Annotated in this window: 56 protein-coding genes and 1 tRNA gene (1 of these 57 running past the window's edge); 33 read left to right on the top strand and 24 right to left on the bottom strand. The window is 71.5% G+C overall.

Going from position 1 to position 55,268, the window contains the following annotated elements; all coding sequences use genetic code 11:
* Positions 1-82 carry the final stretch of an AMP-dependent synthetase/ligase gene (locus AB0D45_RS06985; RefSeq protein ID WP_362455687.1) on the top strand. The gene continues 1,763 nt to the left of window position 1, outside the view, so the window shows 82 of its 1,845 coding nt (coding positions 1,764-1,845); its start codon lies off the left edge, out of view; it ends in the stop codon at positions 80-82.
* Here the strand turns inward: AB0D45_RS06985 and AB0D45_RS06980 are convergent.
* Positions 79-1,275 carry a PLP-dependent aminotransferase family protein gene (locus AB0D45_RS06980; RefSeq protein WP_362455685.1) on the bottom strand — a complete coding sequence of 399 codons (1,197 nt, stop codon included), beginning with the start codon at positions 1,273-1,275 and terminating at the stop codon, positions 79-81. The two genes, AB0D45_RS06985 and AB0D45_RS06980, sit on opposite strands and share 4 nt — an antisense overlap.
* 129 nt (positions 1,276-1,404) lie before the next feature.
* Here AB0D45_RS06980 and AB0D45_RS06975 point away from each other — a divergent pair, with 129 nt between their 5' ends.
* Positions 1,405-2,259 (top strand): hypothetical protein, encoded by an 855-nt coding sequence (locus AB0D45_RS06975; RefSeq protein WP_362455683.1) that lies wholly within the window; start codon positions 1,405-1,407, stop codon positions 2,257-2,259.
* Between the two features lie 108 nt (positions 2,260-2,367).
* On the opposite strand, the gene AB0D45_RS06970 is transcribed toward AB0D45_RS06975, so the two are convergent.
* The 3 genes from AB0D45_RS06970 to AB0D45_RS06960 form a co-directional block, all read right to left on the bottom strand.
* Positions 2,368-2,580 carry a DUF397 domain-containing protein gene (locus AB0D45_RS06970; RefSeq protein ID WP_362455681.1) on the bottom strand — a complete coding sequence of 71 codons (213 nt, stop codon included), beginning with the start codon at positions 2,578-2,580 and terminating at the stop codon, positions 2,368-2,370.
* 257 nt (positions 2,581-2,837) lie between these two features.
* Positions 2,838-3,722 (bottom strand): helix-turn-helix transcriptional regulator, encoded by an 885-nt coding sequence (locus AB0D45_RS06965; protein ID WP_361605039.1) that lies wholly within the window; start codon positions 3,720-3,722, stop codon positions 2,838-2,840.
* Positions 3,723-4,066: 344 nt separating this feature from the next.
* Positions 4,067-4,816 (bottom strand): GPP34 family phosphoprotein, encoded by a 750-nt coding sequence (locus AB0D45_RS06960; RefSeq protein ID WP_361605036.1) that lies wholly within the window; start codon positions 4,814-4,816, stop codon positions 4,067-4,069.
* A 185-nt stretch (positions 4,817-5,001) separates the two neighbouring features.
* Here AB0D45_RS06960 and AB0D45_RS06955 point away from each other — a divergent pair, with 185 nt between their 5' ends.
* The 5 genes from AB0D45_RS06955 to AB0D45_RS06935 all read left to right on the top strand — a co-directional run bounded on the left by AB0D45_RS06955 (position 5,002) and on the right by AB0D45_RS06935 (position 11,629).
* Positions 5,002-7,893, top strand: a complete 2,892-nt coding sequence (locus AB0D45_RS06955; protein ID WP_362455679.1) for a hypothetical protein — start codon at positions 5,002-5,004, stop codon at positions 7,891-7,893.
* A 425-nt stretch (positions 7,894-8,318) separates the two neighbouring features.
* Positions 8,319-10,067, top strand: a complete 1,749-nt coding sequence (locus AB0D45_RS06950) for an MFS transporter (RefSeq protein ID WP_362455809.1) — start codon at positions 8,319-8,321, stop codon at positions 10,065-10,067.
* A 113-nt stretch (positions 10,068-10,180) separates the two neighbouring features.
* Entirely contained in the window at positions 10,181-10,384 is a 204-nt protein-coding gene (locus AB0D45_RS06945; RefSeq protein ID WP_361605992.1) for a hypothetical protein, read from the top strand.
* A 113-nt stretch (positions 10,385-10,497) separates the two neighbouring features.
* The gene (locus tag AB0D45_RS06940) at positions 10,498-11,142 is read left to right on the top strand and encodes a hypothetical protein (RefSeq protein ID WP_362455677.1); all 645 of its coding nucleotides are present in this window, start codon (positions 10,498-10,500) and stop codon (positions 11,140-11,142) included.
* Between the two features lie 172 nt (positions 11,143-11,314).
* Positions 11,315-11,629, top strand: coding sequence for a deoxyxylulose-5-phosphate synthase (locus AB0D45_RS06935; protein ID WP_362455675.1), 315 nt, complete (start codon positions 11,315-11,317; stop codon positions 11,627-11,629).
* Between the two features lie 98 nt (positions 11,630-11,727).
* Here the strand turns inward: AB0D45_RS06935 and AB0D45_RS06930 are convergent.
* Positions 11,728-11,803: transfer RNA gene (locus AB0D45_RS06930), tRNA-Arg, on the bottom strand.
* 435 nt (positions 11,804-12,238) lie between these two features.
* Between AB0D45_RS06930 and AB0D45_RS06925 the strand changes: the two genes are divergently transcribed.
* Both AB0D45_RS06925 and AB0D45_RS06920 read left to right on the top strand, forming a co-directional pair.
* Positions 12,239-12,904, top strand: a complete 666-nt coding sequence (locus AB0D45_RS06925) for a hypothetical protein (protein WP_362455673.1) — start codon at positions 12,239-12,241, stop codon at positions 12,902-12,904.
* 70 nt (positions 12,905-12,974) lie between these two features.
* Entirely contained in the window at positions 12,975-14,063 is a 1,089-nt protein-coding gene (locus tag AB0D45_RS06920) for an XRE family transcriptional regulator (protein ID WP_362455671.1), read from the top strand.
* Positions 14,064-14,141: 78 nt separating this feature from the next.
* On the opposite strand, the gene AB0D45_RS06915 is transcribed toward AB0D45_RS06920, so the two are convergent.
* From AB0D45_RS06915 to AB0D45_RS06900, 4 genes are all read right to left on the bottom strand, one after another.
* Complete coding sequence (locus tag AB0D45_RS06915; protein ID WP_362455670.1) at positions 14,142-15,614, bottom strand: hypothetical protein; 1,473 nt, start codon at positions 15,612-15,614, stop codon at positions 14,142-14,144.
* The gene (locus tag AB0D45_RS06910; RefSeq protein ID WP_362455668.1) at positions 15,607-16,545 is read right to left on the bottom strand and encodes a hypothetical protein; all 939 of its coding nucleotides are present in this window, start codon (positions 16,543-16,545) and stop codon (positions 15,607-15,609) included. Before AB0D45_RS06910 ends, AB0D45_RS06915 begins: the two co-directional genes overlap by 8 nt.
* 209 nt (positions 16,546-16,754) lie before the next feature.
* Positions 16,755-17,381, bottom strand: coding sequence for a hypothetical protein (locus AB0D45_RS06905; protein WP_362455666.1), 627 nt, complete (start codon positions 17,379-17,381; stop codon positions 16,755-16,757).
* Positions 17,382-17,699: 318 nt separating this feature from the next.
* Positions 17,700-18,248, bottom strand: a complete 549-nt coding sequence (locus AB0D45_RS06900) for a hypothetical protein (protein WP_362455665.1) — start codon at positions 18,246-18,248, stop codon at positions 17,700-17,702.
* A gap of 300 nt (positions 18,249-18,548) precedes the next feature.
* On the opposite strand from AB0D45_RS06900, the gene AB0D45_RS06895 reads away from it, so the two are divergent.
* The 3 genes from AB0D45_RS06895 to AB0D45_RS06885 all read left to right on the top strand — a co-directional run bounded on the left by AB0D45_RS06895 (position 18,549) and on the right by AB0D45_RS06885 (position 20,021).
* Entirely contained in the window at positions 18,549-18,977 is a 429-nt protein-coding gene (locus AB0D45_RS06895; RefSeq protein ID WP_362455663.1) for a helix-turn-helix transcriptional regulator, read from the top strand.
* Positions 18,978-19,367: 390 nt separating this feature from the next.
* On the top strand, positions 19,368-19,496 hold the full coding sequence (locus AB0D45_RS06890; protein ID WP_362455662.1) for a hypothetical protein: 129 nt from the start codon (positions 19,368-19,370) through the stop codon (positions 19,494-19,496).
* Positions 19,497-19,889: 393 nt separating this feature from the next.
* Positions 19,890-20,021 carry a hypothetical protein gene (locus tag AB0D45_RS06885; RefSeq protein ID WP_362455661.1) on the top strand — a complete coding sequence of 44 codons (132 nt, stop codon included), beginning with the start codon at positions 19,890-19,892 and terminating at the stop codon, positions 20,019-20,021.
* Between the two features lie 41 nt (positions 20,022-20,062).
* Here AB0D45_RS06885 and AB0D45_RS06880 read toward each other — a convergent pair whose 3' ends face one another.
* From AB0D45_RS06880 to AB0D45_RS06870, 3 genes are read right to left on the bottom strand one after another with little or no spacing between them, the layout of a single operon-like run.
* Positions 20,063-21,406, bottom strand: coding sequence for a hypothetical protein (locus AB0D45_RS06880; RefSeq protein ID WP_362455659.1), 1,344 nt, complete (start codon positions 21,404-21,406; stop codon positions 20,063-20,065).
* A gap of 19 nt (positions 21,407-21,425) precedes the next feature.
* The gene (locus AB0D45_RS06875; protein WP_362455658.1) at positions 21,426-21,956 is read right to left on the bottom strand and encodes an NUDIX domain-containing protein; all 531 of its coding nucleotides are present in this window, start codon (positions 21,954-21,956) and stop codon (positions 21,426-21,428) included.
* Between the two features lies 1 nt (position 21,957).
* Positions 21,958-23,313, bottom strand: a complete 1,356-nt coding sequence (locus tag AB0D45_RS06870; RefSeq protein WP_362455656.1) for a tetratricopeptide repeat protein — start codon at positions 23,311-23,313, stop codon at positions 21,958-21,960.
* A 193-nt stretch (positions 23,314-23,506) separates the two neighbouring features.
* Between AB0D45_RS06870 and AB0D45_RS06865 the strand changes: the two genes are divergently transcribed.
* From AB0D45_RS06865 to AB0D45_RS06830, 8 genes are all read left to right on the top strand, one after another.
* Positions 23,507-24,256 (top strand): hypothetical protein, encoded by a 750-nt coding sequence (locus AB0D45_RS06865; RefSeq protein WP_362455655.1) that lies wholly within the window; start codon positions 23,507-23,509, stop codon positions 24,254-24,256.
* Positions 24,257-24,339: 83 nt separating this feature from the next.
* Positions 24,340-25,251: an aminoglycoside phosphotransferase family protein gene (locus AB0D45_RS06860; protein ID WP_362455653.1), complete on the top strand. Its 912-nt coding sequence runs from the start codon at positions 24,340-24,342 to the stop codon at positions 25,249-25,251.
* Positions 25,252-25,944 carry a class I SAM-dependent methyltransferase gene (locus AB0D45_RS06855; RefSeq protein ID WP_362455651.1) on the top strand — a complete coding sequence of 231 codons (693 nt, stop codon included), beginning with the start codon at positions 25,252-25,254 and terminating at the stop codon, positions 25,942-25,944.
* A 15-nt stretch (positions 25,945-25,959) separates the two neighbouring features.
* Positions 25,960-26,544, top strand: coding sequence for an HAD domain-containing protein (locus tag AB0D45_RS06850; RefSeq protein ID WP_362455649.1), 585 nt, complete (start codon positions 25,960-25,962; stop codon positions 26,542-26,544).
* A gap of 126 nt (positions 26,545-26,670) precedes the next feature.
* Positions 26,671-27,102 carry a hypothetical protein gene (locus AB0D45_RS06845; protein ID WP_362455647.1) on the top strand — a complete coding sequence of 144 codons (432 nt, stop codon included), beginning with the start codon at positions 26,671-26,673 and terminating at the stop codon, positions 27,100-27,102.
* Positions 27,099-29,144, top strand: a complete 2,046-nt coding sequence (locus tag AB0D45_RS06840; RefSeq protein ID WP_362455646.1) for a hypothetical protein — start codon at positions 27,099-27,101, stop codon at positions 29,142-29,144. Before AB0D45_RS06845 ends, AB0D45_RS06840 begins: the two co-directional genes overlap by 4 nt.
* Positions 29,141-29,941, top strand: a complete 801-nt coding sequence (locus tag AB0D45_RS06835; RefSeq protein WP_362455644.1) for a hypothetical protein — start codon at positions 29,141-29,143, stop codon at positions 29,939-29,941. Before AB0D45_RS06840 ends, AB0D45_RS06835 begins: the two co-directional genes overlap by 4 nt.
* Positions 29,938-30,300: a hypothetical protein gene (locus AB0D45_RS06830; protein WP_362455642.1), complete on the top strand. Its 363-nt coding sequence runs from the start codon at positions 29,938-29,940 to the stop codon at positions 30,298-30,300. Before AB0D45_RS06835 ends, AB0D45_RS06830 begins: the two co-directional genes overlap by 4 nt.
* Positions 30,301-30,921: 621 nt before the next feature.
* Here AB0D45_RS06830 and AB0D45_RS06825 read toward each other — a convergent pair.
* From AB0D45_RS06825 to AB0D45_RS06815, 3 genes are all read right to left on the bottom strand, one after another.
* Positions 30,922-31,899 (bottom strand): endonuclease/exonuclease/phosphatase family protein, encoded by a 978-nt coding sequence (locus AB0D45_RS06825; protein ID WP_362455641.1) that lies wholly within the window; start codon positions 31,897-31,899, stop codon positions 30,922-30,924.
* A gap of 78 nt (positions 31,900-31,977) precedes the next feature.
* Positions 31,978-32,475: a RidA family protein gene (locus AB0D45_RS06820; protein ID WP_362455639.1), complete on the bottom strand. Its 498-nt coding sequence runs from the start codon at positions 32,473-32,475 to the stop codon at positions 31,978-31,980.
* A gap of 43 nt (positions 32,476-32,518) precedes the next feature.
* Complete coding sequence (locus AB0D45_RS06815) at positions 32,519-33,796, bottom strand: M6 family metalloprotease domain-containing protein (protein WP_362455638.1); 1,278 nt, start codon at positions 33,794-33,796, stop codon at positions 32,519-32,521.
* Positions 33,797-34,067: 271 nt separating this feature from the next.
* Between AB0D45_RS06815 and AB0D45_RS06810 the strand changes: the two genes are divergently transcribed.
* The 3 genes from AB0D45_RS06810 (at position 34,068) to AB0D45_RS06800 (ending at position 37,360) form a co-directional block, all read left to right on the top strand.
* Entirely contained in the window at positions 34,068-34,775 is a 708-nt protein-coding gene (locus AB0D45_RS06810) for a TetR/AcrR family transcriptional regulator (protein WP_362455636.1), read from the top strand.
* A 104-nt stretch (positions 34,776-34,879) separates the two neighbouring features.
* Entirely contained in the window at positions 34,880-36,421 is a 1,542-nt protein-coding gene (locus tag AB0D45_RS06805; protein ID WP_362455635.1) for an MFS transporter, read from the top strand.
* Between the two features lie 174 nt (positions 36,422-36,595).
* Positions 36,596-37,360 carry a class III extradiol ring-cleavage dioxygenase gene (locus AB0D45_RS06800; protein ID WP_362455807.1) on the top strand — a complete coding sequence of 255 codons (765 nt, stop codon included), beginning with the start codon at positions 36,596-36,598 and terminating at the stop codon, positions 37,358-37,360.
* A gap of 6 nt (positions 37,361-37,366) precedes the next feature.
* Here the strand turns inward: AB0D45_RS06800 and AB0D45_RS06795 are convergent, their stop codons facing one another.
* Positions 37,367-38,023, bottom strand: a complete 657-nt coding sequence (locus tag AB0D45_RS06795; RefSeq protein ID WP_362455633.1) for a Uma2 family endonuclease — start codon at positions 38,021-38,023, stop codon at positions 37,367-37,369.
* A gap of 550 nt (positions 38,024-38,573) precedes the next feature.
* On the opposite strand from AB0D45_RS06795, the gene AB0D45_RS06790 reads away from it, so the two are divergent.
* Positions 38,574-39,551 carry a sigma-70 family RNA polymerase sigma factor gene (locus tag AB0D45_RS06790; RefSeq protein ID WP_361606019.1) on the top strand — a complete coding sequence of 326 codons (978 nt, stop codon included), beginning with the start codon at positions 38,574-38,576 and terminating at the stop codon, positions 39,549-39,551.
* A gap of 140 nt (positions 39,552-39,691) precedes the next feature.
* Here AB0D45_RS06790 and AB0D45_RS06785 read toward each other — a convergent pair whose 3' ends face one another.
* A complete protein-coding gene (locus tag AB0D45_RS06785; RefSeq protein WP_362455631.1) occupies positions 39,692-40,711 on the bottom strand; it encodes a YafY family protein in 1,020 nt (339 codons plus the stop codon).
* Between the two features lie 62 nt (positions 40,712-40,773).
* On the opposite strand from AB0D45_RS06785, the gene AB0D45_RS06780 reads away from it, so the two are divergent.
* Together AB0D45_RS06780 and pfkB are read left to right on the top strand one after the other, a co-directional pair.
* Positions 40,774-42,336 carry an MFS transporter gene (locus AB0D45_RS06780; protein WP_362455629.1) on the top strand — a complete coding sequence of 521 codons (1,563 nt, stop codon included), beginning with the start codon at positions 40,774-40,776 and terminating at the stop codon, positions 42,334-42,336.
* 149 nt (positions 42,337-42,485) lie between these two features.
* Positions 42,486-43,424, top strand: a complete 939-nt coding sequence (pfkB, locus tag AB0D45_RS06775) for a 1-phosphofructokinase (protein WP_362455628.1) — start codon at positions 42,486-42,488, stop codon at positions 43,422-43,424.
* Positions 43,425-43,468: 44 nt separating this feature from the next.
* On the opposite strand, the gene AB0D45_RS06770 is transcribed toward pfkB, so the two are convergent.
* Positions 43,469-44,242 (bottom strand): DUF6227 family protein, encoded by a 774-nt coding sequence (locus AB0D45_RS06770; RefSeq protein ID WP_362455626.1) that lies wholly within the window; start codon positions 44,240-44,242, stop codon positions 43,469-43,471.
* A gap of 193 nt (positions 44,243-44,435) precedes the next feature.
* On the opposite strand from AB0D45_RS06770, the gene AB0D45_RS06765 reads away from it, so the two are divergent.
* Positions 44,436-45,074 (top strand): vitamin K epoxide reductase family protein, encoded by a 639-nt coding sequence (locus AB0D45_RS06765; RefSeq protein ID WP_361606034.1) that lies wholly within the window; start codon positions 44,436-44,438, stop codon positions 45,072-45,074.
* Positions 45,075-45,187: 113 nt separating this feature from the next.
* On the opposite strand, the gene AB0D45_RS06760 is transcribed toward AB0D45_RS06765, so the two are convergent.
* Positions 45,188-45,598, bottom strand: a complete 411-nt coding sequence (locus AB0D45_RS06760) for a rodlin (RefSeq protein WP_362455625.1) — start codon at positions 45,596-45,598, stop codon at positions 45,188-45,190.
* A gap of 283 nt (positions 45,599-45,881) precedes the next feature.
* Here AB0D45_RS06760 and AB0D45_RS06755 point away from each other — a divergent pair, with 283 nt between their 5' ends.
* Together AB0D45_RS06755 and AB0D45_RS06750 are read left to right on the top strand one after the other, a co-directional pair.
* Complete coding sequence (locus tag AB0D45_RS06755; protein WP_362455623.1) at positions 45,882-46,355, top strand: hypothetical protein; 474 nt, start codon at positions 45,882-45,884, stop codon at positions 46,353-46,355.
* Positions 46,356-46,519: 164 nt separating this feature from the next.
* A complete protein-coding gene (locus AB0D45_RS06750; RefSeq protein WP_361607554.1) occupies positions 46,520-46,762 on the top strand; it encodes a chaplin in 243 nt (80 codons plus the stop codon).
* 78 nt (positions 46,763-46,840) lie between these two features.
* On the opposite strand, the gene AB0D45_RS06745 is transcribed toward AB0D45_RS06750, so the two are convergent.
* The 5 genes from AB0D45_RS06745 to AB0D45_RS06725 all read right to left on the bottom strand — a co-directional run bounded on the left by AB0D45_RS06745 (position 46,841) and on the right by AB0D45_RS06725 (position 49,809).
* Complete coding sequence (locus AB0D45_RS06745; protein ID WP_361607557.1) at positions 46,841-47,185, bottom strand: hypothetical protein; 345 nt, start codon at positions 47,183-47,185, stop codon at positions 46,841-46,843.
* Positions 47,186-47,362: 177 nt separating this feature from the next.
* Positions 47,363-48,457 carry a chaplin gene (locus AB0D45_RS06740; protein WP_362455621.1) on the bottom strand — a complete coding sequence of 365 codons (1,095 nt, stop codon included), beginning with the start codon at positions 48,455-48,457 and terminating at the stop codon, positions 47,363-47,365.
* Between the two features lie 121 nt (positions 48,458-48,578).
* Entirely contained in the window at positions 48,579-48,812 is a 234-nt protein-coding gene (locus AB0D45_RS06735; RefSeq protein ID WP_361607563.1) for a chaplin, read from the bottom strand.
* Between the two features lie 234 nt (positions 48,813-49,046).
* On the bottom strand, positions 49,047-49,457 hold the full coding sequence (locus tag AB0D45_RS06730) for a rodlin (protein WP_361607566.1): 411 nt from the start codon (positions 49,455-49,457) through the stop codon (positions 49,047-49,049).
* Between the two features lie 118 nt (positions 49,458-49,575).
* Positions 49,576-49,809: a chaplin gene (locus AB0D45_RS06725; protein WP_361607578.1), complete on the bottom strand. Its 234-nt coding sequence runs from the start codon at positions 49,807-49,809 to the stop codon at positions 49,576-49,578.
* A gap of 118 nt (positions 49,810-49,927) precedes the next feature.
* Between AB0D45_RS06725 and AB0D45_RS06720 the strand changes: the two genes are divergently transcribed.
* The 4 genes from AB0D45_RS06720 to AB0D45_RS06705 all read left to right on the top strand — a co-directional run.
* Positions 49,928-51,103 (top strand): DUF3344 domain-containing protein, encoded by a 1,176-nt coding sequence (locus AB0D45_RS06720; RefSeq protein ID WP_362455618.1) that lies wholly within the window; start codon positions 49,928-49,930, stop codon positions 51,101-51,103.
* Between the two features lie 19 nt (positions 51,104-51,122).
* A complete protein-coding gene (locus AB0D45_RS06715; protein ID WP_362455616.1) occupies positions 51,123-52,316 on the top strand; it encodes a glycosyltransferase in 1,194 nt (397 codons plus the stop codon).
* A 2-nt stretch (positions 52,317-52,318) separates the two neighbouring features.
* Positions 52,319-53,839 carry an exopolysaccharide biosynthesis polyprenyl glycosylphosphotransferase gene (locus AB0D45_RS06710; RefSeq protein WP_362455805.1) on the top strand — a complete coding sequence of 507 codons (1,521 nt, stop codon included), beginning with the start codon at positions 52,319-52,321 and terminating at the stop codon, positions 53,837-53,839.
* A 2-nt stretch (positions 53,840-53,841) separates the two neighbouring features.
* Positions 53,842-55,268, top strand: a 1,427-nt coding sequence (locus AB0D45_RS06705) for an O-antigen ligase family protein (RefSeq protein ID WP_362455614.1), incomplete at its 3' end; no start/stop codon positions are given.

Raw genomic sequence — 55,268 nt, 5'->3', positions numbered from 1 at the left:
CACCCTCACCCCGACCCTGAAACTGCGCCGCGCGGAGGTGGCCCGCCGCTACGCCGCCGAGATCGAGGAGCTCTACGGCTAGGCCAGCGCCCGCCGGAGCCGCTCCAGGCCCTCGGTGATCTCCTGCGGGGTGTGCGTGGTGAAGGACAGCCGCAGCGTGCGCGGGTCCGGGGTGCCCGTGAAGAAGGGGGCCCCGGGCACGTAGGCCACGTCGTGCGCGACGGCGGACTTCAGCAGCGCGCCCGCGTCGTACCCGTCGGGGAGCCGGGCCCACACGAACATGCCGCCCTCGGGGCGGTTCCACTCCGAGCCCGGCGGGAGCGCCCCGCCGAGTCCCGCCAGCAGGGCGTCGCGGCGGGTGCGGTAGGCCTCCCGGACCCGGGCGACGTGGGCGTCGAGGTCGTGGGCGCCGAGGTAGTGGGCGGCGGCCAGCTGGTCCACCGTCGAGGTGTGCAGGTCCGCCGCCTGCTTGGCGACCACCGCCGCGCGGCGCAGCGCGGCGGGGGCGCGCAGCCAGCCCAGGCGCAGACCCGGGGCCATGACCTTGGAGAAGCTGCCGAGCAGGGCCGTGCGGTCCTCGGCGCCCGGGTGCGCGGCGATCCAGGGCTGGTGGGCGCCCTCGTAGCGGAGGTCGCCGTACGGGTCGTCCTCCACCAGCCACAGCCCGAGCCGCGCGGCGACACGGGCCACCTCGGCCCGCCGCCGGGCCGGCAGGGTGCGCCCGGTCGGGTTCTGGAAGGTGGGGATGGTGTAGAGCAGCTTCGGCCGCTCCCGGGCGGTGATCTCGGCGAGGGCGTCGGGGAGCAGGCCGTGCCCGTCGCAGGGGACGGGCAGGACGCGGGCGCCGGCCAGCCCGAAGCACTGGAGGGCCGCCAGGTAGGTGGGGTTCTCGACGAGCACCGTGTCGCCGGGCTCCAGGAGGGTGGCGGCGAGCAGGGTGAGCCCCTGCTGGGAGCCGGTGGTGACCAGCACGTCGTCCGCCGAGGTGGCCAGGCCCCGCGCGGCGGCCCGGGCGGCGACGGCCGCGCGCAGCTCGGGGACGCCGTCGGTGGTGGAGTACTGGAGGGCCCGGGCGGCTCCGGCGCCGGTCAGGGCGGTGTCGTACGCCGCCCGCAGGCCCTCGGTGTCGAAGAGTTCCGGGGCGGGCAGGCCCCCGGCGAAGGAGATCACCCCGGGGCGTTCGGTGAGCGCCAGGATCTCCCGTACGGGCGAGCTGCCGACGGCGCTCGCGCGGGAGGCGAAGGGGGGCAGGGCGGCGACGGTGCTCGCGGGCATGGGGCGGCTCCTCCGGTGGCGGGTGGGGCGCAGCCTAGCGGGGAAAGGTGCAGAGGGCACCTACCCGTCCGCGGGCTGAACACCGCCCGCCCTCTCCACAACTGACGCCGCATCAGGTAGACGGGAGGCATGACGAGAGACGAGCGGGAACCACAGGACACCCGGGCCGGGGACTACGCGGAACTGGCGGCCGTCGGCCCGTACGGGGTCCGCCCCGGCCACGCCCTGATCACCATGGTGGAGCCGCACCCGGGGCACGAGTACGCGTACAACCGCTGGTACGAGGACGACCACTACTACGCGGGCGCCATGGCCATGCCCTGGATGTACGCCGGCCGCCGCTGGGTGGCCACCCGCGAGCTCCGGGAACTGCGCTACCCCGAGAAGTCGGCGGTCGCCCAGCCCGTCACCGCCGGGTGCTACCTGTCGACGTACTGGGTGACCGAGGGCCGCTACGACGAGCACATGAAGTGGACCGTCGGCATCAACAAGCGGCTGAACCGGGACGGCCGCGTCTACCAGGACCGCACGCACGTCTTCACGGCCTTCCAGGACCACGAGGCCACGGTCTACCGGGACGGGGCCGCGGGCCCCCGGGACTACCACGCGCTCGACCACCCGTACGCCGGGCTCGTGCTCCAGGTCGTCGACGCCGACGGGCCGGAGCGGCGGGCGGAACTGCTGGAACGGCTGCGCTCGCGGGTCCTGCCGGGGCGGCTCCAGGGCTCCCCGGCCGCCCTGGTGACCGTCTTCCGGCCGACCCCGCTGCCCGGCGACCGGATGACCTACGTCAAGCAGGTCGAGGGGGTCGACAGCCGGCTCACGCTGCTGTGGTTCCTCGAGGCCGACCCGCGCACCTGCTGGGACCGGTTCCAGGGGCTGGACACGGAGGTCGCGGAGTCGGGCCTGGGGCGGGTGGAGCTGGTGGCGCCGTTCGTTCCGACCGTGCCGGGGACCGACCGGTACGTGGACCAGCTGCGCTGAGGCGCGCCGGGCACGGCCGAGCCCTCTCGGCCAGGACGGCGGGCCGGTCGAGAGGGCTCCGTACGGGGTGCTCGGGGTGATCGTGGTGCCGAGCGCGACGGGTGACGTTCAGGCGAGGTGCTCCAGTCCGCCGTCGACGACACCGGTGACGAAGGAGGTCCAGGAACCCGGCGCGAAGGAGAGGGACGGACCGTCCTGCACCTTCGAGTCGCGGACGGCGATGGCCTCCGTGACGGGGGACTTGACTTCGACGCAGGCCCCGTTTCCGCCGGAGTAGGAGGACTTGGTCCAGTTTTCCGTGCCGCCCTGACGAATAGCCATGTTCTTCTCCGGTTCAGCGAGTAGTTCCGGTTGCGCGTCGGCCGGGGATTTTCCCGACCGACGTGATCGACGCTACCGGCAGCACTCGAAGACCGAAGGAGGCATTCACTCGACCGGGTGGCATATTCCATTCAGGCCTTCTGTGGCCGGGGATCGACGGTGTACCGTGCTGGCCCCTCTTCCACTTCCGTCCTCTTCCTCCCGTTGCGCCCGTTCCTCCGGCGGTGGGGGGACGGTCTGTTCCCGGTCGGTCCAGGTCAGTTCGCCTTGCCCGCGTAGTGGTCGATGATCCCGGAGATGAACTGCCTGGTCTGGTCGACGTTGAGGGCCTGGGCGCGCAGGTGCTCGTACATCACGCTGTATTTCTGGACGTCGTTGGCCTTCTCCAGGTACAAATCGCTCGTGACGCCCTCGATGTAGACGACGGTCGAGTCCGAGGCGTCCGGGAATTCCAGAATGGCGTACTGCCCGTTGACCCCCGGATGGGCACCCATCGTGAAGGGCATCACCTGCACCGTGATGTACGGCTGCTGCGACTGCTCTATCAAGTACTCCAGCTGCCGGATCATCACCTGCGGATCGCCCACGTGCCGGCGCAGCGCCGCCTCGTCGATCACCGCCCACAGGCGCAGCGGACCCACGTCCGGATTGTTGTTGTCCGTCTCGGACAACCGTTTCTGGCGGTGCATGCGGACCTGGACGCGCTTCTCCACGTCCGCCGGAGCCGTCTCCGGCAGCGCGCCGCGGATCAGGGCCTGGGCGTACTCGGGGGTCTGGAGCAGGCCGGGCACCATCTGCGGCTCGTAGGTGCGCAGGCTCGCCGCGTCGGTCTCCAGGCCGATGTAGACGCTGTACGGGATGTCGCCGAAGGCGTGCCACCAGCCCTGCTGGCGGGAGTCCTTGGCCATCTGCATGAGGGAGTCCACCAGGCGGGGGTCCTCGACCTCGTACACCTCGCACAGGTCGCGGACGTCGCGCTGGCTGATGGACCGGCGGCCGTTCTCCAGACGGCTGATCTTGGACTGGGAGACGAGGAGGCGCTCGGCGACCTGTTCGGCCGTCATGCCCTTGTCCTCACGGAGCTTGCGCAACTCCATGCCCAGTCGGCGGCGTCGGACGGTGGGATTGACATTGGACGCCACGTGGACGGCACCTCCGCCTTCTTCTGTAGCTGTCTCGCTGAGTGTCTGGTGTTCAGCAGACTGCCACCGAAGGGTGCGACGGCGCTGGGGAACGCGGGAAAGCGGCGCGCGGGGTGGCGAAGCCGTATCTTCGGCCTCGCCACCCCGCGCGGGCGGCTCCGGGACCGGGTCCTGGGGGACGGCCGGTCGCGGTGTCGGTGGATCTGTGGATCCGCGGATCCGTTGGATCGGTTGGATCGGTGACCCGCTGGCGGATCAAGGGGTGTCGCGGGTCGTGCGGGTCGTGCGGGTCGTGCCGGTGCCTGTACCGGCGCCGGTGACTGTGCCGGCGCCCGTGCCTGCGCTCAGTGCGCGGCCACGCGGGCCATCGCACCCGTCCGGCGCGGCTGCAGCGGAACACCCGCGGCCGCCGTGGCCCGGACGGCCGGTTGCGGCTGCGGCTGGACGGCCCGGTCGCGGCGCGGCTGTGCGGCCACACCGTTCTGGACGTCCATCACCGCGTGCGCGACGAGACCGCCCATCGGGTCGTGCCGGATCAGGTCCCGCAGCCGGGACCTGGACGACCGCCCCTCGTTGCCGGGGTACAGGTGCTTGCCGAGTCCGACCGCGTGGGCCAGTGCGGCGAGCGCCGCGGTCCGCGGGTCCGGCGGTACGCCGGTGCGGATCGCACTGTCCAGCCGGGCACGGATCTCCCGGCTGATCGCCGTGTCGGTCGCCTGGTAGCGAGTCGTCGGCAGCACCCCGCACATCTGTCCCGCGACGGCATGGACCATGCCGCAGCGCTCCAGATGAGCGAGGTAAATCTGGCGGAGCCCCAGGCGGGGTCCGCCGATCCAGTGGACGGCCCGTACCGGGCTGCCGCGCCTGCGCAGCAGTTCCAGTGCGGAGTCCAGAGTCGGATCTCCTGTCGGCCGTGGCATCACCACGGCGATACGATCCCCGTCAGGGGCTATCCGTCCTGCCAGAGCCAGCTCCACTAGCTGTGCCCCGGCCAGGCCGAGGTCGAGCGACTGCGGCTGCGCCGTGGTACCCGTGGCCGGGTCCAAAGCGAGCAGCAGAAGCTCCTCCGGAATTGTTCTGCGGCTCCTGCCCATCCATGCCTCCCCGCGTGGATGAGTGACAGGGTGACGCCTCTCACATTCATCTGTCGAGAGCGCCTGGATGCTTTGTGGGGGAACCAGTAGCTATGTCGTTCTCGTCTAGCACGTGGGCGATGCCCCCTAGACGGGACACTGTTAGACGGTTCGGACAGTGACCGGACAGCGATCGAGGAGGAACGGTGGCGGGCGAGTCCCCCGACAAGTCGGTAGATGAAGGAGCGTCCGGGGAGCAGGACCCGAGGCTGTCGGTCTTCCAGCCGCGCGACCCCCTGAAGGAGGCCGTGGCGGCCTGGGTCGCCACGGCCGAAGAGGACGCGGAGCCGGAGCCGGAGCCCGCCCGGGGGGACGGCGGGACCCCGAAGGCGGCCGTGGTCCGCCAGGCCCAGGCCCCGGAGCCGGAGTCCGCTCCGGCGGACGGGACGGGTACCGGCGAGCCGGCCGCCGACGCCGAGGAGCCGGGTTCCGCTTCGGCGGAGGCGGAGAAGGCGCCGGGCGAGGCCGGTTCCGGTTCCGGTTCCGGGAAGCCGTCGGGGGAGTCGCGTACGAAGGCTGCCGACGGGGAGCGGACGGCCGTGTTCCGTGCCGTGAAGCCGGGTTCCGCTTCGGCGGACGCGGAGAAGGCGCCGGGCGAGGCCGGTTCCGGTTCCGGGAAGCCGTCCGCGGAGGCGGAGGAGCCGTCCGAGAAGCCCTCCGAGAAGCCCTCCGAGAAGCCGTCGGGGAAGCCCTCCGAGAAGCCGTCCGGGGACGTACGCACCACCGCGTTCGGGGTGGTGACCACGGACCCCGCTCCCGAGGCGGACGAGCCCGCCCGCGCCGACGAGCGCACCGCGGTCTTCCGTACGGTCAAGCCCGGCTCCGCCCCGGTGAAGCCCGCCGCCGGCGATGAGCGCACGGCCGCCTTCCGTGCCGTCAAGCCGGGTTCCGCTTCTGATTCCGCTTCCGATGCCGAGAAGGACTCGGGGAAGGACCGTTCCGGCCCGGCTGCTGCGGACCCGCGTGCGGCGAAGCCCGGTTCCGGTTCGGCGGATGCCGAGAAGGCGGCTGCGTCCTCCAAGGGTTCCGGTTCGGCTGCTGCCGATGCGAAGAAGAGCGGCCCGGCCGGTGCGGACCCGCGTGCGGCGAAGCCTGCCGCCGACAGTGAGCGTACGGCCGTGTTCCGTGCGGTGAAGCCGGGTTCCGCTTCGACGGATGCCGAGAAGCCGGCCGCGTCCTCCAAGGGTTCGGGTTCGGCTGCCGCCGAGGCGGAGAAGGGCGGCCCGGCCGATGCGGACCCGCGTGCGGCGAAGCCTGCCGCCGACGGTGAGCGTACGGCCGTGTTCCGTGCGGTGAAGCCCGGTTCCGCTTCGACGGACGCCGAGAAGCCCGCCAAGCCGTCGGGTGACTCCGAGACCGACAGCGAGCGCACCGCCGTCTTCCGCGCCGTGAAGCCGGGCCCCGCTCCGGCGGACGCGGACAAGGCGCGGGGTGCCGAGCCGACGGGCGGCAAGCCGGCGGGCGGCAAGCCGTCGGCGGACAAGGCCTCCGGGGACGCGCGTACCACCGCCTTCGGCGTCGTCAAGCCGGACGCGGGCGCCAAGGACGCCGCCAAGAAGCCCGCCACGCCCCCGGCGGCGCCGCCCGCGGCCGGGAAGCCCGGCAGTGAGAGCGACCGCCGCGTCAGCACCTTCGTACCGCTGCGCGGCGAAGACGCGCCCGCCCCCGCCGCCAAGCCGGCGGTGAAGCCCACCCCGCCGGCCGCCCCGCCCCGCCTGGACCCCAGCGAGCGGACCACCCAGCAGCCGCTGCCCCCCAGGCCGCCGCTGGACATGCTGGCGGACCTCACCAACAACCCGCCCCCGCCGCCCAGCCCGATGCGGACCGCCATCCGGCGGGTCAAGATCTACGCGCCGATCGTGCTGCTCCTGGCCCTCGTGCTCGCCGTCGTCCAGCTGGTGCGCCCGCTGCCGGCGCCGAAGCTCAAGCTGACCGCGAAGTCCACGTACAGCTTCGAGGGCGGGGCGCCCAGCCTGCCCTGGCCCACCGAGGGCCAGGCCTCCATGGCCGCCGCCGGCCTCGGCACGATCGGCAGCTCCGGCGAGCAGAAGCCGGTGCCGATCGCCAGTGTCACGAAGTCGATGACGGCGTACATCATCCTGCGCGACCACCCCTTCAAGAAGGGGGAGAAGGGCGCGATGATCGACGTAGACAAGACCGCCGAGACCGAGGGCCAGAAGGACAAGTCGGACAACGAGTCCACCCTCAACACGGTCCACGAGGGCGACAAGATCTCTGAATACGACGCGATCGCCGCCCTGATGATCCCCTCGGCCAACAACATCGCCCGGCTGCTCGCGCGCTGGGACTCCGGTTCCCAGGAGGCGTTCGTCAAGAAGATGAACGACACCGCCAAGGAACTCGGCATGACGAACACCACCTACACCGACCCCTCGGGCCTGGACGCGACCACGGTCAGCACCGCCGAGGACCAGGTGAAGCTGGGGCTGAAGATCGTCGAGATCCCGGCGCTGGTGGACATCACCCGTATGCCCAGCTGGACCGACCAGACCGGCAAGACCTGGCCGAACTGGAACCGCCTGGTTCCGTTCAACGACTCCCTCGGGATCAAGACCGGTACGACGACCAAGGCCGGCGGAAACCTCCTCTTCGCGGCCCAGAAGAAGGTCGGCGACACCAACCAGCTGCTGGTCGGCGCGGTCCTCGGCCAGCACAAGCCGCCGATCATCGACAGCGTGATCGCCGCGAGCAAGCAGCTGCTGGTCGCCACGCAGAAGGAGATCCAGGGCGCGCCCGTCGTGAAGAAGGGGCAGGTCGTGGGCTACGTGGACGACGGGCTCGGCGGTCACACGCCGGTCGTCGCCACCGCCGACGTCCAGGCGGTCGGCTGGCCCTCGCTCACCGTGGACATCAAGCTGGGCGACGGCGGCACCGCGATTCCGGAGTCGGCGAAGGCCGGGACCGAGGTCGGGGTGCTGACGGTCGGCGACGGCGCCAGCCAGGTGAAGGTGCCGGTGGCGCTCCAGCGGGAGCTGGAGACCCCGGGCTTCGGCAGCAAGCTGACCCGGATCGGCTGACTCCGAGCGGCGTGGCGCCCCGGGCGACCCCGGGGCGCCGCGCCGCGTCCAGGGAGTCGAGACGGGAGAGGGCGTCGTTCGTGAGCACAGCCGAGCAGCAACACGGTCCACCCGCGCAGCCGGGCCGCGGGCGCGGGCCGGACTCCGCACGCCCGGCCGCGTCCTCCGCACACCCGCCCGCGGCCTCCGCGCAGCCGCCCGCCGACTCCGCGCAGCCGGAGCCGGGCCAGCGCCCCGGCCCGACCCCGACCCCGGCGCCCGGGCAGCCGGAGTCGGCGCAGTCGCAGCCCGGGCAGTCCCCCGGAGGGCCGACACCCGCGGCGGCCACCCCGACCACATCCGGCACCGCGACCACATCCGGCACCGCGACCACATCCGGCACCCCGGCCACATCCGCCACCCCGGCCGCGCCGACCCCACCCGGCATCCGTTCCGCGCTCGCCCGGGCGCACCGGCACCCGGTGCTGGTGGCCACCGCCACGGCGGCCGTCCTGCACGTCGTCTGGTTCTTCTGCTTCGCCAACAGCGGCGGCGACCTCGCCGCGCAGGACGCCTGGGCGGAGTTCGTCGGCCGCCACCCCGACACGGCGTACAACCTCGCCTGGTACGGGGGCATGCACCCCGTCTCGTACAGCGTCGTGTCGCCGTACGTCATGCACGTGCTCGGCGTCCGGACGACCATGATGCTCGCCGGAACCGCCTCGGCCGGGCTCCTCGCGCTGATCCTCACCCGCTGCCGCGGGGCGGTCCGGCGCCCCCTGTGGCCGGCCCTCGCCGGGGTCTACGGGCTCCTCTGCAACGCCCTCTCCGGCCGCGTCACCTTCGGCCTCGGCACGCTCTTCGCGCTCGGGGCCGTCGCCGCCGTCTTCTGCTGGCCCCGCGCGTGGGCCCGGCGCCGCTGGGCCAAGGCCGCCGTCGCGGCGCCGCTGGCCGGGCTGGCGACCGCCGCGAGCCCGGTGGCGGGGCTCTTCCTCGGGGTGATCGCCGCCGCGCTGTTCCTGAGCCGGCGGCGTCCGGGCGCCTACGCCCTCGGGCTGGCCCCGGCGGCGGTCGTGGGGCTGTCGGCCTGGCTGTTCCCCTTCTCCGGGACGCAGCCGATGAAGCCCCTCTCGGCCGCGCTGCCCTTCGCCGCCGGACTGGCCGTCGCCCTCCTCGTGCCGAAGGCGTGGAAGACGGTCCGGATCGCGGCCGCCGTCTACACCTTCGGGGTGTTCCTGACCTGGGCGGTCGACTCCCAGGTCGGTTCGAACGTCACCCGCCTCGTCATGCTCTTCGGCGGCGCGGTGCTGCTCGCCGCCCTCCCGTACGCGGCCGCGCGCACCCGGCGCCGGCGCGCGCTGCTGCTCGCCTTCGCGGGGGTGACCGCCTGGATCACCACCAACAGCGTCACCGACATCGTCCGCACCACCCCGGTGGCCGCCTGGAACCGCGAGCTGGCCCCGCTGGTCGACCAGCTGGGCAAGGCCGGGGCGGACAGGGGCCGGGTGGAGGTGGTCCCCGCCAGCAGCCACCGGGAGTCCTCCGCCTTCCCCTCGTACGTCAACCTCGCGCGCGGCTGGAACCGGCAGGCCGACCTCGAGCGCAACCCGCTGTTCTACGACGACACCCTCACCGCCGAGAGCTACCGGGCCTGGCTGGAGCGCTGGGCCGTGCACTACGTGGTGCTGCCCGCCGACCACCCCGACTCGGGCGGGGAGGCCGAGGCGCAGCTCGTGCGCGCGGGGCTCCCGTACCTGCACGAGGTGTGGGGCGACCAGAACTGGCGGCTGTACCGGGTGGACGCTCCCACGGACCTGGTGACCGGTCCCGCCCGGGTGCTGCGGGCGGGCGCGGACCAGCTGGTCATCGACGTGTCGGCGCCCGGCCGGGTGCTGGTGCGGATCCCGCACTCGCCGTGGCTGGGGCTGGTCGACGGCGAGGGCAAGGCGGTGGAGCCCCCGCAGGAGACCCCCCTGTCGAAGGCGCGGAGCGCGGTCGGCACGGGGGGCGTGAAGGAGTACGCGAACACCTCCGGATGCCTCTTCAAGGCGGCCCCGGACGCCGCCGGGGACGTCTGGACCGAGCTGCTGGCGCCGGCGCCGGGCGCGTACCGCGTCGCGGCGAAGTACCAGCTCCCGCGCGGCACGCCCTGCCCGGAGGAGCTGCTCGACCGGACCCCGGGCCCGGCATCCTGACCTCCCCCTCCCCACCGGAAAGCTTTACGTACTGGTCCGGGTGCATCCCTCCCCATATATGCATACGATCCCAGTAGTCCGATTGGCTGCTTCCTGAGGGAGTTGACGACGGGATGAGCAAAGAGCAGAAGCAGGACGTCCAGACGGTGATCGCGAAGGCGACGGAAGGGGTCCAGCCGCCGCGGACGCAGGGCCACGGCTTCGACGGCCCGGTCCGCAGCAAGGTGAAGGGCGGAGCCCACACCAAGGCGGAGCTCAAGCGCGCCGGCACCCCCCAGGGCGACCGCATCGGCGAACGCAGCCGAGGCCTCAGCTGACGCCGGCCCCCCGTCACGCCGCACGCCGCCCTCCCGCCACCCCGGGAGGGCTTCCCACACCCGAAGCCCCCCGACCATGCGACCCTGGGACCTCGTCGACCACGGGGGAGTGCATGTCCGTCCTGATGCGCGCGCCGAGGGAGAGCGGCTCGTGGTTCTGGGACCTCGACGACGTCACCGAGCCCGGACTGGAACCGGCGCTGGCGACGGCGGCACGGATCTCCGCCGTGCTGTCCTCGCACGGACTGCTCACCCCGCAAGGCCTGGAATGGAGCTGGTTCGAGGTCGGCAGGGGCGGGCTGGGCATCGACAGCGGGCTGAGCCTCCTCGGCAGGTCCCTCGGCGACCCCGGACTCGCGGAGGACATCCGGGGCTGCCGGCCGGTGGGGCGTCCGCGCGCGGAGATGACGGGCTTCACCGTCGTCGGCCCGGGGACCTGGTACGACGCGGCAGGCGCCGCCCGCAAGGAGAGCCGCCTGGTCGAGCTGCTGGTGTCGCCCGACTCCATCGGCCCCTTCGCGATGCTGTCGGTGCACCACGACGTCTGGGCCACCTGCGACTTCCGCGGCACCCCCCACCCCGGCGTTCACGCCCGCAACGCACCCCGCCTCGCGGCGGCGCTACGGGAACTGAACACGCTGCTGGGCGTCGAGGCGGAGCCCGGGGAGCCCACCTACTTCGGCAGGGCCACGGCGCACGGGCTGAAGGACGCGGAACTCCTGGACGGCCGCGGCCCCGACCTCACGGACCTGATGTAGCCGCCCGCGCCCCGGGCTGGTCTCTCCGACGTTGGGCCGGCCTGGCACCGAACGACGGTACGACGCGGCCACGGGGGGGGCTCGGAAGAGTGCGCCGAGCCCCTGGGCTCCGCGACCTCGTGCCGGGAAAAACCCATGGCGGCCCGGAGGCCCGCCCGCGGATAGTGGCCGGATGCCCCACCGCTCCGCGTACGTATGCCTCTCCTGCCGGCTCTCCTTCAAGCACTCCCGGCAGCGGACGTACCACTGCCCGAAGTGCCGCCGGGCGCTGCTCCTCGCCGGCGACGCCTTCGAGGCGCCGCCGCGACGGGACCGGGACGCCTGGAGGGTCGTCGCGGTCCTGCTCCACGCCGGCCTGGACTTCCGCCAGTCCTGCTGCGGCTGCGGCCCCGGCTACCGCCCCAGAACCCTGCGCGAGGTAAGAGCACGCCTCGCCTCCGCCGAACGCACGGCCACCCCGGTATCCCGCGCCCTCGCCACCCCGTAGACGAAGCGAACACCCCGCGGACCGGGTGCTGAGGCGACGACGGCGCCAGTGGGCGCAGCCAAACGGCCCGGAGCGTGATCGCTCCGGGCCGTTGTCCCTGGTGCCCCCGGCAGGATTCGAACCTGCGACACCCGCTTTAGGAGAGCGGTGCTCTATCCCCTGAGCTACGAAGGCGGGGGCTTGACGGAAACCGTGCGGAAAACCCCAGTGGGGTTCGCCACCTGCGGCGAGTCAAACGCCCTGGTCAGCTGGCACACCCGCACGGTGGGCGAGATGCCCGAATGGACATTTTCTCCCGCACGTGCCGAGTAGCCGACTGACCGCAGACAGCCTAGCGGATCGTGCTCCGCGGATGCGCCCCCATAAGCCATAGCGCTTCCATGGGAGCAGCAGAGGGCCGCTGACCTGCGGTGGGACTGCTAGGGCGCGCGGCGGGCCGGCCCCAGTGGCCAGCGGCGCGGCCCACTCGGATGTCCGTTCCGTCCCGCGGGGCGTCACGCCGGGGCTGCGTCCGTGCGGCATATAGCCTCCGAGGGGTGCTTCTTATAATTTCAGGACCACGTTTGCGGTAAGGTCCTTATAAGAGCACCGTCTACTGCCGGAGGTTCCATGGTTCCGCCCCTCGTTGCGCCCGTACCTGAACCGAGCGACTACGAGGCCCGGTTGACTGACCTGGGTACGAAGCTGGAGTACCTCCATCCGGCGCTCTACGCGGGTGAGGTGGCGCGACGGTCGGCCACCCCCAACCATCCGGCGAACACGGCCGGCACACGGGCTTACCAGGAGCACGTCCGGATCCTGCGCGAGGAGCACATCCGCCACGCCGGATGGAAACGGCTCATCCATGACCACCTGGAGCTCGTCTCCAATCCGGCCGGGACTCTTGCGATCGGGGTGATGGTCGGTGATGCGGCCACGGGTCACGCGTGGTTGCAGCCGAGGAACCTGCACAAGCGGGGGGCCGCGACGGCCCGTGCCGCCGAGGGGAACAGCGTCCAACTGCAACTGTTCTCGGCGTCCCCGGGACCCGATGAGGCCCGGTTGGGCGCCGAGGAGGCGGCGACTCTGCAGAAGTGGTTCCTCGTCTCGTACCGGGTCCAGGCCGGGGACGTCATGAAGATCTACTGCGAGCTTTCCCTGCCTGAGAAGCTCGAGCGGGGGTTCGTCGTGAAGTGGCGACGCCGCATCCCACTGCCCGTCCTCGAGATGGACGGAATCGAACCTTTGGACGAAGATGGACCTGGCGAGATCGACATCCCGATCGATTTCCGCTGAGGCCCGTAGGGTGGGGTGACGGAGAACCGCCGCCCCACCACGCACCACCGATCACTGAGGCAGCCCCACCATGGTGACCCCGTCCCGCATCACGCTGGCCCGCAAGCGCCGGGGGATGACGCTCGCCGAGCTCTCCGAACAGGCGGGTGTCTCGTTGCAGAGCCTGTCCAACTATGAGACGGGCCGCACCGCCCCTCGCCGCACCACCACAGCGCGTATCGCGAAGGCCCTGGACTTCCCGGAATCCTTCTTCGAAGGGGCCGAACTGGACGAGCTTCCGCCGGAAGGTATTTCCTGGCGTGCGCGGAGCAAGACCTCGGCGCGGACCCTGGACGCCGCCCGCTCGGCCGGCACTCTGGGCGCGCTGCTCTATGACTGGATCGACGAGCGTTTCCGCCTCCCGGCAGCGGACATTCCCACACTGAGCAAGCCGGACCCGGAGACCGCGGCCGGCATGGTCCGTACCCGCTGGGACCTGGGCGTCGCGCCCGCACCCAACATGGTGCACCTGCTCGAAGCGCACGGGGTCCGGGTCTTCTCCCTCGCTCCCGACTACGCGGAAGTGGATGCTTTCGCCGTTTGGCGCAACGGCACCCCGTTCGTCTTCCTCAACACGATGAAATCGGTGGAGCGCGGCCGTTTCGACGCGGCACACGAGCTCGGCCACCTTGTGATGCACGGGAGCGACAAGGAGTGCTCGGGACCTGAGGCCGAGCGCCAGGCCAACGACTTCGCGAGCGCGTTTTTGATGCCGGCGTCGAGCGTCCTCGGCCACATGCCGTCCGGCGCCCACGTCGACCAGATCATCCAGGCCAAGAGCATCTGGAAGGTCTCCGCGATGGCGCTCACCTACCGCATGCACGACCTGGGGCTGCTCACCGACTGGCAGTACCGGTCTGCGTGCACCGAGCTGAGCAAGCGCGGCTACCGGAAGGACGAGCCGCAGGGCATGAAGAAGCGGGAGACCTCTCAGGTGCTGACCAAGGTCTTCCAAGGACTCAGGGCCAACGGCGTAAAGCCCGCCGCTGTCGCCGCCGAGCTCGGCCTGACCGTGGACGAGATGAACAAGATGCTTTTCGGCCTGACCATCACGATGGTCGAAGGCGGCGGCGAGCAGACGGACCGCGAGCCGCGGCGTGCGCTGTCCTTGGTCAACTGACAGCACGAGGAACAGAGAAAGGCACCGGCCGCTGCCCTGCAGGGCAGCGGCCGGCGTATAGCCGAGCGTGGGCGCGGATCAGGCAAGCGCCGGGACCTTCATGGCGTTGCTGCAGCGTTCCCGGTGGATCTGGTGGCTGGTGGCGTTCTGGGACAGTGCGAAGCCGAGAACGAAGATCTTCTGGCGTTCGATGCCGTACGCGACCATCCGCCGGTTCCACAGACTCTGGTCGAACTGGGCGTGGACGGACTCGGAGTCGGCTCGGTACGGATAGACACGCTGGTGGGCCAAGGTCGACTGGGGGATCTGCTGAAGCAACTCGGCCCGGTGGAATCCGCGCTCGCTGTCGCTCTTGACGCGCTTGCCGGTGCCGATGGCACGCAGGACGCGGTCGTCCGGTGTGGTCGTGATGCCTACGGGAACGCGATACGTGTGATCTCCATACCGGCAAGGAACGCGCAGCACGTGGTACCAGCGACTCTTGCTGATTCCGAGGCGGTGCTCCAGCTTGGAGATCGGGACCGGGGCCAGGATGCGCGTACCGTCGTCGAGCGAGACGCTCTCCGCGATCCGCCCGTCACTGCACCACAGCTCGTGCCCGCTGCGGCAGACCTTGAGGTGCTCGTAGAACACGGGCTTGACCGAGCCGTGCTGCTTGTTGATCGCCAGCAGCCCGTAGCGTGCCAGCGTGTCGCGATGGACCCCGCGCAAAGCCCCGTCGTAGACGATGCCCATGCAGTCAGGCAAGACATCCTTGAGCAGAACGAACTGCCGGACCGCCACAGCAGCCTCGTCCTCGTACTCACCGCCGGCTACATGGGCGAAGGAGAGGATCACGCGGTTCCAGTATCCGTCCGACCTTCCTGACGCGAAGAACCACTTGCTGCCTCGGACCTGCCGCTTCTGCTTCTCGCCGTTCTCGTAGTAGGTACGGGCAGCGGGATCGACGCGATGACTGCGCGCCTTGCCCGAATCGTCGATGGTCTCCGGCTTCCTGGACTTCGAGATGGCCCGGGGGACGGTGGCGTCGCCCACCAGGAGCTGGCGGCGCTCCGGCCGACTCCAGACCTTGGGAGCGTCCGAGGGGAACAGGCCTTGCTCCAGCGCTTGGCGAGCCGCGTGGGTCCGGAACGCTTCCTCCAGCAGGTCGCTGCTCGGGACCAGAAGCTTGTCCACGGCGTCCTGGTACTGATTCCGGGAGGGCGGAGAGAGAGGCAGTGCGGCCGCGGCCCTGCGGCCGAGATGACGGCGTACGTGAGCACGGACGCTGCGCCATTCCTGAGGTGACGTGAGGAATCCGACGGCTGCACGCTTCGACTTCGCCACCGGCGTCAGGGCGGTCAGGAGCATGTACACGATCGCCGGATACTCGCGAGGACAGCCCACGTTCGAGGGTGGCGGAAGCAGTTCGGCCAGCTCGTACAACAGGGGATAGTTGAGGCAGTCCCGCACCCGGTCGGGCATGGCGCGCTGGTCTTTGTCGCCGAGCTGGCGCTTGCGGTTGGGGCGATCATTCTCGGGCAACGGTGCGCCGAAGATGTCATCAGGCACGGGGCACCATCCCATCGGTGTAGGCCGGGTCGCAGCGCCAGTCGTGTCCGATGATCGCGGCCGCTCGGTCGAGGGAGCGCAGGCCGATGCTGCGGGCGGCCTCCTCGATACGTCCGGTGGCCTGGAAGGCGGCTGCTGCGGCGGTGGCAGTGATGGAGGCCGGCTTGACGTCGGGTTCGCCGTCGAGCCCGATCCTGCGCAGGAGATCCTTGAGCGCCACGCAGGCTCGGGCTTGAAGGGCGGCGTCCGACGAGGGGCGACTCGAGACCGCCAGCCGTGCCGACTTGGGGTCTGGATGCTCTGCGCTGACGTGCCGTGCCCGCTCGGCCAGGACATGGCGACCCCACCCGTCCAGTCGGCACCAACGAGGGTCGTACTTGCCGGAGCCGTGCATCCACACCTTCCTGTGCGACAGATCGAGGTCTCCCACGACGATGTGGCCGATCTCCCCGCTGTGCCCGCCGGCGAGGGCCAGAGCTGCCGCTGCGGCGTGCCGTGTGGGGCGGGTCGTGAAGGAGGCGTGGTGCCGCAACTCCACCATCTCGTCCTCGGTCAGGGCTCGGACGCCGTCGTGCGTACGAGCAGGCAGCACGATGTCCCTGGCCGGGTCCTGATCGCTCAGTCCGATTTCGCGCAGCGTCCGGAAGGCGGCACGAACGACGCTGCGCCGCAGCAGCCGGGTCGCGACGGCGGCATCCGATACGTCGCCGTGCCGGCTGTGTCCCTTGGCGTTGACAAAGTCCTCGATGAGGGCAGGGGTGACGTCTCCAATCAACAAGGCGCCCCGCACCGTGGCGTACCGGCCGAGCCGGCGGAGCAGGAGGCCGAACTTGTCGTAGGTCTGGTGGGACATCTCGTTGTCTGCAGCCATTTGCTGCCAGACCTGGAGGACACGGTCGATACCGTGCGTGAGGGACAGGTCGGTTCCCACGATGGGCATCCTCCGGTGAGCGGTACAAGGTGGCTCGATCGCGTGGTGCGGTATGACCGCAGGACGAGGCGAACCACTCCCGATGTTCCGTACATGCAACACATTGGGCATGGGTGATCTCCACGGCAACACGGCGAGGGCGAAAGGGTGAGGGGGCGTGACTCACCCGCCCGGTAGTGATTCATTTCCGGGCCGGGTGTGCTCCGCTACTACCGGGGCGGAGAGCTCTCGGTGTGGTCCGGCGTTGACTCCGCCGCTTGCGTCAGCGAGCGGGCGATGGTGCGGTAGGCGTCCATCACCGCGAGGAACTGCTCCCGCGGCAAGGCAGCGATCGCCTCGCTCGTCCCCAGGAAGGGCAACGCCTGCCGGGTGGGAGTCGGCTCCTGCACCGGGGCCATCCGGCCGTGACCGTCCTTCTGGATGACCAGGGCGTACTCGAGCCACTGCACCAGGTGCAGGCCACGCTCGACGCGCCGGCCCACGCCGCGGATCAGGCCCTCGGCTACTGCTGCAGCGTCCTGCGGGCCCGGCTTGAGCAGGCGGAGCGCAGTGACGGTGAACCAGGAGGCGATCCAGAGTTCACGGAGATGGAGGCGGGCTCTGGCCGAGTCCAGGGCGCGCAGCTCGGTCAACCTCAATCCGGCCGGCGTGAGTGCGAATTCCTGACAGCCTGATTCGACGAGCCCGTTCTGCCTGAGGAAGCCATGCGCCTCGGTGATCGTCTTCTCGCTGATTTCCAGGGTGGCACTGATCGTGCGGGCAGGGACCCGTGCCCCGTCACCGTGCCCGAGGCGCGCGGTGGCATCGAGCAGTTCGAGCTGCCGGCGAGCGCTCATGGCCCCGGTGGGCAGGATCCGGGGAGGAGTGGACCCGCCGGAGCTCCTACGGCTCAACGGTCGCCTCCGGAGGCGCCGGGGAAACGGACATCGGAGGCTGCCGAATGGGCAGCATGGTGCATTAATGCACAAAAAGTCATGGCGGGGCCCTCAGCTTGATCAAAGAAGTCTTGCTGGTCTTTTGCGGAGAGCCCATGCGTGATGGAGCCATGCCCTAGCCTGAGGGTGGCGCGTGGGCCCTCAGCTGACGTGTCATCGGCGCCGCCTGGGTCTGGACACCCTGGCGGCGCCTCTACGTCTGCGTGAGAGGTGTGACCTCTACGTATGCGCCTCCGGCGGTAGCAGTTGATAGATGCCTCGGCCGACGGATACGACCCTGTCCTGCTCGCGCATGCCGACCAGGGTCGAGCGGACCGAATTGGCCGGTGTTCCGGGGCGGGCGCCCTGGACATGGGCCGTGATCGATTGAAGGGGTGTGGCTTCCCCACCTGCCAAGGACTCGAGGATCAGCATCCTGACCTTCGGAGCAGTCGGGTCGCTGTTCCGCAAGGCGCCTTCGTCTGTCTCCGGCTCCGGGTTTTCGCGTCCGATGCCGGCCGTCGCGCCGCCCGGCTGGGTGAGGAACTGCTCAACGCTGGCAATGGCCTCGCGCACGGCTGCGAGTCGCTCGGAAGCCACCGTCCGGTCATGCTCCAAGGCCACACACTGCTGCTCGGCGTCGAGAAGGCGCTGGCGTAGTTCGCTCACGCCGTGCTCCGCTTTGGTGTAGGCCTCATCGGCGGCGACCCACCGATCCCGCTCGGTGGCCTCGATCTCACGTAAATGCGCAACGAGGGGGTCCCGTGCGTCGTCTGTCTTGCTACGCATGCTTCGCCTCCCCCTTGAGTGATCCATCCACAAGCTAGCGATCCATGGCGGGTGCCGCAGGGGAATGGGGACACTGGAAGCATTCTTTCTCGCGAGCCCTACCTGAACTTCAACTTAAATGTGTCAAGCCGCAGTTGGGGGGCCTTGTTGCTCCCTGGCCGAGCGCAAGCGTAGATCGCCCAACCTGGCGACACGCGTGCGTCCATCGCGTCCACTTATCCGTGCGTGCGTGCGTTGCCCGCGCGGGGCTGGCCGGCGCGAGACGGCCGCGTGCCTCGAATGTGCCGTACGGAGAGAGGGGTGGACCTCTATGCTGTTCCGTACTTGCAACATCTGGTGGATGCCCTCGATGGGATCCATGACAGGGGAAGGGTCGGTCCCATGGGTACGTGGGATGATCTCGGCATGCCCCGGAGCAGCAACGACAAGCAGCCGCGCGACTACGTCGTGGATGGTGTTTGGCCGCGTGCTGCCCTGGCTGCCGACGCGCCGGTGAGTGCCTACTACGGTCAGTCCCTCTCCCGGAACCTTGAGCGGGCCATGGCGTCGACCGGCCATACGCTGCGCAGCCTGGCGGAAGTCACGGGCTTGACGCACTCGACGATCAGCAGGGTTCTCAACGGCAGGGTCATGCCGGACCTGGGCACGCTAGCGCGTCTGGAGGCGGCCTTCGGTTTTCAGCTGTGGCCCGGGCCGGCTGCTCTCCCCTCGGGGTCGCTGGAGGGCTGACCCCGCCCTTCGTCCGTCGTTCGGACCGCCCCGACGTGCGCCTCTGGCGTGCCGGGTCATTCTTTTTCTGTGACCATGTATGCACCGCTTGCGTGCCGTGAGGTGCACCTCCTGTGCTTCGACAGGCAGCAACGGATAGGCCTTGCTGCATGCTCGCCGCACGCTCTGGTTCTGCCGACGGCTGCGTGCGCGCCGGAGGAGTCGTACTGGGCGGCGGCCCGTCGCCTCACGGCCGGCTTCGATGTGCGCTTCGGTAGGGTGGTCGGCCGATGGGCTGTCCTCTCGCCCGCGGGTGAAGGCTGGGGAAGAGCACGTCTGTTCACGGCGCACGCCGACGGGGCGTACGCCCCCGCTCAGCTGTGGGTGCCGTGGCGCGAAGCCCTCTCCCGGGTGGCGCACCTGGGTATCCCGGAGCTCGAGCAGTTCGTCGAGGGTTACGTGGACGGGTGGATCCCGGACGGCTGGATCACTCTAGGTCCGCACTGCCCGCAGGACTGCGAGGACGACCCGCTGTACTGAGGGCCGCCGCCAAGAGGGAGGCGAGCGCGAGGACGGCGAAGAGTCGCGCCTGGCCTCCGAGGGGTCCCGCCAAGGCGGCCGCGGCCCACGGGGCGAGGGCGGCTGCGATGTGTGCGGGGGCGCCGAGCACGGCGGAGAGGCGGCCGTAGGCGGCGGTGCCCCAGCGGTCCGACACGGCCGTGGCCTGCAGGAGGGTGAGGTTCCCGCGCACGACTCCCGCCGCGACCGAGAGGGCGATCAGGAGGGGCACGGGGCCGGGCACGAAGGCGAGCGCGGCCGTGGTCGCGCCGCCGAGGGCGACCAGGGTGGCCGTTCGGGCGGTGACGGAGGTGCGGGCTGACAGGCCGCCGTAGAGGGTACGGCCGAGTGTCTGGCCCGCTCCGCCGAGCCCCGGTGCCCACGTTGCTTCCGTCGGTGTGGCGCTGCGTCGCGGTGGTCCCCGGCGCCGACTTCGCGGCCCCGCACCACGTCCGCATCTCCTACACGGTGCCCCCGGACCGCCTCGGGGGGCGCTGGCGCGCCTAGCGGCTTTCGTAGGCTCGGGAAGGGGACTGCGTAGGCGCCATTCACGGCCACGGAGTGACTTCGACCTCGCCTACTACGCCGCGGAGCTTCGACAGGTTCTGATGTGGACCTCGGTAGCCGAGTGATTCGAGGACCAGCAGGGACAGGTAGTGCCGGGTAAGCGCCCACGTCTCTGTGACGAGCCCGGGAATCCGGTAGAGCTCTTTCTGGTCCTCTTCGGGATGGACCATGTAGTTGCGGACCTTCGTCACCACGGAGGGGCCGTCCCAGACCTGTCCGGAACGCCTGCACATTTCGTCGGCGAAGGCGGCCACGGCAGGTAGCTGGTTGCGATCTATGGATACCTCGACGTTGATCCCTCGGAGGACCTTTCGCAGCTTCTCGTGGGCTGGCCACAAGCGGGTGTTCTTGTACTCCGCGCGGGTGAGGGTGCCGCTCAGGCAGAGCCTCTGCCACATGGCGTGCTCGAGCCCGGCGGCTCCGATCATCACCCGCTGTTCCACGAAGCCCTGATCACGGATGGCGGTGATTGCGTAGCTGATCTGCAGACGCAGAGACTCCGCGTACATGGGCTGTCCCATGGCCGGGACGAGTCTGTCCAGGAACCTGCCGAGGGCTGCGAGGTCCCACTGGTCCCACCATCCGGAGGACAGCTTTCGGGCCGCATCACAGTGGACGGCTCCCCAGGACTCCCAGACGACTCGACCGTCAGGCCCGAGCCCGACCGGGAGCAGCGGTGCGGTCCAGCGGCCCAGAGAGAAGGACATCCCAAAGTGCAGGGCAGTCAGGACGTGGCCGGCCTCGGCGGCGGTGAACGGCTTTCCGTTCGCACGGCTGATCTCCAACACGTGTGTCATCGCGTAGAGCCGGCTCTTGACGAGTCTGTCCCAGACCTCGGCGTGATCAGGGCGTACGTCCAGAACGATCTTCCAGCCATCGACCTCGTGGGACCAGCGGCCGTGGTGCCAGTACTGGTCCCCGCCCTCCTCCCGGTCGGTCAGGTCATGCTGACCGCGGAGTCGGGGGAGGTTGAACCAATGGGCAACTATGCGAGCCAGGGGCGCCTCGCCGTCGCCGAGAGTGTCGCCGTTGATCCAGCCCTCGTAGAAATCCCGTACCCAAGCGTGTACCTCGGCCTGGCCGTGAGGCCGTTGTAGTCGCAGGGTGGTTGTGTCCTGGGAGGGCGGATGCGAGCCCGGCCTGGGGGTGACGTTCCAGTCGAGGCTGAGCACCGGGGAGCAGCGCAGATTGATCTCACCGGGCAGGTCGGTGTCATCCATCCCACCGATGTCTGCGTGGTGGAGAGCGACTGGCTCGCCGACGTCATTGAAGGGGTAGAAGGGCTTGATCGGTGGCAGTGCTGGGTTCCACGACGAATCGGACACGACTCTCCTCCGGCAAGCTCTAAAGCCACCCGTTAAGTGAGACCTGCGGGCCGTCGCTGAGGTAGGCGAGCAGCGCGCTGCGAGTCGTAGGGACGAATTGGTCCGGCAGGGCGTCGGCCTCTACCCAGCAGACCTGGGAGTGCTTGCGGGGTTCGCGGTTCTCGGGTTCACCTGTCCATTCTTGGGCGGTGAAGACGACAGTGAGGAAGCCGTTGGGGGCTTCGACGCCCCAGGCTCCGTGGATGATGTGGGCGACCTTGAGGGACTCGGGCTTCACGGTGAGGCCGGTCTCCTCGTTGAGCTCACGGACCGCGGTCTCGGTGATGGGCTCGCCCGGTTCGCTCTTGCCGACCGGGAGATCCCACATGCCCTGGGCGAACTTGGCGTTCTCGCTGCGCTGGAGGAGGACGACGCGGTTGGTGGCCTTGTCGTGGACGATGACGGCCGCGACCAGCAGGGTCATCGATTCGAGCGCCGGTTTGAGTGCGGGAGAGCGGTCATCGGTTTGCTGGGCCACGGTGTTCCCTTCGTCGGGCGGGTTGTCGGGCATGTTAGGCGAGGGCCTCGCGAGCGCGGCGGGCGAGATCTGCGGCGCCGGGTACGCGGCGGCGCTGGTAGACCGTGAGCGTGGAGCGCAGTGAGGTGATCGCCTTCCGAGTCCGGTCGGAGGTCATGCCCTCCATGAGGACCAGGGCCTGCGTCCAGGCGGCAACAGCCTCGTCGGCGCGGGCCTGGGCGGCGAGGCTGTCGCCGAGGTCGGCGTGGGTGAGGGCGTGGACGCGCTTGTACTTCTCCGGGTCCCAGCGTGTGAGGGCGTCGCGGTGCTGTTGTTCGGTGCCGATGTGGTCGGAGAGGTCGGTCAGGGTGCGGGCAGTGTGGCTGGCCACCGTGCCAGCTGCGGGGCCGCTGACGCGGGAGAAGCTGGGCTGGGGGCTGTCCTCGCGCAGGAGGGCGTCTTCGGCGGCGAGGAGGGCGCGTGCGGCCGAGGGGTTCTCGCCAATGGCTGCGTAGGCGCGGGCGTGGGTGATGTGGAGGAGGGCTTCGGTCTGGCCGTCGACGTGGCCGAGGCCGCGCGTGAGAGCGCCTTCGACGAGGTCGACGCAGTGGCGAGGCTGTTTGAGGCTGAGTGCCTGGTGGGCGAGGGCGCGCATCATCCAGGCGGCGTGGCCGTGGGGGTCGGCCTCGCACGCTAGCTGATAGCCGACCTGGTAGTAGCGCTGGGCGGCGCCTTCCTGCCCGAGGTCGTGGTGCTTCCAGCCGGCGAGGTAGGCGAGTTCCGCGACGGCGCCGAAGGCGGCCTGGCGTAAGGCTTCGGACGGGAAGCGCCCGCGGAGCATGGGTGCTGCGGTGTCGGCGAGGTAGGCGGTGACGGTGGTCAGGCCATGCCCGCCGCCGAGGCGCTCGTCAGCGGCGCTGAAGGCCGCCGTGATCTGCCGTACGACGTCGATGTCCTCGCCGCCGACCAGGGAACGGGCGGTGCGGGCCCGGAGTATCCGGGAGGTGGCTTCGTGGTCGTGGAGGAGCGGCATGGCGATACCTGCTGTGGTGAAGGCCGCGATGGCCAGGAAGCGCCGACGTTCGACGTCCGCGCGGCCGAGGTCCGTGAGCGCGGTGACAGGGTCGCTGTCCGGTAGCGACTCCACGTCGGGAGAGTGGAGACCGAGCTCGATTTGGGTGACGACCCGGCCCAGCCGACGGGAGAGGGCTTCGGCAAGGTACTGGCCTGTCCGGCCGGACGGGGCACGGGCGCCGTTCGCCCAGTGGGAGATGGCTGACTTGTTGGTCTGGAGCAGGTCGCCGTTCTCGGCGGCGACGCGGCGCACGTCCTTGGCGAGTGCCTCGTACGTGCACCCTGCGGCGTTGATCGTGTCGCGCAGGCGGGAGTTGGGGTTGGTCGGCGCTGGCACGATCTCCTCCGCTTCGGAGCTGTAAACCGCGTATACCGCTTGGCCTCGGGCACACCGTACCCACTCTCCGTAGCGGGCGGTTCACTTATCGACAGCCGCCCCACTCTCGGGCCGGGCGGCCCCAAGTTCCGTACGCCCTAACGGGCTCGGGCATTCCCATGGCCCGGCCCGGACGATCAGAGACGGAGAAACGGTGACCACCATCGACACCGTGACCATCACGGTCGAGCTGCCCGACGCCTTCGACCCGCGCTGGAGCCGCCTGCCCGGCATCCAGGTCGACGGCCGACGCATCACCATCGACCCGGCCGACTACTTCTTCCGCTTCGAGTCCAACACCTGGCTCGCTGCCGACTGGGAGCTGGTCAAGTCCCAGCTCCTCGGTGTGGACGAGACCACCGAGAGCGCGGTCGAGCAGCTCGCGCTCGACTTCATCAAGAACCACGGCGAGACCACCTCCGACGCCGCTCGCGTCCTCACCACCGCGTATGAGGTGTACTCCTACCTCTTCCGCGAGGAGCACCTGACCGGCCTCGGCCTGCCGCAGATCACCGCCGACCACCTGCGCATGCTGCGCGAAGCGGCCACGCTCATGGCGCTCAACAAGGTCGAGCTGGACGGGCACATCTCCAACGTCGGCCCGTGCTGGTTCTTCCCCGCCGCCACCTCCGTCGTCTTCGACCTGGACGACGAGACGGGCGGAATGCTGGACGAGGTCTACCACGGCGGCTGGTTCAACGAGCCCCGCCGGATCGAGTCCATCAAGGCCCACGCCGCCCTCGGCGGCCGACTCGTGCACGGATGCCAGTCCGTTCCGGACCAGTCGGGCGGCGTCATCGCGCCCTACGGTGCCTCGATGGCCAACTTCCGTGACGACCTCGCCGAATTCAAGGCGGGCTGGATCGAGCAGGTCTACGCCCACCGAGTGACCGTGGCCGAGTAACCCCCCCACCCCCCCGTACGGCTCCGGGGCGGGCTGACCCGCTCGCCCGCCCCGGAGCACACCCAGCCCCTTGGAGCCCCCCCATGGATCAGAGTCTGACCGCCACGCTGCTCGACGACCTGTGCGCCCTCATCGGCAAGCCCGTCCCCGAACGCGCGGAGATCCGCGTCTGGGGCATGTCCGGCGTCGAACGAGTCACCTTCCCAGACGGGAAAACGCTCATCTTCAAGTACGCCAACGAGCCCTTCGGCCGCGAGGCCCAGGCCCTGCGGATCGCCCACCAGCGCGGGCTCCCAGTCCCCGCGCTCCGCGCCACCGCCATGCAGGACAAGTGGCTCGGCATGCTCATGGACGACCTTGGCACTCCAGTCCGGGACGCCGACGACCTCGACGGCGTCGCCGCCGCCGTGATGCTCCACGCCGCCCGCCCGGCCGGCAGCCTGCCCCTCCTGGACGCTGCGGGGCTCGCGGCCCTGCCCGGCCGAGCCCTCGATCACCTCCAGCGGCTGCGGAAAGCCGACCGGTGGACCGAATGCGACGACATCGAGACCGCACTGGGGAAGATCTCCGCAGCGGCCGAAGCCCGCGCCCAAGGGGCGACGCTCGACCCGTTCGGCTGGGTCCACTCCGAGTTCCACCCCACCAGCGTCCACATCGGGGAGAACAGCTGGCACCTCCTCGACTTCGCCCGCGCCTTCACCGGCCCCGGTCTGATCGACCTCGCCTCGTACCACGGCACGACCGATGCGCCGAGCCCCGTCCGGCTGCGGGTGTTCCTGGAGCAGTACGTCACTGCAGGCGGCCACGAGGACGCCCTCGCCGCCCGGGGCGGCCTGGCCGCCGAGGCGTGGGCCCTGGGCTGGCACCGCATGTGGGCGGTGGAGTGGTTCATGGAGCAGGCCATCCGCTGGATCAACGACCCGGCCAAGGACCCCGCGTACATCCCCGTCGTCCGCCGCCACCTAAACGACGTGGTCCAACTCATGGAGGTCTAGGTGCTCGCCCAGGTCTCCCCCTGGTACGCCCACGCAGCCCAGCGCCTCGCCACCACCCCGGCCCAGGCACTCACTCCTCCAGGACGGATGGAGTGGAGCACCCACCCCGGCCTGGGCCCTGACGCGGAGATCCTCGGCCGGGCCCTGCGTGGCAAGCGCCTGCTGGAGCTGGGCTGCGGCCCGGGCCGCAACGTCGCCCACTTGGCCCAGCACCGCCAGGCCCGCGTCATCGGCGTCGACCTGGTGGGACTCCAGGTACGGCGAGCGCGCTCGCACTACGGCCACATCGAAGGCGCCGCCTTCGCCGTCGGCCACGTACTGCACTACCTCCAGGCCACCGGCCAGACCTTCGACGCGATCTACTCGGTCTTCGGTGCCGTCGGCCTGGTCGCCCCGGAGCTCCTGCTCGCCGCGATCTCCCGCCGCCTGGTGCCCGGAGGAGTACTGGCCTTCTCCGTGCCGCACCCGGCACGGGCCGGAAGACATCCTTCGCCAGACGACCGTCCGCGCGAGGACTTCGTCACCATGCCAGACCACACCAGGCTGCCCATCACCCGCTGGGAGTTCGACGCCCACCGCTGGGCCGCCCACATCGCCCGCACCGGCCTGCGGATCACCTCGGCCATCGAGCTGCGGCACCCGCGCCTCGATGCGTGGCCCACCACCCTCCTGATCACCGCCCGCAAACGCTGACCGACGGAGGCAACGATGCCCCTGCCCTACCTCCTCCTGGACATCGACGGCGTCCTCATACCGTTCCCTGCGGCCGACGGCAGTACCCCGCCGACCCACGTCCGCCACACTGTCCTACCTGCGGGCCGACCCCCTGAGGACCCGGTGCCCATCTGGCTCAACCCCGCCCACGGCCCCTTGCTCGGCGACTTCGTGTCCGGCGGCCCCGTCACCCCCGTGTGGTGTTCCAGCTGGCGCAAGGACGCCACCACCATCGTCGGGCCGCTCCTCGGACTGCCGGAGTTCCCGTACCTCGACCTCCCCCGCCCCAAGATCACTACCAGCCACCCCAACGGCTATCTGTGGAAGCGCGACCACGTCGAGGCGTGGCTCGGAGAGTCGGCAGTTGCCTGGATCGACGACGACTTCACCGACCTCGACCACACCTGGGCCGCCGAGCGCACCGCCCGCGGCCACCTCACCCTTCTCGTTCAGCCGGACCCGTACGTAGGCCTTCTGCCGGAGCACGTCATTGCCGCCCGCGCCTGGGTCGAAGGCATCGCCACGGGATGCAGGGTGCCGGCGTCCGGACAAGCCGGCCTTGGCGTATCCAGGCGGTGACGACGACTGCAGTTTTCGGACGCGTTACGCAGTGAACTCGCCTTGTTTCCCTCGGTGTTCATGAAGCCGGCCGAGGTGGGGGAACGAATGGGGCTTGTCACTGTTGCCGCACGGGAGGGGACGGACTTGGACGTATCCGGAGAGCTGGCGACCGTGGGGGTGGCTGGCGCCTCGGCGCTGGTCGCAGCCATGATGTCGGATGGGTGGCGTGGCGTCAGGGACTGGATGGCACGTTTGCTCGGGCATGGGCAGGCGGAAGCTGAGGCTCGCCATGTAGCCCGTCTGGACCGCGACAGGGAAGTGCTGCTGGCTGCTCCGGAAGGCGAGGATCGGTCAGGGGAGGTGTCCGCGGCCTGGACAGTGCGTCTGCAGGACCTCGCCGATGAGGATCAGGATGCGGGCCGCGCGCTGTTGGAGTTCGTCAACCGGTGGCGAGAACAGAATCCCGATGCCGCGCCGAAGGCCACGGTGGTCCGGCAGAGCGCCAAGGCCGGCGGCAAGGCACGGATCAACCAGGTCGGCGGCAACCAGACCGTCATCAATCCGGGGCGGTCATGAGCGCCGGCGAGCCGACGCCGGGGGAAGGCGTCCACCAGGAGGCGGAGGCGGCAGAGAACGCCCGGGTCACCCAGGTGGCTGGTGACTACGAGGAGCACCACCACAGGTACGTCCGCGAGTGGCAGTACCTGCGGGCGGTCGGCATCGACACGGACGAGATCGCCCTCGTTGAGCGCGAATACGTCCACGCAGAGCCCGTCGGCGGCCAGGAAGGTCAGGTTGCGCGGGCGACCCGGCTGCTGAAGCGTCCAGTGGGTCAGCACAGTGTGGCGGTGCTGATCGGTGCGGCCGGATCGGGACGGCGCACGACGGCTCTGCGCGTCCTGCGGGACGTGGGTGTGCAGGGTGACAACATCCGCAGCCTGGTCCTGGACTGGGACCGCCCGCGGGCCGAACAGATCCCGTCCACGCCCGACCACGGGTTCATTCTCGACCTTTCGGGATACAGCACCCTGCCGGCCGACTTCTACCAGGGGCTGAGCAGCTATCAGAAGGACAGCGCTGCCGGCGGGGCGTACCTCGTCATTCTGGCAACGGCTGAGGCATGGAGGCCGAGCACGCTGGCGTCGGTGCCTCGTGTCGACCACGTGCAGCCTCCGGCGATCGAGGTCGCCAGGGCCCACCTTCGCTACGCCAAATCCGATCGGCTCGAATGGCTCGCCGACGGTACGGAGCTCGCCGAGCTCCTCGGCTCGACGACGAGGCCGGCTGACGCGGTCCGGCTCGCCCGGATCGTTGCCGAGGGCACGCCTGGAAGTGCACAGGACGCCAAGAGCGAGTTCGAGAACTGGCAGGACCATCTCACGCAGTGGTTCAACGAGCACGAAGGCGTGGAGCATCTCCGTGACCGAGCCCTGCTGATCGCCACCGCTCTCCTGGAGGGCCTGCCGGCCGGAGTCGTCATGGCTGCCGCCGACAAGCTCTTCAACCTGGTGCAGGGCGTCCTGCCACCCGGTGGCCCCCTTGCCGGACCGGATCTGAAGGTCCGCCTGGACAACGTCGGCGCGAAACGGGTCGGAGACGACGGGTTGTCTCTGAGCAAGGACCGCCACGGGCTGCACGAAGCGGTGCTGACCCATGTTTGGTCGCAGCGTCCGCCTCTGCGTGAGGTGCTGCTGCGCTGGGCCTCGGACATCACGGCCCAAGGCGGTGTCGCTGGAAAGTACAGGGAGCGAGTCGCTGAGGCGATCACGCGCCTGGCCGTCGGACCGGGAGGGCAGGCGGTCCTGGGCATCGTCAAGGAATGGACCGCCATGGACAGCCCTGCCCACCGACGACTCGCAGTGGGCGTCCTGGAGAACACAGCGACCCACCCCGGCATAGGCGTGGCGGTCCGCAAGTACCTCTATGACACGGCCAAGCAGAAGAACCTCGCGGAGACACAGGCCACGACGGTCGCCGAGGTCTGCGCGGGCAGCCTGGGGCGCGCCTTCCCTCGGGTGGCGCTCACCAGGCTCCGGCTGCTGGCCTCCCGCACTGATCGACGCGGTACTGCCGCCGTCGCCCAAGCCATCCGCACTCTGGCCGAGGAGCCTGAACTTCGGGATCTCGTCGTCAGCGAGATCGTCGGATGGGCCGAGGACGAGGACGCCCAGGTCAGGCAGGCCGGGGCAACCGCCTTCCTCGCCTTGACCAGCCTGGCCGGCGAGGATCCGATCGCCCTGGCACTCGTGGGCGAGCCGGGTGCGGTGGACACAGCGGTCGAGGACAGTCTGTTCGTACGCGGCTGGCGAGCGGCGTGGCGCCACGACTCTGACAGCGCTGTGGAGTCACTGGCCGCCTGGCTGGACTCTTCCGCAGTGCCTGAGAACCAGTGCCTCGACATCGCTGAAGCCGTCCTCAAAGGCACCGTCGGAGACGCAGGGGTGTCGAACCTCCTCGTAGGAGAAGCGGGGGTCACCACGAACGCCGGGATTCACCGGCGTCGCATCCTGCTCAATCGGCTCCTGCCCTCCGCGACGCCCGAACCCGCCCCCATAACCGCAGTGGGGCCCAGTCCTGCGACCCCTTCCTCCGGAGCAGCTGACGCCGCTTCCACATGAGTTTCCTCACCCGTCGGCTCGGACGTCCGAAGCCGCCGTCAGCCGAAATCGGCCCGGCGGCGGCCTCGGAGGCCTCTGCATCAGAGGGAGTCGTTGAACTCCGTGACGAACGGTTCGCCAGCCGCGTGCCCAGCATCTTCTTCACCGCACACATCCAGGGATCCTGGCTGGTGCCGGAGGAGGCGCCGTACGAACGGATCGACTCCGTGGCGTTACCAGCACGGGTTCGCCACGTGCTGCGCGAACGTGCTCGCCGCACCCTCTCCCGCCACTCGGTGCTCGAACTACCGGCCGCGCAAGACGAGGTGAACCTCGCCATGGCCCGCCCCAACCAACCGGTTCGACAGTTCACTGCGTATGGCTCTGCACGCCTGACCGTTGACAAAGAGGATCGCAACGTGGCGCAGGAGCATCTGCGCAGAGCGCAGCTGACTGACCTCGAGCAGCACGATGCGCAGCGCCGTCTCGTCTTCCTCCAAAGCCTCCTGGCCGACCCCGACCTACGCCGCGTGTGGTGGATTGACCGGCATCCAGAGCGCCTCGACGCGCTGCAAGATCTGCAGGACCAGGTGAAGGATCTCAGAGCACCAAACGGCACGGACCGTGACGCCGTCCGTGGTGAGGTTTTCCGCTTCGTCGACCAATTGCTCACTGACATGCGCACTCCTCAGCAGCGAGAGGTGTTCCTGCGCGCTCTGACCCAGGCTCTGCACGCGCTCGGCAGCACGGAACTCCAACAGACGGCGGCCACCTGGCTGCCCACCCGCCTGACCGATTCCGGAGGCGCTACCGCATGAACATGCGCACCAGACGCTGGCTGCTCGCCCCCTCCCGTCAGTGGCGTACGCGCCGCCTTATGAAGCAGCACGGGCCATCCCTGGCCTACCCGACCGCGTGGGCTTTGATCGCCTTACGCCACGCCCCCAACGAGTTCTTCTACGCGCAGCAGGCCGCACGTGAGGCAGGCACGCTCGATTCTCCAGGCGTCCGGCACGACGACTGGAGCACGCTCAGCGGACCGGAGCGCGCCCGCAGGGATCGCTGGCTCCGCCGGCGGCAGGTATCGCCCATTCAGCGACTCGGCCTCTCTGAAGAGGTGATCGAGCGGGCGGGCCTGAGCGTGATCGACTGGGGCCGAAGAACCGAACAAAGCTGACGCACCCGCCGAGGAACAGCTCGATGCCCTACTTCCTGCTGGCCTCGACGAGGGTGCTCATCCCCATCACGGGGGGCGTAGCTGCGCCCCCTGCGAGGGTCTTCAGCGGTCACATTTAGCGGAAGCCGCAGCGCGGGCGAGTGAACGAAGCGGCAGCTCCGCGGCGAGTGCATCGAGCCGGCGGGAGTGATGGTTGTACGGGTCCATCCGAGGGATGGCGAGAGTCGCCTCGCGGCCGTACTTTCATGATCATTTTGCGATGGCGTGATGTGAGATCTTTGGGCGCTCTGACCTGCGGCAATGCGCTCTGCGTTCCGGAAAAAGCGGCGATGCGTTTTCAGGTGCCCGAGCGCCAGGTCTCTGACCTGCGCTTCTAGGGTTTCCCGCAAGCCCCACGAAGGCGGGATCTGTCGGAAAGCGTGTCTCGCGGCTGCCGGGACCGGCGGGCCGCTCGGACGTGCTTGGTGACAGGGCGTGGCGGCGGCCCCGGAGGGCGTAGCCACCGCGGTCAGTGTAGCGGGTGGCGCATGATCCGTAAGCGGAGATCCGTGTGCTTGGTCCGGGCGGCGGGGGCGGGTGGGCCGGGTGCCCTGACGGCGCGGTCCGAGACGGGTGGGGCGCTCAGTAGCGCAGGGATGCCGCCACCGGGAGGTGGTCGCTCCTCGTGGGCGGGAGGGTCCAGGCGGCCAGCGGGGTCAGGCCGCCCCGCAGCAGGATCTGGTCGATCCGGGCGACCGGGAACCGGGCAGGCCAGCTGAAGCCGAACCCGGCGCCCACCGCCTCCTGGGCGGCGGTGAAGCCCCCCGTCACCGGGGCCAGCGCCCCGTCCGCGGTGGTGCCGTTGAAGTCGCCGACCAGCACGGTCCGCCCGGCCGGGCCCGCCCGCAGCTGCGCGGCGAGGTTGCGGGCGGCCTCGTCACGGCGCTCCGTGGCGAAGCCCCCCGCGCCCAGCCGGACGGAGGGCAGGTGGGCCACGTACACCGTGACGGGCCCCTTCGGGGTCTCGGCGGTGGCGCGCAGCAGGAGCCGCCACGGCACGATCGGCGTGCCGCCCTCACCGCGCAGCGGGAAGGTGCTCCACAGCCCCACCGTGCCCTGGACCACGTGGTACGGGTGGCTCGCGGCCAGCTCCCGTTCGTACGCGTCCAGCGCGGGCCGGGTCAGTTCCTCCAGGGCGATCAGCTGCGCACCGGAGGCGGCCACGGCGCGGGCGGTGCCCGCCGGGTCGGGGTTGGCGTCGTCCACGTTGTGGGTGACGACGGTCAGGTCGGCCACGGCCGGGCCGCCCCGCGCGCCGTCCCCCAGGGCGCTCCCGTACAGCCCGCCCCACACCAGGGCGGGCAGCAGTACGGCGACCAGCGCGCGCCGGGAGCGCCGGAGCATGGCGGCGGCCGCCAGTACGGGCACCGCGAGCCCGGTCCAGGGCAGGAAGGTCTGCACGAGACTGCCGAGGTGGCGGGCCGCCGGGCCGCTGGGGATCCAGGGGTGCGCGAGCAGCACCAGCGCGGTCAGGACGGCGAGGGCCGCGACCACGCCCCCGCGGCCGGGGCGGAGCCGGGAGAGGGCGCCCCCGCGGCGGGGTTTCGTGTACACGGTCATGCCCCTGGTGACGCGCCCGGCGCCCCGGAGGTTCGGCCGGCACACGACGGGTCCGCCCGACCCGCGTGCCGGGGCCGCTCACAACCCCATCGGCGTGTGCAGCTCCACGGTGATCTCCACCTCCACCGGCGCGTCCAGCGGCAGCACGGCCACTCCGACCGCGCTCCGCGCGTGGATGCCGGCGTCGCCGAAGGCCGTGCCGAGCAGTTCGCTCGCGCCGTTGACCACACCCGGCTGGCCCGTGAAGTCCGGGGCGCTCGCCACGAAGCCGACCACCTTGACCACCCGCTTCACGGCGGACAGGTCCCCGGCGACCGACGCCACCGCGGCGAGGGCGTTCAGCGCGCACCGCTGCGCCAGCTCCCGGCCCTGCTCCGGGGTGACCCCGGCGCCCACCTTGCCGGTGAGCGGCAGCGCGCCGTCCACCATCGGCAGCTGGCCGGAGGTGTGGACGTAGTGCCCGCTCACCACCGCCGGTACGTAGACGGCGACGGGCGCCGGGGCCGGCGGCAGTTCCAGGCCGGCCGCCGCCAGGCGCTCTTCGGGGGTCGTGGGGGTCGTGGGGCTCGCGGTCACGAGGGCTCCTTCGGTGGGGGGTGGGGGAGGTGCGGGCGCCCCGTCAGGGCCGGGTCACCCGTACCCGGTAGCGGCCGCCCGGCAGCTCGCCCACCACGCTGATGCCGATGCCCGCCTGCTCGTCGGTGAAGGTCTCGCCCGGCCGGAACGGCGCGTCCGACAGTTCCGCGTGCACGTTGGGCCGCCGCGTACAGCCGCCGCTGCCGCTCGCGCTGTCCGAGACGGTGACCGGGCCGCGCCCGGTGTCCACGTCCGAGTCGACCTTGTAGATGAGTACGCCGGGCTTGCAGACGGCCTCGTCGTTGCCGCCGCGGGTGCGGACCTCGATCGCGTAGCCGGCGCTCTCCGAGAGGGGCACGAAGGCCAGCTTCGTGCCGCCCCGGACGGCCAGCGGGGACAGGACGTGCTCACTGGCTCCCGGCCTGGCGGCGCAGCTGACCTGCGCGGCGTCGAGCCAGCCGAGCTTCCACTTGTGCCAGCCGAGGAGGTCGTTGTTGGCGCCCCAGTCCTCGCTCATGATGTCCCAGTGCCCTACGGTGCCGCCGCCGTCGGAGGTGTAGAGGTCGGGCAGTCCGAAGACGTGCCCGTTCTCGTGGGGGAGGACCCGGTACCCGGTCTCGCGGTAGGAGCCCGAACCGTCGTCCTGGCGGCTGTAGATGAAGGACGTGTTCGCGAGCGGCACCCCGTCGGCCATCGGCGCCTCCCCGTTGCCGGAGAAGGTGACGGACAGGACGGTGTCCAGCGCGGAGGGTCCGGCGTTCGGGGTGACGAGGATGTTGACCAGGTCGTACCGGCTGAAGTCCACCTCGGGGTCGGCGGCCTTCGCGATGTGCTCGACGAGCTGGCGGTAGCCGGGCTCGTAGGGGGAGCCGCGCTCGATGCCGTACGCGGCGAAGGGCATCGGCATCCGCAGCCAGTTCCGTACGGGTGAGTCGGCCCGGTAGGTGAGGCGCCCGTAGGAGCTGGTGCGGAACCAGTCGGAGGTCTGGGGGAAGAATTCCGCCAGCCGGTCCATGGCGGTGCCCTCGCCCTTGGCGTCGGGGAAGTCGATCATCAGGTTCAGTGCGCGGACCTCGCCGGTGGAGCGGGAGTACCCCGGAGGCGTCGGCAGGCCCTCCGACATCTGCACGCCCATGGTCCCGGCGATCCGGCACGGCGCCAGGGCCGATTCGGCGCTCGTCGCCACGGGGCCGGAGGCCGAGTGGCCGCGGGGGGATATGCCGCCGCTCGCGGTGGCGGTGACGCCCAGGGCCAGTGCGGTGAGGCCGATGAACGCGCCGGCGCGACAGGGTCTGCGTATCCGGCGGCGGGTCTGCGTCATGGAGCTCGCCTTCGGTCCGCGGCAGCCGGCCGGGTCCGGACTGCTCTGTGCGCTCACCCTCCGACGATTGCGACACGCCCGCCCGTCGAAAGCCTCCAAATGTGATCCAACCGGGGCAAAGGAACCCTCTTGCGTGTGTGGTGCGGCTCACACGCACGAGTGAAATAACCGGGGAGTCGATCCCCGTTTGAACGAGAGTCCCCACGAAGCGGGGACCGGCTCCCCGGATCGGGGGCGCCGCACGACCGCCGCACCCCAGGAAGGCCCCGGAATGAAGAGCTCCGCCCGCACCCCGGCGGCCGCCCCCGCGGCGGCCGTGGACCTCGCCGCGACCACCGCCCCCACCCCCGCCCGGGTCCCGAAGCCGCGCGCCGACGCCGTGCGCAACCGGGAGCGGATCCTGGTGGCGGCGCGCGAGATGTTCGTCGAGGCCGGTGCGGACGCCCCCCTGGACGAGATCGCCCGCCGGGCCGGCATCGGCAACGCGACCCTGTACCGGCACTTCCCCGACCGGGCCGCCCTCGTCCACCACGTGGTGCTCTACGTGATGGACCGGGTCACCGCCCTGGCCGAGGACTCGCTGGCGCAGGAGCCGGACGCCTTCGCGGCGCTCTGCCGCTTCACGCACGCCGCGGCCGACGAGCGGATCGGCGCCCTGTGCCCGATGCTCTCCGACGGCTTCGACCACGACCACCCCGAACTCCACGCGGCCCGCGACGCGCTGGAGTCGGCGGTGGAGACCCTGGTCGCCGCCGGCCAGGGCGCCGGCCTGCTGCGCGCCGACATCGGCGTCGGCGACCTCATGGTCGCGCTCTCCCAGCTCAGCCGCCCCCTGCCGGGGACCGACTGCCTGGGCGCGGACCGGTTCGCCCACCGCCACCTCCAGCTCTTCCTGGACGGGCTGCGGGCCCCGGCCCGCTCCGAACTGCCCGGCACGGCCGCCACGTTGGAGGACCTCAGGCGCGCGTCCCGGGCCTGAAAACCAGGTGACGGCCGCCCCTCCACCCCCATAACCTCAAACAGCCTCAAAACACTTCTTTTTCAGTCATTTTCATTCATCCGCACAGTGAAGTGGGTACCCCCATGTCAAAAACAGCCGCGACCGCCTCGCCGGCTGCCGTCGACCCCAGTCGGTGGAAGGCCCTGGTCTTCATCGCCCTGGCGCAGCTGATGGTCGTCCTCGACGCGACCATCGTGAACATCGCCCTCCCTTCCGCCCAGACCGATCTGGGCATCTCGGACGGCAACCGCCAGTGGGTCATCACCGCGTACGCGCTGGCCTTCGGCGGACTGCTCCTCTTCGGCGGCCGCATCGCCGACAAGTGGGGGCGCAAGAACGCCTTCGTCACGGGCCTGATCGGCTTCGCCCTGGCCTCCGCCCTGGGCGGCGCCGCGACCGGTGAGGCGATGATGCTGGGCGCCCGCGCCCTGCAGGGCGCCTTCGGCGCGCTGCTCGCCCCGGCCGCGCTCTCCCTGCTCGCGGTCACCTTCACCGACGCCAAGGAGCGCGCCAAGGCCTTCGGCATCTACGGTGCGATCGCGGGCGGCGGCGGCGCCGTCGGCCTGATCCTCGGCGGCTTCCTGACCAAGTACCTCAACTGGCGCTGGACCTTCTTCGTCAACATCCCCTTCGCGATCGTCGCGGCCGCCGGTGCCTGGATGGTCATCCGCGAGCCGGCCGGCTCCCGCAACAGCGCGCGCCTCGACGTCCCCGGCGTGATCCTCTCGACCCTGGGCCTGGTCGCGCTCGTGTACGGCTTCACGCGCGCCGAGTCGGCGGGCTGGTCCGACACCGTCACCGTCGCCATGTTCGTCGCGTCCGCGGCGCTGCTCGCGGCCTTCGTGTTCGTCGAGTCCAAGGTCGCGTCCCCGCTGCTGCCGCTGCGCGTGCTGCTGGAGCGCAACCGCGGCGGTGTCTACCTCTCGCTGGGCCTGGCCGTCATCTCGATGTTCGGCCTGTTCCTCTTCCTCACCTACTACCTCCAGGTCGTGAAGGGCTTCTCGCCCGTCAAGACCGGCTTCGCCTTCCTGCCGATGATCGCCGGCATGATCACGGGCTCCACCCAGATCGGCGCCCGGCTGATGACCCGGGTCGCGCCGCGGCTGCTGATGGGCCCGGGCTTCCTGCTCGCCGGCCTCGGCATGCTGATGCTGACGCAGCTGGAGGTCGGCTCCTCCTACCCGGCGCTGATCCTGCCGGCGCAGCTGCTGCTGGGCCTCGGCATGGGCACGGCCTTCATGCCGGCGATGTCCCTGGCCACGTACGGGGTGAACCCGGCCGACGCCGGCGTGGCCTCGGCGATGGTCAACACCTCCCAGCAGGTGGGCGGCGCGATCGGCACCGCCCTGCTGAACACCATCGCCGCCTCGGCGACCACCGCGTACCTGACCGACCATGCGGCCGCGGCCGCGGCGGGCGGCCCGGCGGCGAAGCTGGTGCAGGCGCAGGCCATGGTCGAGGGCTACGCGTCCGCGATCTGGTGGGCCGTCGGCATCCTCGTGGCCAGCGCGGCCATCGCGTTCACGCTGATCAGCACCGGCCGTCCGGGCTCCGGCGGCCCGGTGGCCTCCGGGTCGGGCGCCGGTGAGGAAGCCGAGCTGAAGATCCCGGTGGTCGCCCACTGACGGGGCGCCCCGTGCGGGAATGACTGAAGACCCCGCTTCGTTCAAATTTGAACGAAGCGGGGTTAGTCTTTTCGGGGGGCCCCGCACCGCGTCCGCCGGGAGCCGCAGCGCGTGCGCGGCCCCGCACCGACGACCGACCGAGGAGCGCCTCCCGTGACCACCGAGACCCCCCGCATGCCGGCGCTCTACCTCAGCCACGGGGCGCCGCCGCTCGCCGACGACCCGCTCTGGCCGGGCGAGCTCGCCGCCTGGTCCGCCCGGATACCCCGGCCGCGGGCCGTCCTGATGGTCTCCGCGCACTGGGAGGAGGCCCCGCTGGCCCTCGGCGCCACCGAGACCGTCCCCCTCGTCCACGACTTCTGGGGCTTCCCGGAGCACTACTACCGGGTCCGGTACGGGGCCCCGGGCGCGCCCGGGCTCGCCGCCTCGGTCCGCGCCCTGCTCCAGGGGCCCGGCACCCCGGTCCAGGACGTCCCGGACCGCGGCCTGGACCACGGCGCGTACGTCCCGCTCGTCGAGATGTACCCGGAGGCCGACGTACCGGTCCTCCAGGTCTCCATGCCCACGCTGGACCCGGCCCGGCTGATGGACATCGGCCGCAGGCTCGCCCCGCTGCGCGACGAGGGCGTCCTGATCGTCGGGAGCGGCTTCTTCACCCACAACCTGGCCGCGCTGCGGCACACCGGCCCCGGCGTGCCCGCCTGGTCGGCCGAGTTCGACGCCTGGGGCCGCGAGGCGCTCGCCGCCCGCGACGTCGACGCCCTGCTCGACTTCGAGGCCAAGTCCCCGGCGGGGCGCCTGGCCCACCCGCGCACGGAGCACTTCGCCCCGCTCTTCGTCACCCTCGGGGCCGCCGGATCCGACCTCACCGCCCAGCACACGGCGGTGGACGGATTCTGGATGGGCCTGTCCAAGCGCTCCCTCCAGTTCGGGGGCTGAACGCGCCTAAGGGGTCCGCAGCGGGCCGGTGACCTGCTCTCCGATCACGAAGCCCCGGGCCGGGCCCTCGGGGACGGCCACGCCGGTCCCGTACGGCGCCCGCACCTCCGACGCGTACCGCGCCTCGTCGGGAACGGGGCCGGTCAGCACGCTGACGGTGCCGTGGCCGTCGTAGTCGTCGACGATCACGTACACCGGGATCCCGGCCCGGGCGTACGCGCGGCGCTTGCGCACCCGGTCCCGCGCGACGTCCTGCGGTCCCGGCGCCACGACCTCGGCGACCAGCGGCACGCTCGACGCCCTGATCCCGAGCTCGCCCCGGGCGGCGTGCCCGGTGAGGTCCTCCGGCGCGAGGACCACGTCGGGGGCCCAGGCCTGGTAGCCGCCGACCACGTACATCGCCATGTAGGGGGCGTACGGGCCGCCCGCGAGGTGGGAGGCCAGCAGGGACCGCAGCCGGTTCGCGGTGAGGGCGTGCGTGAACGGCCGCCCCACCCGCCACATCTCGATCAGCCCCTCCACGATCTCGACGCGGAAGGTCTCGGGAGGGTCGATGGCCTGCCAGGCCCGCCACAGGGCCTCGTCCAGCTCGGGGTCGGGGTCGGCTTCGGAACGGGCGCTCGTCGGCGCGGTGCGGGACGGCCGCGGGATGTGTGCGATCACGCCCGGCACGCTACGGCCGGGGCGTGGCATGCCGACGGAATATGCCCCCGCTTCACCCGGACGGGCGCGGAATCACCCGGACGGACGTACGCCCGCCGGACGCCCGGACCCCCGTCGAAGAGGCGTGCACCGGTTTGAGGCGAAACCTCCTACTTGTCGCGTATCCGGCGATTCGCTCGCCAGTCCGAGCAACCAGAAACCGGTGGGGCCCGTCTTCAGGTTGGAAGGGCGACCGCGACCGCCGCTGATCCGGGGCGAACGGGGCAGGGGCGCATGTGAGGGCGGTCTCACGGCCGTAGGGGTCGTGCAGGTCCGGGAGCGCCTGCGTGCCGACCGCTACCCGCCTGACCTGCATCTCTTCGGGTCCTTGCGATACGTCGCCCCCACCGCGTCCGGGGTGGCGGGGCAGGATACTGCAAGATCTGGAAAAAGGGAGACCGCGTGGGAATTCTGTCCCGATTCCAGTCGTTGTTTCCTTTCGGAAGCGGGCACTCGGAAGAGTGTCCGAGGACGCACCGCGACCGATTCACCGCATCGCAAGGGAGCACGCATGGCAACCCGCGCCGTCGCCCGTCGTCAGTCCACGAGCAGCGCCCGCGCTGCGGGCGGGGAGATCGTCGACCGCGACCTGGTCGGCATGTACCTCGACGAGATCGCGCGCACCCCGCTGCTCGACGCCGCCAGGGAAGTGGAGCTCTCGCAGATGATCGAGGCGGGCGTGTACGCCCGGCAGATCCTCGACGGTGCGATAGAGCGTGAGGGGGAGACCCCCGCCCGCGAGGAGCTGGAAGCCCTGGCCGCCGAAGGCGAGCGCGCCAAGGAGATCTTCATCCGTTCCAACCTCCGCCTCGTGGTGGCCGTCGCGCGCCGCTACCCGCGCAGCGGCCTGCCCCTCCTCGACCTCGTCCAAGAGGGCAACGCCGGCCTGGTCCGCGCGGTCGAGAAGTTCGACTACGCCAAGGGCTTCAAGTTCTCCACGTACGCCACCTGGTGGATCCGCCAGGCCATCACCCGGTCAATCGCGGACCAGTCCCGCACGATCCGCCTCCCCGTCCACCTGGTGGAGGAGCTCGGCCGGATCCGCCGGATCCAGCGCGAGTTCAACCGGGAGAACGGCCGGGATCCGGAGCACGCCGAGATCGCCGCCGAGCTGGACTCCACGGAGAAGCGCGTGGGCGACGTCCTGGACTGGGCGCGCGACCCGGTGAGCCTCAACATGTCGGTCGACGACGAGGGCGACACCCAGTTCGGCGACCTGCTCGAGGACACCTCGGCGATCTCGCCCGAGCAGTCCGTGCTCTCGCTGCTGCGCAGCGAGGAGCTGGAAGACCTCCTCGGCAAGCTGGACCAGCGCACGGCCTCCATCATCAAGATGCGCTACGGCATCGAGGACGGCCGCGAGCGGACGCTGACCGAGGTCGGCAAGCAGCACGGCCTGACCCGCGAGCGGATCCGCCAGATCGAGAAGCACGCGCTGCTCGAACTCAAGCGCATGGCCCGCGACACCGGCTTCGACGCGGTGGCCTGACCGGCCCGCGCAGCCGCCTCCGGACGAGCCCCGGTACCCACCCCCCCCCGGGTGCCGGGGCTCCCGCCCGTCCCGACGCCGCCGGTCCGCCGTCAGGCCCCGACGGTCCGCCGCCGAACCTCGCCCGCTGGCGTCCGCCGTCAGACCCCGCCCGCCGCCCCTCCGGCGTCCGCCCCTCCGGCGTCCGCCCCTCCGGCGTCCGCCCCTTCGGTCCGCGCCCCGCCGCCGCCCCTGGCCAGCCGTGCGCCCAGGGCCCGCGCCGCCTGCGCCAGGAACGCCGGCTCCCGCACCGTGAACTCCAGCCCCGACAGCGCCATCCGGGCCGCCAGCCACTCCGGCGTGTCCCCGCTCTCGAAGCGGACCCGGGACCCCGCCGCCTCCGCCACCGCGCAGGCGCGCAGCCACGCCGGCAGCTCCTGCGGGGGCGCGGCGAAGGACACGTCCGCCGGGTACGTCTCCCCGCCCCGCAGCCCGCGCCGTACGAACTCCGCCGCCTCCATCGGCAGCTGCCGCGGGGTGAACCGGGCGCCCGTCGCGAAGGGCTCGCTGACCCGGTCCACCCGGAAGGTGCGCCAGTCCTCCCGCTCCAGGTCGAAGGCGACGAGGTACCAGCGGCTGCCCGTGCTGACCAGCCGGTACGGCTCCACCAGCCGGCGCGAGCCCACCCCGTCCCGCGCCCGGTACGCGAACCGCAGCCGCTCCGGCCCCTCCACCGCCGCGGCCATGACCGTCAGGGTCCGGGGGTCCACGCTCGGGCCGTCCCCGCGGGTGACCGCGACCGTCGCCGACTGGAGGGCCCCCACCCGGAACCGCAGCCGGGCCGGCAGGACCTGCTCCAGCTTCGCGAGGGCGCGTACGGAGGCCTCCTCCACCCCCTCGATGGCATGGCCGGCCCCCGCCCGCAGCCCCACCGCGATCGCCACGGCCTCCTCGTCGTCCAGCAGCAGCGGCGGCATCGCCGCCCCCGCCACCAGCCGGTACCCGCCCTCCGCGCCGAGCGTGGCCTCCACCGGGTATCCCAGCTCCCGCAGCCGCTCGATGTCCCGCCGGATGGTCCGCGCGCTCACCCCGAGGCGCTGCGCCAGCTCGCTGCCCGGCCACTCGCGCGGGGTCTGGAGCAGGGACAGCAGGGTGAGCAGCCGGCCGGGAGTGTCGTTCATCCTTCAAGACTGCCAGGGATATAGGACACGTCCTGGCCTACATGCCGTCTAGGTTTCTCTCCATGAGCACCGAGACGTCCACGGCATCGCCCGAAAGAGAGAACGGGCCCGTCCGAGAAGAGCGGAACGCACCCGCCGAAGCAACCCCCGCACCAGAAACCGCCGGCGACCCGGCCGCCCCGGCGGACCGCCGCCGCTGGCTGGCGCTCGCCATCGTGATGACCGCGTCCTTCATGGACCTGGTCGACGTCACGATCGTCAACATCGCGATACCCAGCATGCGCCAGAACTTCGGCGCCTCGACCAGCGCGATCCAGTGGATCACTGCCGGCTACGCGCTCGCCTTCGCCGCCGGTCTGATCACCGGCGGCCGTCTCGGTGACATCTACGGCCGCAAGCGGCTCTTCCTCGTCGGCGTCGCCGGCTTCACCGTCGCCTCGCTGCTCTGCGGCATCGCGCCCGACCCGGGCATGCTCGTCGCCTCCCGCCTCCTCCAGGGCGCCATGGCGGCGATGATGGTCCCGCAGGTCCTGGCGATCATCCACGTCACCTTCCCGCCGCACGAGCGCGGCAAGGTCTTCGGCATGTTCGGCGCGATCGTCGGCCTCGGCGCGGTCTCCGGACCGCTGCTCGGCGCCCTGCTCACCGAGTGGGACCTCTTCGGCCTCGAATGGCGCACGATCTTCCTGATCAACCTGCCCGTCGGCATCGCCGCCGTGATCCTGGGCCGCAGGTTCATCTCCGAGTCCAAGGCCCCCAAGGCCCTGCGCCTCGACCTGGTGGGCGTCGTCCTCGCCACCCTCGCGCTGGTCCTGCTGATCTTCCCCCTCACCCAGGGCCGGGAGAACGACTGGCCGCTGTGGGGCTTCGCCGCCATGACCGCCTCGCCGTTCGTCTTCGCCGCCTTCCTCGCCTACGAGAAGTACAAGATCAAGAAGGACGGCTCCCCGCTCGTCGAGCTCTCCCTCTTCCGCATCAAGAGCTTCGCCGGAGGCATCACGGTTCAGCTGGCCTTCGGCCTGGCGACCGGCATCTTCTTCCTGGTCTGGACGCTCTACATGCAGATGGGCCTCGGCTGGAGCCCGCTGCGCGCGGGCAGCACCGGCATCCCCTTCTCCATCGCCGTCTCCGTCGCCGCCGGGCTCTCCGTCGAGAAGTTCGTCCCCCGCTTCGGCCGCAAGGTGCTCCAGGCCGGCGCGCTCGTCATGGCCGCGGGCCTGCTCCTCTACATCTGGGAGTCCGAGCGCTACGGCATGGGGATCACCTCCTGGCAGATGGCCGCCCCGCTGATCGTCATGGGCATCGGCATGGGCCTGATCGTCGCCCCGCTGAACGACACCATCCTGTCCCAGGTGCCGCGCGAGCACGCCGGATCGGCCTCCGGCCTGATCAACACCACCGGCCAGATGGGCAACGCGCTCGGCCTCGCCCTGACCTCCGTCGTCTTCTTCGGGTCGATCGAGGACGACCGGATCCTCGGCGTGCCCTACGTCGAGGCCTTCCGCGGCGCGCTGTGGTGGGTCGTGGCGGTGCTCGTCGCGATCTTCGCGGTGATGTTCGTGCTGCCGCGCCGGCAGATCCCGCTCGCGGAGCGCGAAGGGGCCGTCGCGGAAGCCCACGGCTAGCCCCCGGCGTCGCCCGCCCGGGTCCGGACATTCCCCCCGCATCGAGGGGGGAATGTCCGTTTTTATTTGTTTTCCCCGATTCTCGGCGTAGGGTGAAGAAGAAGCGACAGAATCCGGCACCGAACGGACATGAACCCACAGGGGCTCGCATGATCCTGACCGTCACCCCCAACCCCTCCCTCGACCGGACCTACGAGGTCCCCTCGCTGGACCGCGGTACGGTCCTCCGCGCCGCCGGGGAGCGGGTCGACCCGGGCGGCAAGGGGGTCAACGTCTCGCGGGCCCTCGCGGCGGCCGGCGCGTCCACCACCGCGGTCCTCCCTCTGGGCGGCCCCGCCGGGACCCTGCTCGCCGAGCTCCTGGCCGCCGAGGGCGTGGACGTCACCGCCGTCTCGATCGCCGGACTGACCCGCTCCAACATCGCGGTCGCCGAACCGGACGGCACCCTCACGAAGATCAACGCGGCGGGTCCGGAGCTCACCGCCCAGGAGTCGGCCCTCCTCCTCGACACCGTCCGCGGCTCGGCCGGCGCCGACTGGATCGCCTGCTGCGGCAGCCTGCCGCCCGGCCTCGATCCCCGGTGGTACGCCGAACTCGTCTCCCGCGCCCACGAGGCCGGCGCCCGCGTCGCCCTGGACACCTCCGGCGCCGCCCTGGCGGCGGCCCTGCCCGCCCGCCCGGACGTCGTCAAGCCCAACGCCGCCGAACTCGCCGAAGCCGTGGACCGGCCGCTGGCCACCCTCGGCGACGCGGTCAAGGCCGCCGAGGAGCTGCTGTCACGCGGCGCGGGCGCCGTGCTGGCCTCCCTCGGCGGGGACGGCCAGCTGCTGGTCACCGCCGAGGGCGCGTACCACGGCACGGCGCCGGCCCCGGCGGTCCGCAGCGACGTCGGGGCCGGCGACGCCGCCCTGGCCGGCTTCCTCACCGCCGGGGGCACCGGCCCCGCCGCCCTCGCCTCCGCCCTCGCCCACGGCGCGGCCGCCGTACAGCTGCCGGGCAGCGTCATGCCGTCCCCGGCCGACCTGCGCCCCGAGACGGTGCGCGTCACCCGGGACCTGCCGCTGGACCTCCCGCTGACCCGGACCTGACCGACCAGGCCGCGGTCACAGGGGCGGGCGGCCCGCCGCCGCGGTCAGCGCACCCGGCCCCGCAGCTCCATCGCCCCGCGCGCGGCGGCCTCGCTCTCGTAGACCTCGCACATGTGCCGCCCGTCCGGCGTGGCCGTGTGCTCGACCTCCCACAGGCTGAGCTCGCTCCCGTCGAGCAGCACGAAGGCGTGCTCGTACAGGCTGAACCCGGCGTCCCGCCCGTCGGGCAGGCACTGCCGGCCGCCGAACGCCTGGGTGATGTGGTGCGCGTACGCCGAGCGCAGCAGCGTCGCCACCCCCTCCCCGGGGCGGTCGGCGTTCTCCGCGCGGCGCAGCACCCGCCGGGCGTGGTCCGCGGACTGCTCCGGCGTGTACTCGCGCCGGCGCCGGCAGGGCGCCGAGGCCGCCAACAGCGCGCCCAGCTCCGCCAGATCGCCCTGCGCCCCCTCCTCCCCGCCCCGGTCCTGCGCGGGCAGCGGCAGCCCCTCCGAGGGGGCCTCGCCGAACAGCCGGGCCACGGCCAGACCCAGTTCGTCCTTGCTCGTGAAGACCTCGCAGCGGGTGCTCCGGTCCTCCCGGAGCCGGTAGGACAGCTCCCACAGGGAGACCGCGCCGCCGTCCGACAGCAGGTAGGTGTGCCGGTGGGTCTCCCGCCACAGACCCGCCGACGGGCTGTGGTGGGTGGTGTACAGCGAAGAGCTGTGGGCGAGCGCCGTGCCGAGGCGCTCGACCAACCGGTCCGGCAGGTCGAAGGAGTTGAGGGCGCGGCCCAGGAGTCGCTCGAGGTGCGCCTCGGTTGTCTCGTACGGATCGCTCAAGGTGGGTCTCCAGGCCGTCGCAGCTTGTCACTCAGCGGAAGCACAACGTAGCCCCTCGTGCTGACATCACGTCCGGGATTCGGTAAAACGTCCGGGAAGCAACCAGGGTTCCCGCCACACCTTCAGGTCAAGTTCCGTACGCCCGGCCCCGGTTCGCGGCCCTCACGGCGCGCCGCCCGGCAGCATGGGCGCCATGGCAACGAACACAGTGGGCGTCCCCAGCCAGCAGGGCCGCCCCCGCATCCGCCCCGAAGACCAACCGGCCGCCCCCCGGGGGCTGGCCTGGCTGCTGGTGGCCACCGGAGCCGCCGGGCTGCTCGCCTCCTGGGTGATCACCCTCGACAAGTTCCTCCTGCTGGAGGACCCGGACTTCAAGCCCGCCTGCAGCCTCAACCCCGTGGTGTCCTGCGGCAGCGTCATGCAGAGCGAGCAGGCCGCGGCCTTCGGCTTCCCCAACCCGATGCTCGGGCTGGCCTGTTACGCCGTCGTGGTCTGCGTCGGCGCCGGACTCCTGGCCGGCGCCCGCCACCGCGGCTGGTTCTGGCTGGGACTGAACGCCGGGACGCTCTTCGGCACCGGCTTCTGCGCCTGGCTGATGGTCCAGTCCCTGTACGAGATCAACGCCCTGTGCCTGTGGTGCTGCCTGGCCTGGGTGGCGACCCTGCTGATGTTCTGGGCGGTCACGGCGCACAACGTCCGCGCCGGACACCTGCCCGCTCCCGGCCCGCTGCGGGTCCTGTTCACCGACTTCGCGTGGGCCCCGCCCGCCCTGCACACCGGGGTGATCGGGATGCTGGTCCTGACCCGGTGGTGGGACTTCTGGACGGGCTGACGGCGGCGGCCGGACGCGCACGAGGGCCCCGGCGGCTGGACGCCGCCGGGGCCCTCGTCACTTCGCTCCACGGGCGCCGGTGGGCCCTGACCGGAAAGGGTCGAGCGGAGGGATCAGCTGCCGATCGAGCCGTTGCCGGAGAGGACCGGGATGTTGCTCAGGATGTGGGAGAGCGGCTCGTCGCCCTTGGCCTGGGTGGAGTTCTCGGTGCACTGCTGGTTCTGCGGGTTGGACAGGACGTTGATGTCCTGGACACCGACGTTGACCAGCGCGACCAGCGACTGGGCGTTGACCTTCGCCGGCAGGCCGATGCAGGGCTTGTTGAGGGTGCCCTGGACCAGGCTCAGCTGGGGGCTCATGGCGCCCGTGGTCTTCTGGTTGCCGTAGATCTGCTGGGCACCGTTGCCGTTGACGGTGTTGATCCCGTTGTCGTTGCCGACGGCCATGGCCGGGGCGGCAGCGGCAGCGCCCGCACCGATGACGGCGGCGGTGACCGCGGTGGCGGTCATGATCTTCTTGAGCATCATTGATCCTTTTGTCGCACGAGTGCCCGCTTGTGGAGCGCCCTGATCAACTGGGCTCCCGGAGGGTTGGTTCCGCTGCTTCACTCAAACGGCTCGCGCGGGGACGGCTTTTCCCCAGGGCGGGTGAGGTCGCTCCGGACGCCTGCGCGAAGCCCGTACGCAGCCCCCAAGTCCGGCCCTGCCCGTTCAAGATCGTGTTGCGCTCCGTAGAAGGTGTACGCACGGTGGGTGAGGAAGCGGATTGTTCCCGTCCGCTCACGCGCGACCACCGAAGGAAGCCCTCATGCGCACGAAGCCGTCCCGCCTCCGCGTCCTCGTCCCGTCGGTCCTCACCGCCGTCATACTGTCCGGCGCGGCGGCGGCCCCCGCAGCCGCCGCCGACGGCGGCTCCGCCCTGGAGAAGCGGGCGTCCGCCGTGCAGGAGCAGATCGAGCGGATCGAGGAAGTCGGAGCGGCCCCCGGGCGCGTCGCGGCCGGGCCGATCGACGACCTCCTGACGAGCCTGAACAAGACCCTGCAGGACCTGCTGAAGTCCCTCAGCGGCCTGCTGCCCGCCGGGGTGAAGCTGCCGGTCATCGAGCTGCCCAAGATCCCCGAGATCAAGCTGCCCGACCTGCCCGCCGGGGTGACCGTCCCGCCGGTCAAGCTGCCGTCGGCGGCGCCCGCCACCCCCGCGACGCCGGCCACCCCGGCGATCCCCGACCTCACCGAGATCCCTGACATCCCCGACATTCCCGACCTCCCCATCCGCAACTAGGCGGGGAGCGGAGGCCGGCGGGCGACACGGTTGCGGCGGTTGAGCCGAACGAGTCTGGTTCTGCTCCGATCCGGCCCGCAGCCGTGTCGTCCGGGAAGCTGGACCGTTTCGCTTCGTGTGAGCCCCGGACCGGGGCTGGACATCGAAGAGAAGGTGCACTCCTCATGAACGCTGCTGCCAAGAAGGCCGCTGTGGCCCTGGCCTCCGCTGGTCTCGCTGTGGCCGGTGCCGCCGGCGCCGCCTCCGCCGACTCCCTGGCCGAGGGTGCGGCCGTGAACTCCCCCGGTGTCCTCTCGGGCAACCTGGTCCAGGTCCCGCTCCACATCCCGATCAACGTCTGCGGCAACTCCGTCGACGTGATCGGCGTGCTGAACCCGGCTTTCGGCAACGTCTGCGTCAACGACTGACGCACGTCGCGATCCGCACCACACGACTGTGGGCGCCCCCGGCACGGCCGGGGGCGCCCACAGTCGTTTCCGGGCCGCTCAGTTGGCGCCGCCGTTGAGCTTCACCCCGCCGAGCAGCGGGGAGGCCTTGGTCGCCCCGTTCGCCAGGCCCAGCACCTCGGCGGGGGCGTTGTTGCGGAGCTTGTTCACCCCCTGCGCGGTGTGGACGACCCCGTTGACGGCGTCCCCCTGCTCGGCGAGGGCCATGCCCACAGTCTCGGGGGACGAGGCGACGACGGGCTCGACGGCGCTCAGCGCCGTGTTCCATCCGGCCGACAGGCTCATGGGGGGGCCGGCGGGAGCCTCGGCCGCGAAGGCCGGGGCCGCCGCTCCCAGGGCGGCGACGGAGCCGGCGACGACAGCAGCGGCCTTGGAGAGCTTCATTATCGAAATCCTCTTCTTTTCGTGGACAGAGGTGCCAGCGGCGCCGTCGCGCCGCTTTCGACCTGGCTAACGATTACCGGTGGCTACGGAAACGCCGGAGCGGGACGCACGGCAGCGGCCGGAGAATCCGACGGGGATTCTCCGGCCGATATTTCTTCTGATTACCGGTATTCCCGGTCAGACGATGCGGGACCGCCGGTACAGAATGGCGCCGCCGAGGACCAGGGCCGAGGCGAGGGCCGCCAGGGCCGAGGTCTGGCCCGCTCCGGTGGCCGCCAGTTCCGGCGGGGCCGCGAGGGCGGGCGCGGGAGCCGGCTGGGCGGCCGCGACCGCGTGGGCCGGGGCGGGCGCGGGGGCGGGCGCCGACGGCACGTGGACCGGGAAGTCGCCGGCCGGGGCCGCGGGGGGCTGGTCCGCCGGACGGACGGCTTCCGGTACGGGGGCGGGGGCCGGCGCGGGACGCACCGGCTGGCTGCCGTGCGGCGGCCGGGGCTCGGGGAGTTCCGCGCCGGGCCGCTCCTCGGGCTGCGGGGCCGGGAGCGTGTGGGGCTGCTCCTCGGGCTGCGGGGTCTGCGGCGCCGGGGCGGGGAGCGGGGCCGGGTGCCCGGTCATCGGCCCGTGCTGCGGCCGCGGTTCCGGCTTCGGGGCGGGCCACGTCTGCGGCCCGGGCTTCGGGTGGTGCGGTGCGGGCGGGGCCGAGTGGGGCGCCGGGTGCTCCGCGTGCCGCGGCGGGTGGTCGTCGCACTCCTCCTCGCCGCCGTCGCCGGGGCCGTCCGCGTGCGGGCCGTCGCCGTGCGGGCCGCCCGCGTCCCAGGAGGCGGGGGCGTCGTGGCGGGGTGCCGCGTGCCGGGGGGCGTGCGCGCGGGGCTCCGCGGACTCGCGCTCGTCCTCGTGGTGCGGGCGGGGCAGGGCGTGCCGTCCGCCCGGCTGCTCGTCGAGGTAGCGTCGCAGGTCCTCGGCCCGCTCGGGGCTCAGGTGGCGCTCGTGGTCGTGCCCGGCGGCGTGCGAACCGCCGTCGGAGGCGGTGTTGCTGACGCACGTGTTCCCGAAGGAGGGGTTGAGCGCCGCGCCCGCGTCCACGCTGTTGCCGCACAGGTTCGGTGCGACCGTGATCGGTACCGAGACGCTGTTCCCGGACAGCACGCCCGGCGAATGAGAGGCCTCCGCGGAATGGGCGCACGCCGCGCCGGCCGCGAGGGACAGCAGGCCGGAGGCGGCCGCAGCGGTGAGCACCCCCTTGCCCAGTACCTGTCGGCTCAGTACCTGTCGCATGGGTCCTTCCCTGTCTACCGGCGCGGGGGCCGGTGCTGAATCGAAGGTGGCCTCGGAGTGCACCGCCGTGCACTCCGAGGCCACCCCGAGGAGGTCTGCCCTTGCGGGCTGAGGCGCTACGTCAGCTGTTGACGCAGGTGTTGCCGAACGCGGGGTTCAGCAGCCCGATGACGTTGACGGTGTTGCCGCAGACGTTCACCGGGATGTGGACCGGAACCTGCACGAGGTTGCCGGACAGGACGCCGGGGGAGTTCAGGGCGGCTCCGTGGGCACCCGCGTCGGCCATGGCGGGGGAGGCGACACCGGCGGCCATCAGCGCGCCGGCGGCCAGCACCACTGCCTTCTTGTACTTCATTTTTCTTTCGTTCCTTCCCGCAGAGGTGTATCCGCTGCACAGATATCAACGAGTGGGCCCGGAAAAAGAAACCGAAGAATTTCCGGGGGTTCGGGCAATTCGGCCCGAGGCCCCGCTCCCGGTACGTGAATTCCGTCCGCTGTATTCACGGCCGGCCGGAATGGGCCGGGCCCGGAATGCGGCGAGGCCGCCGCGACCCGGGGGTGCGACGGCCTCGCTCGGGGTGGTGCGTGATCAGCTGCCGGCGGAGGCGTTGCCGGAGAGGATCGGGATGTTCTCCAGGATGTGCGAGAGGGCCTCGTCGCCCTTGGCCTGGGTGGAGTTCTCGGTGCACTGCTGGTTCTGCGGGCTCGACAGCACCGGGATGTCCTGGACGCCGACGTTGACGAGCGCGAGCAGCGACTGGGCGTTGACCTTGGCCGGCAGGGCGATGCAGGGCTTGTTGAAGGAGCCCTGGATGAGCGCCATCTGCGGGCTCATGTTGCCGTAGGTGGCCTGGTTGCCGTAGATCTGCGCGGAGTTGTTGCCGTTGACGGTGTTGATGCCGTTGTCGTTCCCGATGGCCATCGCCTGCGGGGCCATGGCGGCACCGAGACCCACGGTGGTGGCTGCAACCGCTGCGCCGGCCGCGAACTTCTTGATCATTATCGTCCCTTTTTTGCAGGATTGCCCGGTACTGGAGCACCCGGATCAACGGCTCCGCCCCGGCTCGGGTTGCGTGACTTCACCCGGATGCCGCCGTTTCGGGTGGTGCGGTTGACGTTCAGGCGTTCACACACGTGTTGCCGAACGCGGGGTTCAGCAGCCCGATGACGTTGACGGTGTTGCCGCAGACGTTCACCGGGACGTGGACGGGAACCTGGACCAGGTTGCCGCTCAGCACGCCGGGGGAGCCGGCGGCGACGCCGTCCGCCGTGGCACCGCCGTGCGCGGAGGCGAGGCCCGCGCCGCCCATCAGCAGCGCCGCACCCGCGACCGCCAAGGTGCCGCCGCGCATCAGCCTCTTCTTCATCTCCGATTTTCCTTTCGGTTCGAACAATGGTGCACCCGCATAACGACGCGCCCGCTTCAAGGGTGCGTGCTATCGCCCAAAAGGCCGTACGAGCGAGTCCGGCGTGATTTCCAGCCTGATTTCTGACAAAGTTCACTCCTGTTTTGACCCCTTGATCGAAAATGGAGACAGGGTCATGGGTTCCTCCCGCAGAATCCTCGGCACGCTCGGCCTGCTGTCCTGCCTCACGCTTTCCGCACACGTGCCCGCAGCCGGCGCCGCGGCGCCCGCCGGGGTGCGTGAATTGCCCCGGGTTCCTTTCACGCAGCGTTACCAGGCCGTCCAGCACGGCGGGCTGGTCCGGGCCTCCAACTCCGCCATCAGCTGCCGCCGGCAGGAGAACGAGCAGGCCGAGCCGTGCGCCGAGGTCAAGAAGGGCGCGGCCGGGGTCAACGGCGACTTCGAGATGTTCTACGACGAGGTCGACAAGGATCCGGACACCTACAACTCCACCCGGGCCGAGCTCAAGGTCCCGCAGGGCGCGAAGGTCTCGTACGCGCGGCTGTACTGGGGCGGGAACCTGCGGGTGGGGGAGCAGAAGCCGCCGGAGGACAACGGGCGGGTGCTGGTCGCCGAGCCCGGGGGCGCGTACAAGGCGGTGCTGGCCGACACCGTGATCGGGCACCACACCGACGGCGGCAGCGACGCCTACCAGGCCTCGGCCGACGTGACCCCGCTGGTGCGCAAGGGCGGGGCCGGGATGTGGACCGTGGCCCAGCTCAACGTCGCCATGGGGCACTCGGCGGCGGGCGCCTGGGGCGGCTGGACGCTGGTGGTCGCCTACGAGCACCCGCAGGAGCCGCTGCGCCGGATCTCGCTCTGGGACGGCTTCGAGTCCCTGGCCGCCGGCGCCGGCGAGGCCGCCGGGGAGACGGTGGAGATCGCCGGCCTGGACGCGGCGCCCGGCGCCTCGGGCAAGGCCGGGGTGGTGGCGTACGACGGTGACCGGGGGACCCTCGGGGACTCGCTCACCGTGACCGCCGACAGCGGCCGCCGGGTCGACGTCAGCGATGCAGAAAATCCTTTTAATGATGTTATGAATTCCACGATCACGGAATTCGGACGTCCCTCGTTCGTGCGACAGCCCGAACATATGAATAATCTCGGATATGACGCGGACGTGTTCGACCTGAGTCCCGCCCTGTCCGGTGGAGCCCGCAACCTCAGTTTCCGGTTCGCGGGTGAAAGTCAGGGCCAATTCCTCGGTGTGCTCTTCGTTCAGACAGACGCACGCCGCTGAACGCAGGAGACCACTCCACGTGCCGAAACACCCCTCGCCCGACCCGTCACCCGCCGGTTCCGGCTCCCCCTTCACCGTCCTCCACCTCGTCCAGCCCGTCGACGGGGGCGTCGCCCGCGTCGTCACCGACCTCGTACGGGCGCAGACCGCCGCGGGACTGCGCGTCCTCGTCGGCTGCCCGCGCGGCGGCACGCTCGCCGACGGCGCCCGGGACGCCGGGGCCGAGGTGCACACCTGGCGCGCCGGACGGTCCCCCGGGCCCGCCCTGCCCGCCGAAGTGCTCGCCGCCGCCCGGCTCATCCGGCGCCTGAGCCCCGACCTGCTGCACGCCCACAGCGCCAAGGCGGGGCTCGCCGGGCGGCTGGCCGTACGCGGCTCCGTGCCGACGGTGTTCCAGCCCCACGCCTGGTCCTTCGACGCCGTCGGCGGCGCCACCGCCGCCCTCGCCCTGCGCTGGGAGCGGATCGGCGCCCGCTGGGCCGACCGGGTGCTCTGCGTCAGCGAGGCCGAACGCCGGGCGGGCGCCTCCGAAGGGATCACCGCCCGCTGGTCGGTGGTCCGCAACGGCGTCGACCTCGAACGCTTCCGCCCGCCCCCCGGCGGCGACGGAGGCCGCGCCGAAGCCCGCGCCGCACTCCCGCTGCCCGGTCAGGGTCCCCTCGCCGTGTGCGTCGGCCGGCTCTGCCCGCAGAAGGGCCAGGACATCCTGCTGCGCGCCTGGCCCGAGGTCCTGGGCACCGTCCCGGACGCCCGCCTCGCCCTGGTCGGCGACGGCCCCGACGCCGAGCGGCTGCGCCGCACCGCACCGCCCGCGGTCCACTTCGCGGGCGCCGCCGCCGACATCCGACCGTGGCTTCACGCCGCCGATCTCGTTGTACTGCCGTCGCGGTGGGAAGGCATGGCGCTCGCCCCGCTCGAAGCCATGGCCTGCGGCCGCCCGGTCCTGGTCTCCGACGTCAGCGGCGCCCGGGAGAGCCTGCCGTCCGGCCAGGGCCGGCTCTGCCTGGTGCCGCCGGAGGACCCGACGGCACTGGCCAAGGCCCTGGGACGGCTGCTCGCCGAACCGCGGCTGCTCACCGAACTCGGGGAGCAGGCCCAGCAGCACGCCCGGACGGAGTTCGACGTGCGGCGGACCACGGACGCGGTCACCGGCCTGTACCACGAACTGCTGGGCAGGCCCCGGCCCTTGAACCAGGAGCGCATCAGCCGATGACGATGGACAGCGCACCCGCCCGGCACACCGGGCAGGGCGGCACGGGGCACGCCGGCGGCAGCGCATTCGCCCCCGCGGCTCCCGCCGAAGCCCGCCGTGCCGTGACCGCCATCCACCCCCCGCGCGGCCCCCGTGCCGGCCAGGCCCGCGCCGCCGTCCGGCCGCAGCGGGCACGCCGCCGCGAGGGCCTCGCCGCGCTGCTGGCCGCCGACGCGCTCGCCGCCGCCGTCACCGCGACCGCCCTGCCCGCCGGCACCCTGCCGCCCGGAGCGGCCCTACCCGCCGCCGCGCTGCTCACCGCCCTGCACGCCCACGCCGGGCTCTACCGGCCCCGCCTCGCGCCCTCCGCGCTGCTCGACCTGCCCGCGCTGGCCGCACGCGCCGCCGTGCTGTGGTGCGGGGCCGCCGCCGTACTCGCCGCCGCCGCGCCCGGACGCGCCCTCGGCTGGAGCGTGCTGCTCGGCGCCGTCTGCCTCCAGGCCGTACTGGCCTGCGCGGGACGCGGCCTCGTCCACCGGCTGCGCCGCCGCGCCGCCCTGCGGCGGCCCGCCTCGGCGCTCGTGGTCGGCCCCGGCGAGGGCACCGGCGCCGTCGCCGCCGCCCTGCACGGACGCCGCGAGTACGGGCTGCGGCCGGTCGGGATCGCCGACACCGCCGCTCCCGCCGACGGGGACGGCGGCCCGCTCCCGGTGCTCGCCACCCACGAGGACGTCCGGCGCGCCGTCATCCAGAACTCCGTCCGGCACGCCGTCTTCACCTGTCCGCCCGAGGCCGACGAACGCACCGCCTCCCTGGTCCGGCTCTTCCACGACCACGGCTGCCGGCTCTGGCTCGCCGACCCCGCCGGGACCGCCAAGGTCACCGGCATGCGCGTCGCGCAGCCCGCCGACCAGCTGTGGGGGTACGCCGTACAGCCGCTGCTGCCCCGCCCCTCCCGGCCGCTGGAGCGGTGCGCGAAGCGGGCCATCGACTCCTGCCTGGCCACCCTCGCGCTGATCGCCGCCGCGCCCGTGATGGGCGCCTGCGCCCTCGCCGTGCGGCTCTCCGACGGCCCCGGGGTGATCTTCCGCCAGGAGCGGGTCGGCCTCTACGGACGGCCCTTCACCCTGCTGAAGTTCCGCACCCTGCGCGCCGACGCGCACGAGTCCGCCACCCGCTGGACGGTGGCCGGCGACCGCCGGATGAGCCCGGTCGGCTCCTTCCTGCGCAAGTCCTCGCTGGACGAGCTGCCGCAGCTGTGGAACGTCGTGCGCGGTGACATGAGCCTGGTCGGGCCCCGCCCCGAACGGCCCTTCTTCGTCGCCAAGTTCAGCACCGTCCACCCCGGCTACGAGGCCCGCCACCGGATGCCCGTCGGCATCACCGGCCTCGCCCAGATCAACGGGCTGCGCGGGGACACCTCCATCGAGGACCGGGCCCGCTTCGACAACCACTACATCGACACCTGGTCGCTGTGGCAGGACCTGTGGATCCTGGCCCGGACCGCCGCCTCCTTCTTCCGCTTCCGGCTGGGAGGGAGCTGAGCATGACCCTCGCCGTCTCCGGCTCCGTCCTCGCCCCGGACCCGGGCCCGCTGCGCCGGCACTGGCCGCTGCTGCCGCTCGCCGCGACCGTCCTGTTCCTCCTCGCCCCGCTGCCCGCGGGCGACGCCACGGCCTCCGGGAAGGTCGGCCCCGCCGACGCCGCCTCGCTGCTGCTCGCGCTCGTCTGCGGCGTCCAGGCGCTGCGCGGCCGAGTGCGGACCCTGACCCCGCTGGGCGTGCTCGTACTCGGCGCCCCGGGGGTCGGCCTCGCGGTGGCCACGATGACCGCCGGAGACCCGTACGCCGCCCTGCCCGGGTTCGTGCGCTACCTCCAGGTCTTCGTCCTGGTCCCGGCGGCCGTGGTGCTGCTGGTGGGCGACGCCCGCGAGTTCCGGCTCGCCGCCGGCTGCTTCGTGGTGCTGGCGCTGGTGCAGGGAGCGGTCGGGGTCGTCCAGTACGCCACCCACACCGGGGCCTCGTATCAGGGCGAGGACGTGCGCGCCGTGGGGACCTTCGGCCCCGGTGACGTGATGGGCATGGCCACCGTCGTCGCGTACGGGCTGGTCGTCGCGACCGCCGCCGCGCTCGCCCCCGGACTGCCCCGGCGCGTCCGGCGGACCGCCGGGGCGTGCGCGCTGGCGCTGGTGCTGCCGCTGGTGCTGTCCTTCAGCCGGGGCGCCTGGATCGCCACGTTCGGGGCGGCGGTGCTGGTGATGGCCATGGCCGGGATCCGGCGGGCCCTGCGGGTGCTGGTGGCGCTGGCCGCCGTCGGCGTGGTGCTGGTCGGCGGGCTCGGGCTGGGCTCCGAGATGGTCGCGGAGCGGCTGAACTCGATCACCCAGGTCTCCAGCGCCCCCGACCAGTCGGTGACGGACCGTTACACGATGTGGGCGGCCGCCGAGTCGATGTGGCGGGAGCGGCCCGCGGTGGGGGTGGGCCTCAAGGGCTTCCCCGCGCACCGGGACGGCCACTCCTCGCTCGGGCTGTCCTCCGGCAGCGACACCGCCGGCGCCGGACAGGCGTTCGTCAAGCAGCCGCTGCTGTCCCCGCACAACATGTACCTCCTCATCCTCGGCGAGCAGGGCCTCGTCGGGCTGCTCGCCCTGGCGGGCGGCTGGGCCGCGCTGCTGGTCGCCGGGCTGCGGCGGTGCGCGGTGGGGTCCGACAGGGCGGTGCGGGACTGCGGGCTGATCGCGGTCGGGCTGTTCGTGTGGCAGCTGACCGACTTCCTTTACGCGGACATCGGCGGGCCGTCCACCGTGCTGACCGGGGTGATCATCGGCCTGGCGGCCTGGTGGGCCCTGCCCTCCGGGGGGCCCGGGGACGAGGCGGCCGCCTCCGGCGGTGCCGGGCGCGCCTTCGCACCCCTCCGCGGCCGGACCGGCGACGGGCCGGGGCCGAGCGGCCGGGACGCGGCCGCCGCCTGCGG

The sequence above is a fragment of the Streptomyces sp. NPDC048352 genome (assembly GCF_040651895.1).
Classification (GTDB): Bacteria; Actinomycetota; Actinomycetes; order Streptomycetales; family Streptomycetaceae; genus Streptomyces.
This window is presented reverse-complemented; position numbering and strand designations above follow the sequence as displayed.

Excerpts from the sequence above, each read along its gene's own strand:
- AB0D45_RS06810 (WP_362455636.1), top strand. The coding sequence starts at position 34,068 with ATGAAGAGCTCCGCCCGCACCCCGGCGGCCGCCCCCGCGGCGGCCGTG.
- AB0D45_RS06710 (WP_362455805.1), top strand. The coding sequence starts at position 52,319 with ATGGACAGCGCACCCGCCCGGCACACCGGGCAGGGCGGCACGGGGCAC.
- AB0D45_RS06920 (WP_362455671.1), top strand. The coding sequence starts at position 12,975 with ATGGTGACCCCGTCCCGCATCACGCTGGCCCGCAAGCGCCGGGGGATG.
- AB0D45_RS06850 (WP_362455649.1), top strand. The coding sequence starts at position 25,960 with ATGCCCCTGCCCTACCTCCTCCTGGACATCGACGGCGTCCTCATACCG.
- AB0D45_RS06750 (WP_361607554.1), top strand. The coding sequence starts at position 46,520 with ATGAACGCTGCTGCCAAGAAGGCCGCTGTGGCCCTGGCCTCCGCTGGT.
- AB0D45_RS06805 (WP_362455635.1), top strand. The coding sequence starts at position 34,880 with ATGTCAAAAACAGCCGCGACCGCCTCGCCGGCTGCCGTCGACCCCAGT.
- AB0D45_RS06780 (WP_362455629.1), top strand. The coding sequence starts at position 40,774 with ATGAGCACCGAGACGTCCACGGCATCGCCCGAAAGAGAGAACGGGCCC.
- AB0D45_RS06785 (WP_362455631.1), bottom strand. The coding sequence starts at position 40,711 with ATGAACGACACTCCCGGCCGGCTGCTCACCCTGCTGTCCCTGCTCCAG.
- AB0D45_RS06800 (WP_362455807.1), top strand. The coding sequence starts at position 36,596 with ATGCCGGCGCTCTACCTCAGCCACGGGGCGCCGCCGCTCGCCGACGAC.
- AB0D45_RS06755 (WP_362455623.1), top strand. The coding sequence starts at position 45,882 with ATGCGCACGAAGCCGTCCCGCCTCCGCGTCCTCGTCCCGTCGGTCCTC.
- AB0D45_RS06730 (WP_361607566.1), bottom strand. The coding sequence starts at position 49,457 with ATGATCAAGAAGTTCGCGGCCGGCGCAGCGGTTGCAGCCACCACCGTG.
- AB0D45_RS06835 (WP_362455644.1), top strand. The coding sequence starts at position 29,141 with ATGAGTTTCCTCACCCGTCGGCTCGGACGTCCGAAGCCGCCGTCAGCC.
- AB0D45_RS06745 (WP_361607557.1), bottom strand. The coding sequence starts at position 47,185 with ATGAAGCTCTCCAAGGCCGCTGCTGTCGTCGCCGGCTCCGTCGCCGCC.
- AB0D45_RS06875 (WP_362455658.1), bottom strand. The coding sequence starts at position 21,956 with ATGCCCGACAACCCGCCCGACGAAGGGAACACCGTGGCCCAGCAAACC.
- AB0D45_RS06725 (WP_361607578.1), bottom strand. The coding sequence starts at position 49,809 with ATGCGCGGCGGCACCTTGGCGGTCGCGGGTGCGGCGCTGCTGATGGGC.
- AB0D45_RS06960 (WP_361605036.1), bottom strand. The coding sequence starts at position 4,816 with ATGGGCAGGAGCCGCAGAACAATTCCGGAGGAGCTTCTGCTGCTCGCT.
- pfkB (WP_362455628.1), top strand. The coding sequence starts at position 42,486 with ATGATCCTGACCGTCACCCCCAACCCCTCCCTCGACCGGACCTACGAG.
- AB0D45_RS06790 (WP_361606019.1), top strand. The coding sequence starts at position 38,574 with ATGGCAACCCGCGCCGTCGCCCGTCGTCAGTCCACGAGCAGCGCCCGC.
- AB0D45_RS06735 (WP_361607563.1), bottom strand. The coding sequence starts at position 48,812 with ATGAAGTACAAGAAGGCAGTGGTGCTGGCCGCCGGCGCGCTGATGGCC.
- AB0D45_RS06860 (WP_362455653.1), top strand. The coding sequence starts at position 24,340 with ATGGATCAGAGTCTGACCGCCACGCTGCTCGACGACCTGTGCGCCCTC.
- AB0D45_RS06825 (WP_362455641.1), bottom strand. The coding sequence starts at position 31,899 with ATGACCGTGTACACGAAACCCCGCCGCGGGGGCGCCCTCTCCCGGCTC.
- AB0D45_RS06765 (WP_361606034.1), top strand. The coding sequence starts at position 44,436 with ATGGCAACGAACACAGTGGGCGTCCCCAGCCAGCAGGGCCGCCCCCGC.
- AB0D45_RS06975 (WP_362455683.1), top strand. The coding sequence starts at position 1,405 with ATGACGAGAGACGAGCGGGAACCACAGGACACCCGGGCCGGGGACTAC.
- AB0D45_RS06840 (WP_362455646.1), top strand. The coding sequence starts at position 27,099 with ATGAGCGCCGGCGAGCCGACGCCGGGGGAAGGCGTCCACCAGGAGGCG.
- AB0D45_RS06970 (WP_362455681.1), bottom strand. The coding sequence starts at position 2,580 with ATGGCTATTCGTCAGGGCGGCACGGAAAACTGGACCAAGTCCTCCTAC.
- AB0D45_RS06830 (WP_362455642.1), top strand. The coding sequence starts at position 29,938 with ATGAACATGCGCACCAGACGCTGGCTGCTCGCCCCCTCCCGTCAGTGG.
- AB0D45_RS06980 (WP_362455685.1), bottom strand. The coding sequence starts at position 1,275 with ATGCCCGCGAGCACCGTCGCCGCCCTGCCCCCCTTCGCCTCCCGCGCG.
- AB0D45_RS06940 (WP_362455677.1), top strand. The coding sequence starts at position 10,498 with ATGTCCGTCCTGATGCGCGCGCCGAGGGAGAGCGGCTCGTGGTTCTGG.
- AB0D45_RS06905 (WP_362455666.1), bottom strand. The coding sequence starts at position 17,381 with ATGAGCGCTCGCCGGCAGCTCGAACTGCTCGATGCCACCGCGCGCCTC.
- AB0D45_RS06900 (WP_362455665.1), bottom strand. The coding sequence starts at position 18,248 with ATGCGTAGCAAGACAGACGACGCACGGGACCCCCTCGTTGCGCATTTA.
- AB0D45_RS06815 (WP_362455638.1), bottom strand. The coding sequence starts at position 33,796 with ATGACGCAGACCCGCCGCCGGATACGCAGACCCTGTCGCGCCGGCGCG.
- AB0D45_RS06945 (WP_361605992.1), top strand. The coding sequence starts at position 10,181 with ATGAGCAAAGAGCAGAAGCAGGACGTCCAGACGGTGATCGCGAAGGCG.
- AB0D45_RS06935 (WP_362455675.1), top strand. The coding sequence starts at position 11,315 with ATGCCCCACCGCTCCGCGTACGTATGCCTCTCCTGCCGGCTCTCCTTC.
- AB0D45_RS06925 (WP_362455673.1), top strand. The coding sequence starts at position 12,239 with ATGGTTCCGCCCCTCGTTGCGCCCGTACCTGAACCGAGCGACTACGAG.
- AB0D45_RS06760 (WP_362455625.1), bottom strand. The coding sequence starts at position 45,598 with ATGCTCAAGAAGATCATGACCGCCACCGCGGTCACCGCCGCCGTCATC.
- AB0D45_RS06740 (WP_362455621.1), bottom strand. The coding sequence starts at position 48,457 with ATGCGACAGGTACTGAGCCGACAGGTACTGGGCAAGGGGGTGCTCACC.